Here is a 53,509-nt window from a genome sequence, read left to right as displayed (position 1 = left end):
GTGTGGAAGCTGGGGCAGGCGAACCTGGGCGTCCTGCCCGGCTGGCTGGAATGGACGGCCTATGCCGTGTTGCTCGGCCTTTATCTGTGGCAGGCCTATCACATCTGGGAGATCAACAAGCACGTTTTCGAGCGCGAGGTGCCGGAGCTGGACCGCTATGACTTCCGGCAGGTGGTGGCGCTGGATATTGCCTATTTCGCCACCTTCGGCTCGGAGCTGGCGGTGGTGTCCATGCTGCCCCGGTTCTTTGCCGACACCTTCGGCCTGTCTGCCGTTACCGCCGGTTTGCTTGCCTCATCCTATGCCTTCATGAACCTTCTGGCGCGGCCCGCCGGCGGGCTGATTTCCGACAAGTTCGGCCGGCGCGGCAGCCTGATGGTGCTGCTGGCGGGGCTGGCGCTAGGGTATTTCGGCATGAGCACCATCGATTCCGGCACCTGGCTGCCGCTGGCGGTTGCTCTCACCATGCTGTGCTCCTTCTTCGTGCAGTCCGGCGAGGGTGCGGTGTTCGCCATGGTGCCGCTGATCAAGCGCCGCTTAACGGGCCAGATCGCCGGGCAGGTGGGGGCCTATGGCAACGTGGGCGCGGTGGTGTTCCTTACCGTCTTCTCCTTCGTGACGCCGAAGATATTCTTCCTCTTCATCGGCGCCTGCGGGCTGATTGCGCTTCTGGCGGTCTGGGCCTTCCTGAAGGAGCCGAAGGGCCACATGGCGGAAGTGCTGCCCGACGGCACGGTGGAGCTGATCAAGGTGGAGTGAGCATGAGTATACATAAGGGCATGATCATAAAGTGAGTTTAAGCCACCGCAATCCGCATCCCCTCCCGGTGGGGGGGGGGGGGTGGGGGGGGGGGTCGGGCAACATCGTCAAGAGCGTGCGGCCCGACCCCCTTCCCGGCGCTGGCGCGCCGGACTTCCCCCTATCAGGGGGAAGATTAAGAACATTGCGACACCTTCCCTGCCTTGCGATGACTGTTGGTGTGAAGAACTTCCCTTATTCATCTGGATGTGCGTATGAGCAAGCCCGTTATCGATATCGGCCAGCATTCGGAAAAGGGGCCGAAGGAGAGCAATGACGACTCCTTTGGCGTGCTGCTGCCTGAGCCGCCCCTGTGCGAGACCAAGGGGCTGGCCATGGCCGTGGCCGATGGCATGAGCTCCTGTGCGCAGCCGAAGGCGGCCTCGGAAACGGCGGTGAAGAGCTTTCTTGAGGACTATTACGCCACGCATGAAAGCTGGAGCGTGGAAACGTCGGTTTCGCGCGTGCTCACCTCGGTCAACCGCTGGCTTTACGGGCAGGGACAGGGCGCAAGCGGGCACGGGCTGGTCACCACCTTCACCGGCGCGGTTCTGAAAGCGGGCGTGTTGCATGTCTTTCACGTGGGGGATTCGCGCCTTTCCCTGCTGCGCGGTGGCGAGCTGAGGCCACTGACGCGCCTGCATCGCATCACCATCGGGGAGAAGCGCGATTATCTCTCGCGCGCGCTGGGCATTGACGTGGCGGTGCGGGTGGAACATCGCGAGGTGCCGGTGGAGGCGGGCGATGTTCTGGTGTTCACCACCGACGGCGTGCATGACGTGCTCAAGGATGCCGATATTGTGCGCCTCATCGACAAGCACGGGCAGGATCTGAACGCGGCGGCCAAAGCCATCTGCGAAGCGGCACTGGAAGGGGGCAGCGATGACAACGTGACCTGCCAGATCGTGCGCATTGTCAATCCCGGTGTGCCGGATGAGCATGCCTGGCACAAGCGGCTGGCGGCGCTTCCCTTTCCGCCGCCGCTGGAGCCGGGGCAGGTGCTGGACGGCCTGCAGATCGTGCGCGAGCTGCATGCCTCCTCCCGCTCTCAGGTGTATCTGGCGCGGGATAGGGAGAGCGATCAGCTGGTGGTGGTCAAGACGCCCTCGCCGCATTACGAGGACGATCCGGCCTATATCGAGCATTTCATGCGCGAGGAATGGATCGGCCGGCTTATCGACAGCCCGCATGTGGCGAAGGTCATTCGCCGCGAAACCCCGCGCACCTTTCTCTATTTCTGCATGGAATACATCGAGGGGCCGACGCTCAGGCAGTGGATGAACGACAATCCGCGCCCGCCCCTGTCCAAGGTGCGCGACATTGCGCGGCAGATCGTCTCGGGCCTGCGCGCCTTTCACCGGCGCGAGATCGTGCATCAGGATCTGAAGCCCGAAAACATCAAGATCGACCGCGACGGCACGGTAAAACTCATTGACTTCGGCTCCGCGCACGTGGCTTCGTTGGAGGAACTGCGCCTGCCGGAAGAGGATCGCGGGCCTTTGGCCACCGCCGGCTATGTGGCGCCGGAAGCTTTGAGCGGTGCGCGGCCGGACAAGCGCCAGGACATCTACGCGCTCGGCGCCATTGTCTATGAAATGCTCACAGGCCGCCTGCCCTACGGCAAGCCGCTGGAATCAGAACGCCAGGCGGCGCGGGCGCAATACCGGCCGGTGAAGCGATATAACCCGGAAGTGCCCGTTTGGATGGACCGGGCCATCGAAAAGGCGGTGGCCAAGGATCCTCAGCGGCGCTATCAGCTGATGAGCGAATTCTTGCGCGACCTTTCCCGCCCCAATCCGAAATTCGCCACCGGGTCCGATGCGCCGCTGATCGAGCGCGATCCGGAAGCCTTCTGGAAATGGCTGGCCATCGGCTCGCTGCTTCTCAACCTGCTTCTTTTTGTCCTGCTGATGAAGCCCTGACGGCCACCCTGGCAGGACGCGCCACCAGATCGCTCTCTGTCTCATCACCCCGCAGATCAGCCCAAGGGTATTCAAGGAAATTCAGGACGCATGCCGTTGCCGGCAAATCGATCGAAGAAAAAAACTTTCCATGAGCAAGGAAGCAGTTATTTAACTCATTGATAAACAAAAATAAAACTCCATCAACTCAGTTGCCCTTGATATTCCTTTCACTCATGAAGCACCGCTTTTCCCTCCCCCTGGCAGGGGGAGGGGAGGGGCAGGGAGGGGGTCGGGCGGCAACCTCATGAGCCTGTGGCCCGACCCCCTCCCGGCGCTTCGCGCCGACCTCCCCCTATCAGGGGGAGGTTAGGATCTTGCGCGCTTTCTGCCTGCCGCCCGTTGCACTGGGGCCAATTTAGCTTCTGACGACAAGCGTTTGTTTAATTCATTGAAAAACCATAGGAAAATATCATTGCCGGACTTGCCTGTCCCGGGCTTGTCTGTCCCCGGGCTTGAACCGGGATCCCGGCAATCCAGGGCAAGGGATGAGGCGTTTTTGGTGGGTGATGGTGCTTTCCAGCAGGCTTGATCTGAGCCGTATGAAAAAATGCCGGAAGGGGATTGTATCCCCTTCCGGAACGTTTTGGCGGGGTATGTTACCCCGCCACTCATGCTATAGGTGGGGTTGGAAACCCCGCCAAAAGGTTGGGTTAGGATGTACAACATCCTTCCGGCGATAAGCCTCTAACCTGGAAGAACCGTTCCTGACTGCCACCAACGCATGCATAAACCGCCCCTGGATGCCCAGGACACGCCCCGGCATGACGTAATATATTGATATTCCACATAAAAAATAACCCACTCCAAGTTTGGGCGATGGGGAAAGAATGCCCTGGTAAAAGCATCTATGGTGCATGTGAGTATTCACATCTTTCGTGGTGAAAATGACCTGCAACGCTTAGAACAATTCAATTGGACACGCTTGAGCGAAAGGCCCAAGTTTCGTGATGCAAATTCATGAATTCGTGGCCTTAAGTTTCCGGCTTAAGCCGGTATGACGATACAAGCGTCGTGTCATGTGCCATTCTGAAGGATAGACTCTTTTCTTCCGGCATGGGATATCGTGACCGTCAATCACTTGATGGCGGGCTTTGCTGATGCGTAAAAGGGCCCGCGCCCAAGTCTTTGCCCTGCCAGGGGCATCCGGGCGGTTTGGCGGACAGCGGGTGTCACGAGGATCGTTTCATGTTGCCAGCAAGCGGGCTAGGCCTAAGCGGCCGGGATGAGCGCCATGGATGATGCACATGACCGCCCTGATACGATGAAAGATTTGCCCATCCTGCCGGATCCGGATGATCCGGCGCTGACACGCGTTGTGGAGGTTCATGACGAACACGGCAGGGCCTTGCGCACCCATGCCGTGCGCGAGCGGCCGCTGACCATCTTTCTCAATGGTCAGGAGGTGATAACAGCCATGACCATCGGCGATCATCCGGACTGGCTGGCCGTTGGTTATCTGCGCAATCAGGCGATGCTGCGGGATGATGATGAGATTACCGCCATCGATTATGATCCGGACATCGCCACCATCGTGGTGCGCACGCGGCGGCAGACCGACTATGAGGAAAAAATGCGCCGCAAGGTGCACACCTCGGGCTGCGCGCAGGGCACGGTCTTTGGCGATGTCATGGAGGAATTCGAGAAAATCCGGCTTTCCGATTCGGCGGTTTTATACACATCCTGGCTGTATGCGCTGCTGAAGCGCATCGTGCACCTGCCCTCGCTTTACATGAAGGCGGGGTCAATTCATGGCTGTGTGCTGGCGCGGCGGGATGAGCCGCTCATCTATGTGGAGGACGTGGGCCGGCACAATGCGGTGGACAAGATCGCGGGCTGGATGTTCCTCAATAAGGTGTCGCCCGAAGACAAGATCTTTTTCACCACCGGGCGGCTGACCTCGGAAATGGTGCTGAAATGCGCGGCCATGGGCATTCCCATCCTCATCTCCCGCTCCGGATTTACCGCCTGGAGCGTGGAGCTGGCGCGGCAGGTGAACATGACGCTGATCGGACGCGCGCGCGGGCAGCGCTTTCTCTGCGCCGCCGGTGATCATCGCATCATCCGGGATGTGCCCCTCTCCGATGCAAGAGGGCAGGATGCGCGGCCGGAAAGGGAAAATGGTGATGCGCCTTTGCGCCCGGCACATGGCAAGCGGCGCTGATCCGGACAAAAACCAAGGCGGGGCGGCAGGCAAAGGATATGACCAAAACGCAGGAGCATCCGGCCAAGGAGGCGGTCGCGGGCGTCATTCTCGCCGGCGGGCTGGCCCGGCGCATGGGCGGAGAGCCCAAGGCGCTCATTCGCCTTGGGGAGAGGATGCTGATCGAGCATGTGATCGAGAGGCTTTCGCCGCAGGTTGATCACGTGCTGATCAATGCCAATACCGATCACGAAACACTGAAACGGCTGGGCTATCCCGTGCTTGAGGACGTGTTGCCGGGGCATGCCGGGCCGCTCGCCGGTGTTCTCACCGGCATGCGCTGGGCGGCGCAACAGGCGCCGCAAGCGCGCTGGCTTGTCTCCGTGGCCGTGGACACGCCGTTTTTTCCGCATGATCTCGTTGCGCGCCTTCTGGCCGCTGCCGAAACGAGCAAGGCGCGGATCGTGCGCGCCTGCTCCGGCGGGCGGGCGCATCCGGTGTTCGCCCTGTGGGACATCGCCCTGGCGGAGGATCTTGAGAAGGCCATGCGCGATGACGCCATGCGCAAGATCGACCGCTACACCGCCCGGCATGCCATGGCCGAGGTGACCTGGCCTGATGCACCCTTTGATCCGTTTTTCAACATCAACCGGCCGGATGATCTCAAACAGGCTGCGCACATTCTCACGGCGCAGGACTCCTAAGCGCCCCCGGGTATGACGTTTTCCCATGGTTTTTCAACGAATTAAACAAACACTTGTTGTCAGAAGCCAAATTGCCCCCGGTGCAGCGGACGGCAGGCAGAAAGAGCGCACAATCCTAACCTCCCCCTGATAGGGGGAGGTCGGCGCGAAGCGCCGGGAGGGGGTCGGGCCGCAAGCGCAGAGTTAAATTGCCCGACCCCCTCCCTGACCCTCCCCCTACCAGGGGGAGGGAAAAAGGCGGTGCTTCACGTGTGTAAGGAATATGAAGGGCAAGTGAGTTAATGGGGCGCCGTTTTCACGGCGTTTTGCTCACTGCGCAAGAAGTGGGGGGAAAGATGCATGGCGCGCCGGGGAGGATTCGAACCCCCGACCCCCAGATTCGTAGTCTGGTGCTCTATCCAGCTGAGCTACCGGCGCCTGGATGATCAAGCGGTCTTTGACGGTGTCGCGCAAATCAGCGACGCGCCTTATCTAGTGCAGTTCCGGCGGCTTGGCAAGCGGCTTTTTTGCCTTTGATGCGCCCTGCCCTGTCAATGTGCGCACACGGTTAACCCGGCCATCGTCCGCATGATCAGCGCACGGGGGGAATGATGATCATGCGCGCGCGGCAGGCGCTACGCTGTTCATTGATGCCGCAGCGGGAGGGGCGCACGGTGGGCGAGAAGCAGACGCGCACTTCCCTGAGCAGGGCCTGCCCGCCCAGCCTGTCGCATATGACCGCGAAGGAATCCGCAAAGAAGCCCTTGTCACGATTGGCGGCATGAAAGGCGCGGCGGATCTGCTGCGGGGTGCGTTTCAGGGGGGCGCGGGGCGCGCGCATATCCTGCGGGATGGTGATCTGCCGGAACAGGCGCTCGGCCAGCGTAAAATAGGCGCGGGGTGATAAGCCGGAGCAGGTGCCGTGCTTGCGCCATTCATGAATGACGAGGCCCTTCGAGGGCATGACGTCCAGCACCTCGCGGATGACGGCATCGGGCACGAAGCGGTCTTTGGTGCGGCAATTGCTGGGCCAGCCGCGGCGGAACTGCGGCCACAAGCCATGGAGCACAAAGCCGTAGCCCGCGCCGGGGCGGCATTGCGGATCATTGCGGCGCAGGCGCCCGCGCGCCTTCTGCGTGAGGCAGAAGGTGGGCGACCAGCTCAAAGAGAGAACGTAATAATCGAACAGGCCGGGCGCATCGTTGCGGGCCTGGGCCGACCGGGCGCTGCCCGTGATGAAAAACGCATGCAGAAGAAGCGCCGCAAGGGCACTGAAAAGCGCGCTCCTGATTGCGCGTGCTCTTTTCCGTGCGGCAAAAGCCGATCTGATCATTTCATGCCCCCTTTTCTTCCTTCATGCCGCTTGCTTAAGCCCGGGCAAGCTTTGCGCCTTTCGTTCTGGCGCAGGTTTCAAGCCCGTTTCGCGGCATGTGTGTTCAAGCGCCCCTTGAGCGCGGGGTCAATCCTTTTGCCGGCGATCATAGACAATGATGGTGTAATCGCAGGTGTCCCCTTCCTCGGCGGGATAATGGGTTCTTTCCCGCTCCTGCCATTCCTCGTCGGCGGGGGGTTCAAAGCGGGCGTCGCCTTCCGCCTGCATGTGCACGCGGGTGAGATAGATCCGCTGTGCCAGCGGCAGGAAGCGCTGAAAGATCTGGGAACCGCCGATGACCATGATCTCGTTAACCCCGCGTTTTCTGGCCAAGCGCTCGCCCAGGGCCAGCGCCTCCTCCACGGAGTGGGCGGTGAGCACGGCGGGATCGGCGGCAATGGCGCCGCGGGTGATGACAATGTTGTCCCGCCCCGGCAGGGCGCGGCCGATGCTCTCGAAGGTTCTGCGCCCCATGATGACGGGATGGCCCATGGTGCGCGCCTTGAAGCGGCGCAGCTCCGATGGCAGATGCCAGGGCAAGGTGTTGTTGCGCCCGATGACACCGTTTTCCGACACGGCGACGACCAGGGCGATGCGCGGCGTGGTTTCACTGTTGCGCAGGTTGGCTTGCGTCATCATGGGCCCTCCCCTTTGCGTTCCCTCCTTTTGGAGTGGCCCATTCTAACAGGCATTGGCGCCCCTTCGGCAACAGGCACGTTTTCTGTTCTTGAGAAAACCGCATGGGAATTTGGTTCAATCCATGCGCTCGATCATGCCGCGGACGAATTCCGGCAGGCCGGCTCGGCGGTGACGGCGCAGGCGTTCGGCGCGGACAATGGCGCGCAGCTCTTCGGAGGCGCGCTCAAGGTCATCATTGATGATGACGTAATCATATTCCGGCCAGTGGGAAATCTCGGCGGCGGCCTGCGCCATGCGGCGGGCGATCACCTCCTCGGGATCCTGGGCGCGCCGGCGCAGGCGCTCGTGCAGCACCTCCACGGACGGCGGCATGATGAACACGCGCACGATATCGTCCTCGCCCACGGCCTGGGTGATCTGTTGCGCGCCCTGCCAGTCGACATCAAAGAGCACGTCGCGCCCGCGGGCTAAGGCCTCCATCACCGGCTTTTTGGGGCTGCCGTAGAAATTGCCGAAGACCTCGGCCCATTCCAGCAGCTCGCCGCTATCGCGCATGCGGGCGAACTCCTCGTGCGAGACGAAATAATAGTCCTTGCCGTGCACCTCGCCCGGGCGGGGCGGACGGGTGGTGACCGAAACCGACATCTCCATCTCCGGCTCCGCGGCAAGCAAGCGGCGCGAGAGTGTGGACTTGCCGGCCCCGGAGGGCGAGGAGATGATCAGCATCATGCCGCGGCGGGCAAGATCAACGGGATCGGAATCTTTCTGTGGCGCGTTCATGGGGCTTCTCGATCTTCCGGTTGCCTGCAATCCTCACTGTCCGGATCCGTCATCCATCCGGATTCGTCATGGTGCTCATTCCACATTCTGGACCTGTTCGCGGAACTGATCGATGACCGCCTTCAAGTCCAGGCCGATGCGGGTGAGCGAGGCATCGTTGGATTTGGCGCAAAGCGTGTTGGCCTCGCGATTGAACTCCTGGGCGAGAAAATCCAGCTTGCGGCCGGCGGGGCCGTTTCCGGCCAGAAGCTCGCGGGCGGCGGCCACATGGGCGGCAAGGCGGTCCAGCTCCTCTTCCACATCCGCTTTGGCGGCGAGTATCACCGCCTCCTGATAAAGGCGCTGCTCATCCAGATCCTGAGAAGCCTCAAGCAGGCGCTGCACCTGCTGGCGCAGGCGCTCGCGGACGGCCTCCGGGCTGCGGGCGGGGTTTTCGCGCGCCTTTTGCACAAGATCGGCGATCTGATCCACCTGGCTTTTCAGCACCTCGGTGATGCGCGCGCCCTCCTTGCGGCGGACCTGCTCAAGATCATCGAGGGCGCGGCGGAACGATTCGAGAAGCGGCTCCTTTACGGCGGCGAGCACGGCATCCGGGTCTTCCTCCTCGGGCTCGAGCACGCCGCGCAGGGCAAGCAGGCGGGCGGGGTCCACCGGTGCGGCGGTCATGCCCAGCCGCCCCTCGAGTTTGCGCACCTCTTCGATGAGCCAGTCAAGCAATGCGCTGTTGACGCGCATGGCCACCACATCGGCCGCGCGGCGCACCTGCAGGCCCACCTGCATGCTGCCGCGGGAGAAGCGCGCCGCCAGCTCCTTGCGCAGGAGCGGATCGAGCGCCTCAAAGCCGTTGGGCAGGCGCAGGCGGACATCCAGCCCCTTGCCGTTGACGCTGCGGATCTCCCAGCTCCAGGAGAGCGTGTCGGTCTGGCCGGTGGCCCGGGCAAAGCCCGTCATGCTGCTCAAGGCCATGGGTTTTCGCCCTTCTTGCCCTTTTCATATCCGATCAGGCCGCCGGCCGGAGCGCCATGGCGGCAATTTCTTTTTCGCGCCGGGAGACTAGACCAAGGTGCCTGCGATGAAAACCGGGTTTGATGCGCCTTTTCAGCGGGAGTTTTAGCGACGCTGCGGGCGGGGGCGCGGCAGGGGCACGGCGGACACTTGCGTCCTTGGCCGCGCCTTGGGGATGACGGGAGGTGCCGTGGCGGGGGCCGGCCTGTTCTCGGCGGTTTCTGCGGCTTCTTGCCGGGAGGTGTTTGTTTTTTCGGCCTTTTTCGTGTTTTCGCCCGTGAGTGTTTTGTCGGATCTGGACACAGCGGCGGCGCCGGCCACACGCGCATCCTTGTTCGCGGCGGCCTTTTTGGCATCTTCGGCCATCTTGCGGCGCAGGGCCCGCCATTTGCGCACGTTGCGCTTGTGCTCGGCCAGCGTGGCGGCGAAGACGTGTCCGCCCTTGCCGTCGGCAACGAAATAGAGAAGATCCGTCTTTTCCGGATTGAGCACGGCCTTTATCGAGTCCCGGCCCGGGTTGGCAATGGGCGTGGGCGGCAGACCATCAATCTGATAGGTGTTCCAGGGGTTTTTTGCGGCGATTTCGCTTTTGCGAATGGGACGGCCGAGCGGCAGGCCGCGGGTGATGCCATAGATGATGGTGGGATCGGCCTGCAGGCGCATGCCTTTCTTCAGGCGGTTGATGAAAACGGCGGCAATGCGGGGCCGCTCTTCGGGAATGGCGGTTTCCTTTTCCACGATGGAGGCGAGGATGATCGCCTCATAGGGCGTCTTGAACGGCAGGCCGGGGGCGCGTTTGGGCCAGAGCTGATCAATCAGGCGCTTCTGTGCCGCCTGCATGCGTTCGATCAGGGCCTGACGGCTTTCTCCGCGGCGGAAGGTATAGGTGTCCGGCAGCAGCGAGCCTTCCGGCGGCTCCTTTTCTATTTCGCCAGTGAGATAGGGATTGGCGCGCAGGCGCTTGAGCACCTGGGCCACGGAAAAGCCCTCGGGGATGGTGATACGGTAGAGGATGGCCCGGCCCTGCTCCATCAGATCGACAATCTCGCGCACGGAGGCGCGGGCGGGAATGGCATATTCCCCGGCCTTGAGCACGGCAGAGCGGCCTTTCAGCCGATCCTGGGCGATGGTGGCGAGAACGAGCCAGCGGGAAGAGACAAGCCCCTTTTCTTCCAACAGTGCGGCGATCTCGCGGGTGGAAGCGCCGCGCGGGATCAGCACCGTGGTTTCGGTCTTGGCGGGGCCGGGGCGCTCCACGGCCATGTTGACGACGAACAGCGCGCCCAGCGCGACAACCGCCATCAGCAGAAGGCCAAACACCAACGAGCGCATGGCCCGGACGAACACGCCGCGGCGGCGGGCGCCGCCGGCGCGGGCACGTTCCTGCGCTTTCCTTTGCTTTCTGCCCTTGCGTCTCTTCATGGCCCGGGGGCGTGATCACCCGCACTCGCTTAAATCGCTGACCGGCTGCGCGCCTGTCATTCCGATTCGGTTGTGACAGGGATAATGGGCGAAACGAAGGCCTGCGTGTTTCATGCCTTTCATGCCGCCCCGATCCGGCGCCCGCCCCCGCATTTCGACTGTGGTGCGCCGGAGCCTTTTTTGGTCCGTTAGCCTGTGTTCACTCCTGCACGCGGCGGAACAGCAAAGAGGCATTGGTGCCGCCAAAGCCGAAGGAATTGGACAGCGCAACATCAATCGTGCGCTCAACCGGCGCATTCGGCGCCAGGTCGATGTCCGTCTCCACGGAAGGATCCTCGAGGTTGAGCGTGGGCGGCGCCACCTGATCGCGCATGGCCAGCAGGCAGAAGATGGCTTCCACCGCACCGGCGGCGCCCAGAAGATGGCCGATGGCGGATTTGGTGGAGCTCATGGTGAGGTTGCGCGGTGCATTGCCCAAAAGCCGCTCCACCGCGCCCAGCTCGATCTCGTCGCCAAGCGGCGTGGAGGTGCCATGGGCGTTGATGTAGTCGATGTCCTCAGGCGAGATGCCCGCCTTGTCCAGCGCCATGCGCATGCAGCGATAGGCGCCGTCGCCATCCTCGGCCGGCGCGGTGACGTGATAGGCATCGCCCGACATGCCATAGCCGATGAGCTCGCCGTAAATCTTCGCGCCACGGCGCCTGGCGTGTTCGTATTCCTCCAGAACGACGATGCCGGCACCCTCGCCCATGACGAAGCCGTCGCGCCCCTTGTCCCAGGGGCGGGAGGCCTTCTCGGGCGTGTCGTTGTAGCCGGTGGAGAGGGCCTTGCAGGCAAGAAAGCCCGCAATGCCGATGTTGCAAATGGCGGCCTCGGCCCCGCCGGCGATCATGACATCGGCATCACCGGCGGAAATGATGCGGGCGGCATCACCGATGGCATGCGCGCCGGTGGAACAGGCGGTGACGACGGCGGAATTGGGCCCCTTGAAGCCGTAGCGGATGGAGATGAGGCCGCCGGCGAGATTGATGAGCGAGCCGGGGATGAAGAAGGGGGAGACCCGGCGCGGGCCCTTGTCGCGGATGAGCAGGGCCGTCTGCTCGATCTTGTCCAGGCCGCCGATGCCGGAGCCGACGAGAACGCCGGTGCGGCACTGATCCTCGTAATCCTCAGGCTTCCAGCCCGAATCCTCAATGGCCTGGGTGGCGGCGGCCATGGCGTAGATGATGAAATCGTCAAAACGCCGCTGCTCCTTGGGGTCCATCCAGGCGTCAGGATTGAAGGTTCCATGGGTGCCATCGCCGCGCTTGACCTCGGCGGCAATGCGACAGGCCAGATTCGAGGCATCGAAGCGCGTGATCGGGCCGATGCCGGATTTGCAGGCCAGCAGGTTCTTCCATGTATCCTCGACATTGCCGCCCAACGGCGTGACCAAGCCTATTCCGGTTACGACGACCCTGCGCATGTCATCCTCGTTCAGTCTGCCTCTTTTCATGCCGGCCGCAAAAGGGCGCCCCGTTCATGGCCCGAATGACGGCCTGCCATTACAGATGCGCCTTTTTCACGAAATTTCAGCCGCCCCTGTGTCCATTGCGGATGATTGTGCCGCGTCTGTTTTTCTTAAGGAGCCTTTGCCCCAACGGCAAGACAGCGCGGCAAGCGCAAGCCTGCGCTTTTCCGCGCTGTCGCCGGACTATCGACGATGATCGCCTCCTTTTTGCGATCAGGCGGAGGCGTTCTGCTCGATGAACTTGATGGCGTCTCCGACCGTCTGGATGTTTTCGGCGGCGTCATCGGGTATCTCGATGCCGAACTCTTCCTCAAAGGCCATGACGAGCTCGACATTGTCGAGGCTGTCGGCACCGAGATCGTCGATGAAGCTGGCATCCTCGGTCACCTTTTCGGCATCGACGCCGAGGTGTTCGACCACGATCTTCTTGACGCGTTCCGCGATATCGCTCATGTCCCGTATTCCTTGAATGGTTCTTTATGGTTGCAAGAAGGATCGGCACGCTTTTTACGGATGGCACGCCGGGAAGGCAAGGAAGCCGCCTCCCCTTCACCCCCGCTTGCGGCCTTCAGGTCCGGCGCATGCCGGAGTCGGCCCTTCCCCTAACACATCGCCGGCCCTTTGACAAAGGGCTTGTTCCTCCGTCTTTCGCAGTTTTCACAGCCATGCAGCATGATCGCGGAATATGCGCTTCAGCACATGGCCATGCCGCCGTTGACCGAAAGCACATGACCGGTGACATAGGCCGCTTCCGGAGAAGCGAGATAAAGGGCGGCGGCGGCAACATCCTCCGGCGTGCCGAGGCGGCCTGAGGGGATCTGGGCGAGGATGGCCTCGCGCTGTTTCTCATTGAGGGCATCAGTCATGGGCGTTTCGATGAAGCCCGGGGCGATACAATTCACAGTGATGCCGCGGGCAGCAACCTCCCGGGCGAGAGACTTGCTCATGCCGATCATGCCGGCCTTGGCGGCGGCATAATTGGTCTGCCCCGGGTTGCCGGTGAGGGCGACGACGGAGGTGATGTTGATGATCCGGCCCCAGCGCGCCTTCATCATACCCTTCAGCACCGCCTGTGAAAGACGGAAGGCGGCGGTGAGGTTGACATCCAGCACCTCCTGCCACTGTTCCGGCTTCATGCGCATGGCGAGCGTATCACGGGTGATGCCGGCGTTGTTGACGAGAATGTCGATGCTTTTTCCGGCCGCCTCCTCGGCACGGGGCACGAGTGTGGCGACCGAATCGGGATCGGCGAGGTTGGCCGGCACGGCCAGGGCCCGTTCGGCACCCAGTTCGCTCACGCGCTCTTCAAGAACGTTTTCGCGCGTGCCGGAGAGAACGACAGTGGCGCCCGCGCCATGCAGGGCCCGGGCAATGGCCGCGCCGATGCCGCCGGTGGCGCCGGTTACGAGCGCGGTCTTCCCTGTGAGATCGAACATGAGAATCCCCTCGCAAGGTTCTGGTAAACGAATCCTTTTCGCGGCGTCTTCATATCATGATTCAACACAGGCGCACCTGCCTTGAACGGCTGCCTTCCGGCATGAAGCCATCACCACGGACGGGCCGATTGCCTTTTTATGCCCTTTTACCCCTTTAAGCGTTCGGCCAGCTTTTCGATGTCCGCCGGGGTGCCCACGGCCATACCCTCGGCATTGGGGGCGTTGCGCTTGACCAGGCCGGTGAGCACGCGGCCTGCGCCCAGCTCGACGAAAAGGTCCACGCCTTCGCCGGCCATGAAGGCCATGGATTCGCGCCAGCGCACGCGGCCCGTGACCTGCCTGACCAGATTGTCGACGATTTCGGCAGGCGTGCTTTCCGGCGCGGCGGTCACATTGGCGACAACAGGCACGGTCGCGGGCATCTCCGAGGCCTCGCCCAGGGCCCAGGCCATGGCTTCCGCCGCCTTCTGCATTAGCGAACAATGAAAGGGAGCGGAGACGGGCAGCATGACCGTGCGCTTGGCGCCGGCGTCCCTGGCGATAATGCAGGCGCGCTCCACCGCACCGATGTGACCGGAGACCACCACCTGACCGGGGGCGTTGTCATTGGCCACTTCGCAGACCTCACCGCCGGCCGCCTTCTTGGCCACGGCCTCCACCTCGCCGAGATCGAGGCCGAGGATGGCGGCCATGCCGCCTTCGCCCACGGGCACCGCTCCCTGCATGGCGCGCCCGCGCGTCTGCAGGAGCTTGGCGGTGCGATCGAGCGTGAAGGCGCCGGCTGCGCACAGGGCGGAATATTCGCCCAGCGAGTGACCGGCCAGATAGCGGGCATGATCGGCTATCTTCACGCCGAAATCATTCTCCAGCACACGGACCACGGCCATGGACACGGCCATGAGCGCGGGCTGGGCGTTTTCGGTCAGTGTAAGCTCCTCTTCCGGGCCTTCGAAAATGATCTTCGACAGCGGCCGGCCCAGGGCATCATCCACCTCCTCGAAGACGGCCCTTGCCGAGGCGAAATTCTCCGCCAGCTCCTTGCCCATGCCGACCTTCTGACTGCCCTGACCGGGAAAAATGAATGCCGTGGCCATGTCCCTCGTCTCCTCCCCTGTTTCCTGCGACTCTTTCAAAAAGCAGCGCTTTTTGCCCTCACCGCCCTGAAACCGCCCTGTTGGCGATGTTTCCTCCGCTTCGCCCCTGTAATGGCCGGCTGCCTGCGTTTGTCCTTCATCTGGCACAAGGGCGCAAAGTGTGTCAAAATAACTAAAAGCCTCTTTGGCGCGCTCCTGCGCAGATGCGCACGCTTTGCGCGATTTCGAATTGACGTGGATCATGGCGAAGGGCGGCGGCGAAGGCGAGCATGGGAATCGAAGAGAATGACATAAAGGGCGGAGGTTGAGACCTGCAGAAGCCTTCGCGACAATGCAGGGAGGCGGCGGCGATGATGGTGATGACGGAAATCACGCCTGACAAGGTGGCGCAGGTGATCGTGCGGGCGCGGGAGATCGACGCCCGCGTGGGCGCCTGGGACGAGGTGGACCGCACGCATCCCGACGAAGGCTCGGCGGAGGCCGTTCTGGAAGCCCTGCGCAATGATCCCTCGCGTATGGCGCTCGTTTCCTTTCTCAACGAAATGCGGCCCGAGGAGCTGGCGGAGCTGGTGGCGCTGATGTGGATCGGCCGCGGCTCCTTTGAGCCGGAAGAATGGCGCGAGGCGGTGGATACCGCGCTTGAGGATTACGCCCTGCCCGGCACGTGCGCCCGTTATCTTCTGCGCGAGCCGCTGCTGGCCGATTATCTCGAGGAAGGGCTTGAGCGCATGGGCTATTCCATCGAGGACGCCGAACGGGACGTGACCTGAGCTTTCTGCACCGGGATTTACCCGTTATTCATGCGGGCAGGTCTTGGATTAAACGGTTCAAGGCAGGATGGGGGCTTGTGCGTGCGGCAGATCGCGCATCTTGAGAATTTGATTCAACAGGCTGACAAATCGATTCAGGTGCCTTGAAAATTGATTCCGATTTTTCAGGCAAGTGCCTGTTATGGTTAATGAATTCTATCCCGCCCCATCACGAGACAAAATCGCCGCCTTTCTCGTCACCTCGGGCGTGTCCTCATAAAATCCGACGCGCCAGCCCCTGAAGGTCGCCATTTTCGCTTAATCTCGCTGACTTTTCGCCCTTGAAAATAGCTTTGGCTATTTCTTGCGGGCGAAAAAATCAGCGATTTTAAAGAAAATGCTGCTCGCATCGCCTACTTTTATGACTCCCGGTAACATAGCTGACAGGTGTTCGAGGACATGGTTGACACATTACAGGGCACGAGGGTTTGATCCGCGCTTTTGTCAGGTCCGGTGAGACGGGGCGCTTTCCGCCATGGCGGGGTTTTCTTGTGCAGAAGGAGCCGGGCTGGCGCCCGCCGGATCCTCGCGCATGATCCGCGGCAGGGATTCGCCGCCCGGTGCCAGCCCCTGACGCATGACGATATCGCGCACCCAGGGCAGGGCGGCCGCCGCGGCGATCACGCCGGCGCGCATGGCCTGCAGCGGGGGAAAGTCCGTAAGCAGGGCGGTGTTGACCAGATGGATCGCCGCCTTGCGCACGAACACATCACGCCGCCGCAGCCGGTCGTAGGTGCGGCAGATCTCCTCCGAGCCCGGATCATCGCCAAAGGCATGGGCATCGCCGATGAGCTCTGCGGCCAGTGCCGCATCACGCAGGGACATGTTCAGGCCCTGCGCCCCGATCGGCGGCACCGCATGCGCCGCCTCGCCCACCAGGATGATGCGCTCCCTGGCGAAATCCTGCGCCGTCATCGTCTGCATCGGAAAGGACTGTGGCGCGGTCACATCACCAATGCGGCCAAGATCGCCATGGCTTTCCACCTGAATGCGCCGCGCAAGCTCATCCGCCGGCAGGGCCATCACCTCTTTCGCCGCCGCCGGCCGCATCATCCACACCAGCGAGGAGCGCCGCTGCGGCATGGGCACGGTGGTAAAGGGCCCGTCCGGCTTGTGATATTCGGTGGACATGTCTTCGTGATCGGCCGAATGGGAGAAGAAACAGCCCACGGCCACCTGATCATAGTCATGCTGCAGCATGTGAAAGCCTGCGCTTTCCCGCACAGGGGAAGCGCGCCCATCCGCGGCGATGACCACTGGTGCCGCCACTTCATCACCGGAAGCGAGCTGCAGGCGCACCAGCCGCCGCCTGTCGGGCGCAATACCGCTGGCGGAATCGCGGATGAAAACAACTCCCAGCTCTTTCGCCTTGCGGGCGAAGGCCGGATGCAGATCCTCCAGCGGAATGTTCCAGCCGAAGGCCTCCCAGCCGGCATCGCGGGCATCGAAAACGGTTTCCGGCGCCGAGAACAGCCCGCCGGTATCGTCCACCAGCCTGAGCTTGCGCAGGGGATTGGACAGGGCTTTCAGCGATTCATCGAAAAGCGCAAGATGCTCAAGCAGCCGCATGCTCGGCCGCATCAGGGCGATGGTGCGCGGATCGTGCCGCTTCTCGAAGGGATCCACCGGCCCGGTGACGATGGCCGTTTTCAGGCCCGCCTCGGCGCACAGGGCAGCCGCCGCCAGCCCCGCCGGCCCCGCACCGGAAACGATCACGTCAAAATCGCCGCCATGGGCCATGTCGCTCAACTCCCGTAAGATCGCATCCTTGCCCGCGTGAATGAAAGGATAGCAGCCGCCAACACCCGCCGACAAGCAACAAGCCACTCTTCTGCCCTCAGGAGAGGAAAAGCGCTTCATATGCCGTCATATCCGTCGTCTTGAGCCTGCGCCGGCCCGGCCTTGCGCCCATCTGCGACTTTTCAGCGTGCCTGACATGCGATATGACCGGGGCAGACACCCGACAGGCCCGCCAGAGTGCATCTGCGGCTGCCTGAAGGAAAGCGCATAATCTGAAACGAGGGGAAGCTTCATGGCCAAGATCAAGGTGGACAACCCGGTCGTCGAGCTCGACGGCGACGAGATGACCCGCATCATCTGGCACAAGATCCGAGAGCAGCTCATTCTGCCCTATCTCGATATCGAGCTTATCTATTTCGATCTGTCCATCCAGAACCGGGACGCCACCGATGATCAGGTCACCATCGACGCCGCTTTGGCCATTCGCGAGCATGGCGTGGGCGTGAAATGCGCCACCATCACCCCGGACGAGGCGCGGGTGAAGGAATTCGGCCTCAAGAAAATGTGGCGCTCGCCCAATGGCACCATCCGCAATATCCTGGGCGGCGTTGTTTTCCGCGAGCCCATCGTCTGCCGCAACATCCCGCGCCTGGTGCCCGGCTGGAAGAAGCCCATCGTCATCGGCCGTCATGCCCATGGCGATCAGTACAAGGCGCAGGATTTCGTGGTGCCGGAAGGCCCGGGCCGCCTCACCATCCGCTATGAGGGCGAGGACGGCACCGTCATCGAGCGCGAGGTGCATCAGTTCACCGTGCAGGATGGCGGCGGCGTGGCGCTGGGCATGTTCAACACCGACAAGTCCATCTACGACTTCGCCCGCGCCTGCTTCAATTTTGCGCTGGACCGCAAGTGGCCGCTGTACATGTCCACCAAGAACACGATCCTGAAGGCCTATGACGGCCGCTTCAAGGACATCTTTGAGGAAGTGTATGAAAAGGAGTTCAAGGAGGCCTTCGACGAACACGGCCTGACCTATGAACATCGCCTCATTGACGACATGGTTGCCTGCGCGCTCAAGTGGTCCGGCGGCTTCGTCTGGGCCTGCAAGAATTATGACGGCGATGTACAGTCCGATATCGTGGCCCAGGGCTTCGGCTCCCTGGGCCTGATGACCTCGCAGCTGCTCACGCCCGATGGCAAGATCATGGAATCGGAGGCCGCGCACGGCACGGTGACGCGCCATTACCGCTTGCATCAGCAGGGCAAGGAGACCTCGACCAACTCCACCGCCTCCATCTTCGCCTGGACGCGCGGACTCATTCATCGCGGCAAGCTCGATGGCAACGAGGATCTGATCCGCTTTGCCCAGACGCTGGAGAAGGTGGTCATCGACACCATCGAATCCGGCTACATGACCAAGGATCTGGCCATCCTCGTCGGGCCCGAACAGAAGTGGCTGACCACCCAGGGCTTCCTCGACAAGATCGACGAAAACCTGAGAAAGGCCATGGGCGCCGGCGCCTGATACACCGCTTTCATGGCTGTTCACTTAATGTCTGTTCTGAACCGGCGGCGCGGCTCAAGCTGCGCCGTCTGGCATTTCGATGAAAGCATGACTCCTGGCTGAATGGCCATCCTTTCTGCTAAGAGGTATATCTTTAGCTTGTCTTAAGTAGCAAATTGCTACCATGTATTGCATATGCATTTTTTGAAGTATCAAGAGCGCCTTGCTTTTTCCATTTTCTGTAACCACAATAAATGTTCGAAGACCCGGAATACGAATGGGATGAAGCCAAGGCGGCGACGAATGTCGCCAAGCATGGCGTACCGTTTACCGCGGCGCAGGAATTCGATTGGAACAAAGCAGTCATTTTTCCAGACACGCGCCGCGATTACGGAGAGCCCCGCTGGCTTGCCTATGCCCCCATTCGTGAACGGTTGCATGCCATGGTGTTTACCATTCGTCATGGCCGCGTGCGTGTGATATCCTTGCGCAAGGCCAACAGCAGGGAAGTTGCCCGCTATGAGCGTGAAAACGAAAATTGACCTGGTTCATCCCACGCCGGAGGAGGACGAAGCCATCAACCGTGGCATCGCCGAGGATCCGGATACGTGGGAAATCACCGAAGATGAATGGAAGCTTGCCCGCCCCGCCAGCGAGGTTTTTGCCGAGATGGGGCTGGCGCTGCCGAAGAAGCGCGGCCGCCCGCGGAAGAAAGAGCCGAAGCGGCAGGTGACCCTGCGTCTGGACGCCGATCTTCTTGAAGACCTGCGCGGCCTTGGCAAGGGCTGGCAGACCAAGGTCAACGCCGCCTTGCGCGAATGGATGGCCCAACAGAAAAAGGCCTCTGAATGACCATCCGCTGCCGACCAAAACCCGCCATTGATCTCTGCCGTGGCAGCATTCATTCCATGAAATCGTGCATCCCGACAAGCACTCGCAGTGCAAGGCGCTTCGCTCCCAATTAGCCCGCAATTGCCCTCTCCTGGCCCCTGCCCATTGTTGTCCAAACAAATTACTCTATCCGTTGCGAATGATTTACGTTATTAAGACTGTAAGTGCTTACATGCACCATAAATGCTTTTGCCAAGGCATATTCCCGCCATTGCCCAAACTTGGAGTGTGTTATTTTTATCTGGAATATCAATAAGTTACGTCATGCCCGGGCGTGTCCCGGGCATCCAGGGGCGGTTTACGCATGCGGTGATGGCAGTCAAGAAGGGTTCTTCAGGACTCTACCCTTCGAGAGGAACCTCCCATCAAAAAGCATACGGCTCAGATCAAGCCTACTGGTAAGCACCATCGCCCACCAAAAACGCCTCATCCCTGGCCCTGGATTGCCGGGACAAGGCCCGGCAATGACGTTTTATTGTTGTTTATCAATGAGTTAACCAACTAGCTCTCAACGTATGGAAAGTCTTTTTCCTTGGTCGGTTTGACGGCAACAGCCCGCTTCCTGAATTTCCTCGGACACCTGTGGGCAAAAGCCTTAGGTCTCGAACCACAAATGCATGAGTCAAGGGCCTGAGATACCGGCTGATCTACGGTATGATGATGCGGGTATCGTGTAGTGTGGTTGCACATACTAAAAAGGATTATGGCGAACGCCGCTTTCGCGCCGTGGGGCGTATCGAGGGATTGCCTTATATGGTGGTCTTCACACCGCGCGGCACACGGCTGAGGATCATTTCCATGCGGCGCATGCATGAAAAGGAGGCCAGAAAATATGGCATCTGAGCCGAAGGCAAAACCCGATCCCTATCTGATCGACGAGGAGACCCAACCGTTGACGGATGAGGAAATCGCACGGTTGCGTCCCGCCAGCGAGGTTTTTGCCGAGATGGGGTTGGCGCTGCCGAAGAAGCGCGGCCGCCCGCGGAAGAAGGAGCCGAAGCGGCAGGTCACCCTGCGTCTGGACGCCGACCTTCTTGAAGACCTGCGCAGCCTTGGCAAGGGCTGGCAAACCAAGGTGAACGCCGCCTTGCGCGAATGGATGGCCCAGCAGAAAAAGGCCTCTGAATGACCATCCGCTGTCGGCCAAAATCCGCCATTGATCTCTGCCGTGGCAGCATTCATTCCGTTATGAACGCCACCATCGACAGCGATGAAATCGTTCATCCCGACAAGCACAGCGCCGCGCAAGGCGCTTCGCTCCCAATTGGCCCGCAATTGTCCTCTCCTGGCCCCTGCCTGGTTGACCTTTGCCGCCAATGATGGAAAGGAAGGCGGCAAAACCGCCGCAGGGGATGAACAGCCATGACGGACAAACGCATCAGGGTCGCCATTGTCGGGGCCTCCGGCTATACGGGCGCGGACGCCATCCGCCTTGCCGCGCGTCATCCGGGCATCGAGATCGTGGCGCTCACCGCCAACACCCATGCCGGCAAGCCGGTGGCGCAGGTCTGGCCGCATCTGGCCGGGCTGGATCTGCCGGATCTCGTCACCAACGAGGAGGTGGACTGGTCCCGGGTGGATGCCGCCTTCGTCGGTCTGCCGCACGGCACGGCGCAGGACGTGATCCTGTCCATTCCGGATCACGTGCGCATCATCGACATCTCCGCCGATTTCCGCCTGAAGGATCCGCAGACTTACGCCCGCTGGTATGGCCGGGAGCATGCCGCACCGGAGCTTCTCGCCAAAGCCGCCTATGGCTTAACCGAACACAATCGTGAGAGCATCCGCTCCGCCCGCATCGTCGCCTGTCCGGGCTGTTATCCCACGGCCACATTGCTGGCCCTGCTGCCGCTGGTCAAACGCGGGCTCATCGCATTGGAGGATCTCATCATCGATGCCAAGTCCGGCGTCTCCGGTGCCGGGCGCGGGCTGAAGCTGAACACGCTGTTCTGCGAGGCCGGCGAGGGGCTCTCCCCCTATGGCGTGGCCAGCCATCGCCATGCCCCGGAAATCGAGCAGGAACTCGCCCGCGCGGCCGGGCGCGATCCCGCTTCTGTCGTCGTCAACTTCACGCCGCATCTCGTGCCCATGAGCCGCGGCGAGCTCATCACCGCCCATGTGAAACTGGCCGAAGGCGCCACTGCTGCGGACTGCGTAACAGCCCTGCGTGAGTCTTATGCGGAAGAACCCTTCATCCGCTTCGCGCCAGAGGGCATGCTGCCCGCCACCCAGCACGTGCGCGGCTCCAACGACTGTGAACTGGCCGTGCGGGCCGATCGCATTCCCGGCCGCGTCATCGTCATCGCCGCCATCGACAATCTGGTGAAGGGCTCTTCCGGTCAGGCGCTGCAGAATTTCAATCTCATGTTCGGCTTTCCGGAAACCACGGGCTTGCAGCAGCTGCCGCTGTTTCCCTGAGAGTCCAACTGGTAATGCACAAAACCGCCCCGCGCTCCCACCCAACCACCCTGTTTTGCGTATAATATCGGGTGGCTGGGTGGGGGCGCGGGGCGGTGGGTGGCGCGAAAGTTCGCCTTCGGGCGAATTTTCGTTTAGCCTCTGAAGCCGCCGGCCCCCTTTTGTCGCTCTTTGCAAGGGAAAGGCAGGAGCCCAAACTTCCGAGCAGAAAATCAACCGCGCAAGCTGCGCAGGCGGTCCAGCGCGCCTTGCAGGATCCAGGCCGCCGCCATCTTGTCCACCACATCCGCCCGTCTCTTTCGGGAAACGTCCGCTTCCAGAAGCGTGCGCTCCACCCCGGCGGTGGAAAGCCGTTCATCCCACAGCACGACGGGAATGTCGCTGATCTGTTCCAGATTGCGTGCAAAGGCCCGTGTGGCTTGTGCCCGCGGGCCCACACTGCCGTTCATGTTCACCGGATAGCCGAGGATGAAGCCGCCCACGTTCTCCCTGGCCGCCAGCGTAAGCAGCTTTTCCGCATCCTTGCGGAAGCGGGTGCGTTTTATCGTTTCAAGCGGAGTTGCCGTCAGAAGCAGGCCGTCGGAAAGCGCAAGGCCAATGGTTTTCGTCCCCAGATCAAGCCCCAGAAGCCTCTGCCCTTCTTTCAGCCGCGCCGCCAGCTCTTCTATGGTGATGGTCATAGGTTTGGCCTCTTTAAAAGGTGGCTTCACTGGTTGTGGTCGCAAGCAAGCGTTCCGATATTGCAGAAAGGGGAACGCAAGGTGTGCATGCTCCTGCCGCAGGCCGCAGACATGCCCCGGAATCGCGCAGGAAGTCAACGCCGGCGCAAGCAACGCGGCAGGAAGGGATGTTCAGGAGAAAGGGGCGGCCACACGCTCCGCCCGGAAAAAGGGAGAAGACCGATGAAACTCACCTGGTTCGGACACTCCGCCTTTCGCATCGATCTGAATGGCGCGCGCATTCTCATCGATCCCTATCTGAAGGACAATCCCTCCTGGAACGGCACCGTTGAGGAGGCGGCCGAAGGCGCAACCCACGTCATCGTCACCCATGGTCATGCCGATCACCTGGGCGATGCCGAGGAAATCTGCCGCAGCACCGGCGCCGTTCTCGTGTCCAGCTTCGAAATCTGCATGAAACTGGGGCTGGAAAAGGCCGAACCCATGAACACCGGCGGCCGCATCTCTCTTAAGGGCTTCGATGTGGTCATGACCCCGGCCCAGCATTCCTCCTCCATGGACGGCTATGACCTGGGCCCGGCCAATGGTGTCGTCATCATCCCGCATGCCTCGGGCGAACGCAGCCTCTATCATGCCGGCGACACCGGCCTGTTCTCCGACATGCGTCTGATCGAGGAGCTCTACACCCCGCGCGTCGGCCTCATTCCCATAGGCGATCGCTTCACCATGGGCCCGCACACCGCGGCTGTGGCCTGTCGCAAGTTCTTCGATTTCGACATCATCATCCCCATGCACTGGGGCAGCTTCCCCATCATCGAGCAGACGCCGGATTCCTTCATCAGGGAAATGGGCGAGGCGGCCGATAAGGTCCGCGTCATGCAGCCGGGCGAGACCATCACCGTCTGACGGTCGGACCGCTCGCTCACGCATGAATAGTGCTTCACCGCCGAAGCGGGATATCATCCCGTTTCGGCGGTGAAACAGAGCCTGAAAGGGCCGTTCCTGACTGTCATCACCGCATGCTTCAAACGCCCCTGGACAGCCGGGCGCCGTCCCGGCTGTCCAGGGGCGATTTACGCATTCAATGATGGCAGGCAGGAACGGTTCTTCAGGGCTCTGCCCTTAAAAGGGACCTCTCTTCAAAGAGTATACGGCTCAGATCAAGCCTGCTGGCGAGCACCATCGCCATCCAAAACCGCCTCATCCCTGACCCTGGATTGCCGGGATCCCGGTTCAAGTCCGGGACAGGCAAGGTCCGGCGATGACGTTTTCTTGTGGTTTATCAATGAGTTAAGAAACAAACTCCCGACGTATGGAAAGTCTTTTTAGGCCGCTTTGACGGCAGCGCTTCATTTTCCGTATTTCTTTAAGCTGCAGTGCGCGCGGGCGCGCTGCGCTTTTAGCGTTTCAGGCCGTGGCGCAGCCAGGTGATGATCTGCCAGCGCTCCGTTTCGGAGAGGACCTCCTTGAAGGCGGGCATGTCCGTCTTGAGCGCCTCGCCGCCTTCCGAGATGCTCCACATCAGAAAGCCGTCGCTGGCGATGGGCTTGTCGATGATGAACGCAAGATCGGCCGGCCGCGGATTGAGCTCCTTGCCCGCCTCGCCATCGCCCCGCGCCGTTTCACCATGGCAGGAGGCGCAATTGTCCAGAAACAGGGCCTTGCCCTTGGCCAGCGTCTGGGCATCCGCTTTCAGGGGATTGGTCATTTGGGCATAAGGAGCGGGCAGGCCGTTCATCATCACATAGCGGTGCCGCACGGGATTGCCGCGGCCCATCCGGCTCATGCCATCCCGGCTCATGCCGCGGCGGCGTTCCATCATGCCCATGCCCCGGCCGTGCCCGGGCCCCATCATCATGCCCTGGGCCATCTGGCCGGAAGCGGTGCGTTCTCCCGCGTTTTGAGCAGGTGAAGCCTCTTTGCTGGTCTCTGCGGCGGAAGAAGAAAACGCCCCGCTCCACCGCGCCGGCTCACAGCCGTCCTTGCCAGAAGAATGCGTGGGATCCGCAACAAGACCGGCCCCACCCGCCATGGCCGCCACACCACCCGCGGCCAGCAGCAGGCCGATGAGAAGACTGTTCTGAATCCGGAGCGTCATGCGTTCCTCCCTTTATGAGACACCGGGTTATCCACACTGGTGCCTGTTCGCGATTCGGTCAAACAGACCTCCCTGTGTCCTTTAACGCAACGCAGACCCTCTTTCCGTCGCGAAAAATCTGTGTGTCGGGAAGAAAAGGGCGCGCAAGATTTTGATGAGCATCAGCCCCCCTGAAAAAAGGGCCAGCCCAAAAGGAAAACCGGGCCGGAAAGACCCGACCCGGTTTCCTTCAGGCGAACCTGAATGACTGTCTCTGGCGTGGTTCTCAGAAGAAGAACCAGAAGCCGAGAGCGCCAATCATGGTGCGGGAGGTGCCGCCACCCGTGGCCTTGTCGGCAGCATAGGAGCCTTCCACGGCCACCTGCAGCGCGTCCACCGGACGCCAGGCCAGACCACCGGTCACGCGGAAGCCATGGTCAAGCTGACCCGCAGCGAGCGTGGTGGTGTAGTTGTAGTAACCAGCGCCCACGTAGAAGGTGGCGCTCTCGGTCATGGCCAGGGTCATGTTGCCCTGCACGCCGAAAGCCTTGTGCAGCGTGCCAGCACCGTTGTTGCGGTACACGGTGTTGACGTTGACCACGTCGCCGATCATGCCCTTGGCATAGGCAAAGCCGGCGTTGAAGCCGAAGATGCCCGCGCTGAAGTTAGCGCCGACACCAACCAGCCAGCCCATGTCGTTGCCATCATTGGCGGTGCCTTCCTCAACCGCACCCACGGCACCCGTCACACGCAGGCCGATGTTATCGGCGGAGTAAGCCATGTAGGCACCGAAGTCAGGCGCGGAGGTGGAACCACCAGCGGCATAGGACGGATCCTCGATGCCGAAGCCGAAGGAGATGGGGCCGCCGCTGTAGTGAATACCCAGCTGCGAGTGACGGCTGGAGTCGATACCATAGGGTGTGGTCACACCGGCGAAGGAGACGTTGGTCAGGGCATAGATCTGACCGGCATGACCGGCCTTGATCGTCCAACCCGGCATGAAGTCCCACTCACCGACGGCGATGCGCATGTTGGTGGTGGTGTCATGATCATGATCGTCAGTGGTGGCAAAGTCACCACGCAGCTGGATGTGCGTACGAATCTGCCCCACCGCGGTGTCGGTCTTGGAGCGGATGTCGATCTGACCGCGCGCGGCATCCCAGAAGTCGCTGCTGATGCCACCCGGGCCAGCCGCGTTGGTGCGGGTGTAACCGGTCAGGTTACGGACATAGCCGGAGATGGTGATCTCCGTAGCCGGCGCCGGCAGATCGGCGGTCGGGGTGATGGCGATGGTCATGCCACGGGAATCGGAGGCCTGATCAATGGCCTTGTCAGCCTCGTTCACCATGGCAATCGTCTGATGCCCGCGCTGGAAGGTGATCAGGGACACACCCTCCGGAAGAGCGGCACCACGGGCCTCGATCTTGTTGATGCGCGCCTGCAGCTGCTCGATCTGAGCCTTCAGCGCGGAAAGGTCGTCAGCCTGGGCGCCGGCAGCCATGACCGTCATGGCGACACCGCCCAGCAGAGCACGACGGATCCACTTGGACTTGATCATTGTTGTTCTCCCACAGTCTTCTTGCGAAGCCTTGATTGACGAAGGAACCCCTTCGCTGTTCCGCTTATGCCCCCACTCCCTCAAAAGCCGTCAGGTGACGGAGGCTCGGAAAACGCAGCGATCTGCTTGAATCGCCACGTCTGCATTTATCTGGTCAAACCCCGTGAGGGTCAACCGTTCTGCAGGCTGCTCAGGGTGCTTTTCCCCGCCCTGTGGCGCTTTTGCAACAAATTCGGCAAGTTGCAGGAAAATGCCGTGTTACGCGTGATTTTTGCGCACACTTGCGTTAACGTCTTGTTCATCATTGCGAAGGGCCTGGATGCAAAAAATTGCGCCATGGAGCGCAAACGATGCCACTGGGCGCGTGTTCCTGAACGCAAAGAATGCAGGAATTCAGGCATGTGCAAGGGCAGGACCAGCGAGGGCATCGACAGATCGAGGGAGCCAGGCCGCAGTGATGTGCAAGGACGGGGGAGAAATCGATGAAGAGGGGGTTGTTCAAGGGCATTCTCGTCGGGATCGTGCCACTGGCGCTCATCACCGTCGGCGGGGTCATCGTGTCCGGCCAGCGCATGAGCGATGCCTTGCGCGAGACCGTGCAGGAGAGCTTGCGCCAGCAGGGTATTGCCTGGGCGACGGTCAGGGTAGACGGGCGTGATGTGACGCTTTCCGGCACCGCGCCGTCACAGGCCGCGGTGAAGCGCGCGCTGGAACTCGCCCTGAAGGTGAAGGGTGTGCGCCGGGTGCAGGCCGGTGAGGTATCGGTGCGTCTCGCCGATCCCACGGTGCGCCCCGTGGCCCGCAATGCCGCACCTGTGCGCATCACGGGCACCTGGCCGGAGATGGACGGCGTGCGCCTGCAGGTGTCCATCGCCGGGCGCTCCTATGTGCTGGGGCGCGATACTGAGCTGAGCAGCGACGGCAAGGGCCATTGGACCTTGCTCTTGAAGGAATTGCCGCCGGAAGGGGTGCACGATGTCGTGGTCATCGTGGTGGATGGTGCGGTCACGGCGAAAGACGCCACCCGGGACGAGCTGGTCATCGACACCACGCCCCCCGCAGCACCGTCGCTGAAGACGGTGAAGGTGGGCAAGGCGGGGCTGACCCTGACCGGCGCATGGCCGGCGGCCGATGCGCGCGCGCTCATCGTGGCCGTTGCCGGCAGGCAGTATGTTCTCGGCAAGGATCCGGAACTGACCGTGGAGGATGGCCGCTGGCGCCTGACCATTGATAAGCTTCCCGGGGACGGGCAGCATGATGTGACCATTACTGTTGCCGATGCCCTGGGCAACACCCGCAGTGTCACGGCCAAGGGCGCCGTGATTGTTGATACCACGCCGCCGGATGCCAACGCCCTCACCGTCGATCGCGCCGAGGCCGATGAGGAAGGGCATGTGCGCATCGAGGGGCGCTGGCCGGCCGGGGATGCCGCATCTGTGCGCGCCCGCCTTGACGGCCGGGAATTTGCGGCGAAGGAGAACGGCGGCGAATTCGTCCTCCTGCCGGACGGGCATTATCGCCTCACGCCGGAGAAACCGCTGCCGCCGGGCACATATGATCTCGTCCTCATCGCGCGCGATGCCGCCGGCAATGTGGCGGAAAAGGCGTTTTCGCAGGTGGTGACTGTTCCCAAGCCCGCGCCCAAACCTGAACCCAGCCCCGAGCCCGCCGCGCCCGCACAGCAGCCGCAGGAAGCAACACCGCCCAGGGATGTCACGCCGCCTGCATCGCCCACGGTCAAGCCGCTCGAAAGCCGCAGCCGCATGCCTGAGATTACCGGCACCTGGCCGGCCGATGACGCTGTCTCGCTGGAGGTCACCCTCGCAGGGAAGACCTATCGCGCCGGCATCGATCCCGAGCTTGAAACCCGGGGCGATGTCTGGCGCCTGAAACCTTCCGCGCCCTTGAAGGACGGGCGTTATGACGTGATGGTCACGGTGAAGGATGCCGCCGGCAACGTGGCCCATGATGAAAGCCGGGATGAAATCCTCATTGACGGCACATCCCCGCCGGCCCCGCAGGTGCGCCCGCAGGCCACGCTGGAGCGCAAGCCGGTGATCACCGGCACCTGGCCGGAAGGGGACGCCACGAAACTTGAGGTGCGCATCGCCGGCAAGGCGTTTGTCCTCGGCGCGCCGGGCAGCCCGCTTTCCAGCGACGGCAAGGGCCACTGGACTCTCGCTTTGCCCGAGCCATTGCCGCCCGGCACCTATGATATCGTGGTCATTGCCACCGATGCCCTGGGCAATGCCGCGCAGGATCAGACCCGCAACGAGCTGCGCATCAAGGCGCCGCCCAAGGTGGTGAAACAACAGGAGGCGGAGAAGACCGCCACGGAGGCGAAGAAGGCGAACCTGGCCTGTCAGAAACAGGTGGACGCCCTGTTGCAGGAAGCGAAGATCCATTTCGAGAGCGACAGCGACAAGCTGAAGCCGGAAAGCCTGGCGCTCATCGCCCGTGTGGCCAAGGCGCTCAATGCCTGTCCCAAGACGGAGGTGGTCATCGCCGGCCATACCGATGCGCAAGGCTCGGCCACCTACAATCAGGCCTTGAGCGAACGGCGCGCGGCGGCCGTGGCCAAGGCCCTGATGGCGCAGGGCGTCTCGGCGGATCGCTTGAGCGTTATCGGCTTTGGCGAAAGCCGCCCCGTGGCCGATAATGCCACGGAAGAGGGCCGGGCCCGCAACCGCCGTATCGAGTTCTATGTGCGTCCGCGGCCATGATGCCCTGCCGCATCCGCCGCCAGGTGTGCGCGCGTGATGAGATGCATGACCGGCATGAAGATTGGCAGGCCGTCATGAGAGCATGACAGGGGGAGAGGAGCCATGGATTTCTGGAATTTCAAGGACTTCACCTATGTCGCTGCAACGCACTGGCCCTGGCTGCTGCTTGCTGCCCTGCTCGGGCTCATAATCGGCTGGATGTATTGTCAGGGCGAGACGGCTGAGAAATGACCAGCCGGCGCCGCCGGAGCGCGCGGACATGACAGCCCGGAAGGCCATTCGGCGCGCCGACTTTGCGCCCTGACGAAGCTGAAAGGGGGCATGAACGGGGGAGGATCGAGCCATGATCCACTATGTCATCGAATTCATCCTGTGGCTGCTGCTGGCCTTTCTGATCGGCGCCATCATCGGCTGTCTGCTGCGCCGCCTGTTCGCACCGGCAAGCGCCACACAGCAGGCCGTGCCGCCGCAGCAGGCCGAAGCCCCGCCAACGGCGGAACGTCACGGTGTGACGCACGAGGAAGCGAAAGGCGCCGCAGCTGCGGTTGCGGGCGCCGGCGCCGGTGCCACGGGCACGGCCACGGCCACGGCGACTTCGGAAGAAGGTGCGGCTTCTGCGGCTTCTGCCTCTGCCGCGTCCGAACCGGTGACACCCCCCGAACCCGAGGCCGAAGCCGCCGAATCCGGCGCGAAAGACGGGGAGCAGGCGGCTGAAGCCATGCCATTGATGGCGGGCGCTGCATCAGAAAGACAACCCGAAGAGGACAAGGCTGCCGCCGAAGCCGAAAAGGCCGCAGAAAAGGCGGAGGAAAAAGACAAAGCAAAGAAGGAAGAGGCTGAGAAGCAGGAGACAACCTCTCCCGATGCTGAGAAAGATACCGCTGCCGAAGCCGCGGCAAAAGAAGAGAGCGAGAAGGAAGAGGCCACTGCCGGAGGCGAAGCCGAAAAGGGCGCGGGCGAAGCGCTGCCTCCCTTTGGCCTGTCTGCGCCCATTGGCGGCAAGCCCGACAATCTCACCGAGATCAGCGGCATCGGCAAGAAGATCGAGAAGATCCTGCACGATCTCGGCATCTATCATTTCCGTCAGATCGCCTCATGGACGGAAAAGGAGATTGCCGAGGTCGATGCCAGACTGAAGTTCAAGGGCCGTATTCAAAGGGAGCGCTGGGTGGAACAGGCCAAGGTTCTGGCCGAAGGCGGCGAGACCGAGTTCGCCAAACGCGTGAAATCCGGCGAGGTGCCCACATCGCGCAAGAGCTGAAGGGCCTTGCCCTTCTGTTCATGCATGGAACACTGCTGTATTTCCCTTACCCTGGTAGGGAGGAGGGACGGGTGGGGAGCGGGTATCTGAACGCAGCGCTTGCGGCCCGACCCCCACCCGGCGCTTCACGCCGACCTCCCCCTATCAGGGGGAGGTGAGGACCATGCGCTCTTCCTGCCTGCCGCCCCCGGACAGCCGGGACGGGGCCCGGCTGTGACGCGGTTAGGGGGTAGAGTTTAAAACCCAGCCGAACTGTTCCTTCGATGTCGAAAAACTCTTCTGGCAAAGGGAGCTTATCCACTCAAAAACTGAACAGCCGTACAATCAGGCCTGATCCTTATTTAAGCGCCTTTCTGCGGTTTGTGTTCCATACAGGCCGGCGTGTTTTCGTGTCTGAGGGCATGTTCGGTCAGCCAGGCCCAGGCCTCCTTGCATTCGTTAAAGGTAAAGCCCTTCACCTCGCCAGTGAACAGCTTCTGCAGCTCTGCCAGCAGCACCGCCAGCCAGCGCCGCTCGGCCACCACGGCGATGCGCGAGAAATCCTGCCAGTGCCGGATGGCAAAGGCCATGTCCTCCCAGATGACGGCAGGATCCACCGGGCCGAAGTCATAGAACACTTCCAGAAGACGCGCCCGCCCGCGCTTGTCGATGAAGGCCTCCGTCTTCTCCCGGACCTTTTCGTATTCCTCGCGGCTGACCGCGCCATCGAGATGCAGCTCGATCACGTCCTCGGCATCATGCAGATAGCAGCGCAGCATTGTCATCTTCTCCCTTGCGCATCCTGTCCTTTAGAAAGGATATGGGAAGAAGGATGCGCGCGCACAATCCGCCTGCGCCGCATGACTGACAGGATGAATCGGCAAAAGGGCGCGTTCAGGGCTGGCCCTGCTGAATGAAGGGCGGCACGAACTGCAGGGCCATGTCCCAGGGCAGGTAGATCCAGGTATCCTGCGAAACCTCGGTGACAAAGGTATCAACAAGCGGCACGCCGGCAGGCTTGGCATAGACCGTGGCCAGATGCGCCCTGGGCAGCATCTCGCGCACCACCCTGGCCGTGCGTCCGGTATCGACAAGATCATCCACCACAAGCACACCTTCGCCGCCATTCTCGGCAAAGGTTTCGCCCACGGGCTTGAGCACCTTCAGCTCCCCCTGCCGGCCATAGTCATAGGACGCGATGCAGACGGTCTCGATCACGCGGATTTCCAGCTCCCGCGCCACGATCGCCGCCGGCACCAGGCCGCCGCGCGTGATCGCCACCACCGCCTTAAAAGGCCCCTTCTCGGCCAGCCGCCAGGCCAGCGCCCGCGAATCCCGGTGAAACTGTTCCCAGGACACCGGAAAGCCCTTGCGATAGCGCTCATCCAGATCCGCCCCGCCCGTATTCTGCATTGCCTCTTTCTCCCGGAAAAAAAAGCCAGTGCCCATCGCCCGCCTTGAAGCGCGTTTGCCGCCACGGGTCAACCATCATGCAGCAGGAAATGATTGCAGGGTGCAAAGCGGTGATCACCGCGCCGGAACGGAATTTAATCTTACCGCCGGAAGGATATTTTATATCCTTGACCCAACAGTTCAGCGGGGTTTCCAACCCCGCCCAAAGTATGGATGGCGGGGTAATATACCCCGCCAAGACGTTGAAGGAATGGGATAAAATCCCGTTCCGGCATTTTTCCTACGACACAAACCAAGCCTACTGGCACACTACACGACATGCTGCTGCCATATAACTCGTCACCCCGGCGGAAGCCTTAGGTCTCGTGCCGCTAATGCATGCATGTGTGGCCCGAGATACCGGCTTTCGCCGGTATGACACTGTGTGTGTCGTGTAGTATGGCCTGCTGGTAAGCACCATCGCCCACCAGACCTGCCTCATCCATGGCCCTGGATTGCCGGGATCCCGGTTCAAGCCCGGGACAGGCAAGGCCGGCAATGACGTTTTCTTTACGTTAATCAATGGGTTAAACAACCAACTCCCATCGTATGAATAGTCTTTTTCCTCGGTCGATTTGGCATCAACAGCATACTTCCCGAATGTCCTCGGGCACCATGAGGGAAGCGGGGCCCTTCTGGCCATTCGGGGTTCAGGCCCGATTGTTCAGTGCACCGTGCGCCAGCCGAGTTGGCGCAGAAGGCTGCCCACGGCCTTGGCCGGGTCCTCCTCATCGGTGATGAACACCTGCACGCCCCGCTGCTCCATCTTGTTGACAAAGCCCTGGCCGCATCCCGCCGTCAGCAGGTAATGCACCGAATCCAGCGGATGCGGCTCATGGGCCGGATGGGCGTGAATGCTCATCTCCTTCGGCAGATCCAGCCGCTCCACCTCGCGAAAGGTGCCGTCCTCATCCACCTCATAGATGATGAAACGCCGGGTCTTGCCGGCATGGCCGGTCACGGTCCGGTAGTTCTGGCTGGTCACCGCGATTTTCATGGGTCTCATGCTCCAACAATGCGGAATTCTTCCTGTTTCGCCTTTTCTGCACCCTATGCGCCCCTCAGGCACCAGGTGCCCAGAAAGTCCGGCCCTCAGCCCGGCATGGGCGTGGTATCCAAGGCGCCTTCCTCCTCTCCGGCCAGACCGTCGAGAATGGGGCAGTCCGGCCGGTCGTCCCCATGGCAGGCTGCCACCAGATGCCCGAGTGTGGCGCGCAGGGCCTTGAGCTCCTGAATCTTGCGATCGATCTGGCGGATGCGCTCTTCCGCCAGCCGTTTCACGTCTCGCGAGGCGCGGTTGCGGTCCTGATAGAGCGAGAGCAGCTGCCGGCATTCCTCGATGGAAAAGCCAAGCGAGCGCGCCCGCGCCAGAAAGCGCAGCATGTGCACGTCCCGCTGCGAATAGTCGCGATAGCCATTCTCGCGCCGATCGGGGCAGACCAGCCCGATCTCGTCATAATACCGCACGGTCTTCACCGGCAGGCCGGACAATCGCGCCGCATCCCGGATGTTCATGCAGACCTCCCCGTCATCCATTTCTCTTGATTCAGAAAGATACCAGTAAACTGGAATGTTGCAAGCGCCACTTCCTGCTCATGCAGAAAAACGGCCGCGATTTAAGGGTAAACGCATCTTGCGCGCGAAAGTGGCTTCCGCCTTGTCATTTCCATGATCAGACGGCAAAAAGGGGCCTGTCTGATGAAGGAAGCAGGGAAGGCGAGGATGAAGACTGCGCGCGGGCAGAAACGAGCGTTACAGCAGGGCAAGGCGGTCAACCGGCTTGATCAGTGCAGATGCCCGGCTTTATCACCCCTCCGCCGTTCATCATGGCATGTATTGGCGGATCGGGCCCGCGTTTCAATACCCGCTTTTCTGTCCGTTTTGGCCGTGCTGGCGCTTGGGAGCATGCTTGCCGGTTGTGCGGGGGGAGAACGCCTGGAAGAGGCAGAACCGCCCCGCACCATCGCCGTGGAAACCGATGCACAGCCCACCGGCTCTCGCCTGCCTCAGAGCATCAACGATCTGTTGCGGCGAGTCTCTCCCTCCTTCGTCACGCTTGTCGTGCGTCAGCCACGCAAGAAAATGGCGCTGGATGCCGGCATCAGCCGCGGCGTCTCCTCCGGGTCCGGGTTCATCGTCGATGCGCAAGGCCATGTCATCACCGCCGGCCACGTGGCGGTTAACCGCAATTACCGGGTCAGCGCCCGCGGCGAGGACGGCCGCATTCATGAAGGCACGGTTGTCGCCGTCCGGCCGGACAATGACATCGGTCTACTCCGGCTGCAGGATCGCTTTGGCCGGCCGGTCGTTCCCGCCGCCTCACCCTGCCTGAAGCCCGGGCAGGCGGTCTTCTCCCTCGGCCGCCCCCGCGGCGGCAGTGCGCTCGCCCGCATTGGCACGGTCAAGTCCATGCACTTCTCCCGGGTCGTTCATTATGGCAACTATGGCTATCCCGATGCCATCGTCCTGCGCATGTCCACGCGCCGCGGCGAGTCGGGCGGCCCGGTGTTCAATGAGCGGGGAGAGCTCGTCGGCATGGTGGTCTCCACCCTCTCCGCCAACGGCCGTCCGCTCAACCTGGCGCATGCCATTCCGCTGCCGCCCATTGCCCGCTTCTATTGTCAGAACGCCGCCTGCAGCCCGCGCTGGCAGCGCCTGGCCGCCATGAACACGAAATCCTGCCCATAAAGCCTGATCCGGCAAGGAGTGATGGCAGTAAAGAATTGTTCTTCAGGGCTCAGAGCTTACTGCCGGAAGGATATTGTATATCCTTACCAGACTGTTTGGCGGGGCTTTCAAATTTCTCCGGACGGTTCCTTGAAGAGGTTGAAACCCTTTTCTGGCTAGAGGGCTGCCCAGACCTTGTTCGCTCATTCCCCTTCCTGCCCATGCCGCTTGACGTCATGGTTCCGTGCGGCTTTTCTGCGGCAAAAGCGCATGATGCCCTGTCTGCCCTTTGCCCTTGGATACCGGCATGCTGCACATCAACGATCTCACATACCGCATCGGCGAGAAGGTGTTGTTCGAGAAGGCCACGCTTGCCCTGCCAGCCGGGGCGCGGGCCGGGCTGATCGGACGCAATGGGGCGGGAAAATCCACGCTGTTTCGTCTCATCTTCGGCGAGCTCTCGCCGGAAAGCGGGCGCATTCAGGTGCGCAAGGGCATTCGCATCGGCACCGTGGCCCAGGAGGCGCCGGGGGGCGAAGAGAGCCTGCTTAATATCGTTCTCGCCGCGGATAAGGAGCGTGCCGCCCTTTTGCGCGAACTGGAAACGGTGACGGATCCGCATCGCATCGGCGAGATTCACACGCGCCTTGCCGATATTGACGCACATGCCGCCCCGGCGCGGGCGGCGCGCATTCTGGCGGGGCTGGGCTTTTCCGAAGAGGAGATGCACAGGCCCTGTTCCAGCTTCTCCGGCGGCTGGCGCATGCGGGTGGCGCTGGCGGCGGCGCTGTTTGCCGCGCCCGATCTGCTGCTGCTGGATGAGCCAACGAACTATCTGGATCTGGAAGGCGTGCTGTGGCTGAAGCAGTTTCTGCGCAGCTATCCGCATACTTTCCTGCTCATCTCCCACGATCGCGATCTGCTCACCGATTCTGTTAATGTCATCGTGCATCTGACAGAGCGGCGGCTTGATTTCTATTCCGGCAATTTCGAGACCTTTCAGAAACTGCGGGCGGCGCGGCAGGCGCAAATGATGAAGCTGCGCAAGAAACAGGAGGAAAAGCGCCGGCACATGGAGGCCTTCATCGCGCGCTTCCGGGCCAAGGCCAGCAAGGCGCGGCAGGCTCAAAGCCGGCTGAAGGCCTTGGCGCGGATGAAAGAGGTGGAGCTGGTGGTGGAGGAGCGGGTGCCACCCTTTTATTTCCCCTCCCCTACCCGGCGCCTCAACCCGCCGCTGATCCGCCTGGAAGAGGCCGCCGCCGGTTATGACGGGCGCGCGGTGCTGCGCGATCTCAACCTGCGCATCGATCCTGATGACCGCATCGCGCTGCTCGGCCTGAATGGTCAGGGCAAATCGACGCTGGCGAAGGTCCTGTGCGGGCGGCTGCCGCTGCTGTCCGGCGTCATGCGGCATCACAAGCGCCTGCGCACCGGCTATTTCGCCCAGCATCAGCTGGAGGAACTCAATCCGCAGCAAAGCCCCTATCAGCATGTGCTGGATCTGATGCCGGAGGCAACGGAGGCCGAGCGGCGGGCGAAACTGGGGCAGTTCGGCTTTTCCGCCGATCTGGCCGACAATCCGGTTCAGACGCTCTCCGGCGGTGAGAAGGCGCGGCTCTTGTTCATGCTCGCCGGCTTTCATGCGCCGCATCTTCTGGTGCTGGATGAGCCGACGAACCATCTGGACATGGAGGCGCGGGCGCGGCTGATCGAGGCGCTCAATGATTATGAGGGCGCGGTGATCCTGATTGCGCATGACCGGCAGCTGATCGAGGCAGTGGCCGACCGGCTGTGGCTGGTGGATGGCGGTGTGGTGCGGCCTTTCGAAGGCGATCTTGCCGATTACGAGCGGCTGGTGCTGGAGCGGGCGCGCATGATGCGCAAGCGGGCGCGGGCGGAGAAAAGCGCTTGCGAAGGCAGGCGCGGGCAGGCGGCCGGGGAAACGGAAGCGGCGAAAAAACAGCAGGCAGCGCCCGGTGAACGGCGACCCAATGTCGGCCGGTTGCGGCGGGAGCTGGCCCGGCTGGAAGAGGACATGGCGGCGCTTGAAGAAAAGATCGGCGTTTTCGATGCGGCGCTGGATGGCGGGCGCCTTTATGCCGAGGATGCGGAACAGGCCGCCCGATTCGCCGCCGCCCGCACCCGTCTGGCCGAAGAGCTCACCCGTCTGGAAGAGCGCTGGCTTGCGCTGTCGGCCACGCTGGAGGAGCTGGAGGCCGCCCGCAGCCAATCCTGATTTTTTGCCCGAGATAAATTGATTGTCCTTTGTAATAATAAATAGTTTTTACCAAATAATCAATATTTTGTCAGTTGTTTTTGGTTGATGAGCTTTTTCATCATTATAATATTTGTTAATTTAAACCTAAAAGTCAATTGTTCTTCATAATTATAACTCGTGATTATAACTCATGTCGTCATACCGTAGTTCATCCGGTATCCTAGGCCATTCACTCATGCATTTATGGCTCGAGACCTAAAGGCTTTCGCTGGGGGTGACGAGTTAGATGGCCATTGTCTCCTGTCGTGTGATCCCATGTGCGGTCATTTATCCTTGGTCGATTTGACGGCCGTACAAAAAAGCGCCCTCGCCGGGGGGCGAGAGCGCGAGATTGTGTTCCGGATCTGCCTGCCAGAGGCCTAAGCACCATGGCGCCAGCGCAAGGGCTGATTTTACGCCCGTTTGAGGGCAACAGGAATTATGACGCCGCCTCGGCCGTCTCTTCCTGCGCCTGCTCCTCGGCGGCGCGGCGTTCGCGGTCCTTCTTGCCCTTGGCCTCGGGATCGCGATCAACAAGCTCGATCACGGCCATGGGCGCATTGTCGCCATACCGATAGCCGGCCTTGAGCACACGGGTATAGCCGCCCGGGCGCTCGGCATAGCGCGGCCCCAGCACCTCGAAGAGCTTCCTGGCCGCGTCCTTCTTGTTCTGCAGCCGGGCGATGGCGAGGCGATAATAATGCAGGCGCTTGCTCTCATCCTGTCCCTTCTTGGCCAGGGTGATGAGACGCTCGACCACCCCGCGCAGGGCCTTGGCCTTGGGCAGGGTGGTGACGATCTGCTCATGCTCGATGAGCGCGGCCGCCATGTTGGCGAACATCGCCTGACGATGCTCAGCGGTGCGGTTAAGACGCCCCTTGCGCTTGCGGTGACGCATGGCTCCTGTTCCTTCCTCTTTTCCCGGCGCAGGCGGGTCTTTCCCCCGTTCCCTTGCGGGATGCCGCCTGGCGCCGCAGGCGCGTTACTCTTTTCGCTTCACGCGGAAATGGGCAAAGCTTCCTTTGCGCATTTCCGCAATCGCCCTTTCCCGCATCCCCTGCCCATCCATGCGGGCTTGCCCTCATGACGGGCGGCGGTGCGGGGCGGATGGGCGTGTTCGGTGTTTTGCCGTCAGTAGTTGTTCTCGTACTTCTTGGCCAGCTCCTCGATGTTCTCAGGCGGCCAGTTCGGCACCTCCATGCCCAGATGCAGGCCCATCTGCGCCAGAACCTCCTTGATCTCGTTCAAGGACTTGCGCCCGAAGTTGGGCGTGCGCAGCATTTCGGCCTCGGTCTTCTGGATGAGGTCGCCGATGTAGACGATATTGTCGTTCTTCAGGCAGTTGGCGGAGCGCACGGAGAGCTCCAGCTCGTCCACCTTCTTGAGAAGCGCGGCGTTGAACTCCAGCTCCGGCTTCTCCTCCTCCTTCGCCTCCACCTGCGGCTCCTCGAAGTTGATGAAGACCTGGAACTGATCCTGCAGAATGCGCGCGGCATAGGCCACGGCATCCTCCGGGCTCACCGAACCGTCGGTCTCCACGGTCATGGTGAGCTTGTCATAGTCGAGGACCTGACCCTCGCGGGTGTTCTCCACCTTGTAGGAGACGCGCTTCACCGGCGAATAGAGGGAATCGACGGGAATGAGGCCGATGGGCGCATCGGAGGGGCGGTTGCGCTCCGCCGGCACATAGCCCTTGCCGGTGTTGACGGTGAGCTCCATGCGGATCTCCACGCCCTCATCAAGGGTGCAGATGACATGATCCTTGTTGAGGACCTCAACGTCGGCCGTCTCCTGAATGTCGCCGGCGGTGACCACGCCGGGGCCTTCCTTCTTCAGGGTAAGGCGCTTCGGCCCGTCCCCGTGCATGCGGAAGGCGATCTCCTTGACGTTGAGAACGATGTCGGTGACGTCCTCGCGCACGCCGGAGATGGAGGAAAACTCGTGCAGGACGCCGTCGATCTGAATGGCGGTGACGGCCGCCCCCTGCAGCGAGGACAGCAACACGCGCCGCAGGGCATTGCCCAGGGTCATGCCGAAGCCGCGCTCCAGCGGCTCGGCAACGATGGTCGCCTGCCGCTGCGGATCCCGCCCGGGGATCACCTCCAGCTTGCTCGGCTTGATCAGCTCCTGCCAGTTCTTCTGATTGACCTGCTGCTTGTCCATGACACGTGCCCTATCGCTTTGTTCGTCATGCGGCTCGGATATCCCATGTGCCGGATGCCGCCATCCTGACATTCCCGCATACGCCTCACATCGCCCTTTTCAGTTGGGCTTGCGGACTGGCCGCCGGTTTTTGCGCCCGGGCTGCCCTGCCCTCCCTTGTTCAGAGAGGCTCATGCCGCCCGGCGAAACCTTTCGGCGGCCAGCACCGATCAGACGCGGCGGCGCTTGCGCGGACGGCAACCGTTGTGCGGAATGGGCGTGACGTCACGGATGGCCGTGATCGTCAATCCGGCCGCCTGCAGGGCGCGCAAGGCGGATTCACGCCCGGAGCCGGGGCCGGCAACGTTGACCTCGATGGTCTTCATGCCGTGCTCCATCGCCCGCTTGGCCGCGTCCTCGGCAGCGAGCTGGGCGGCATAGGGCGTGGACTTGCGCGAGCCCTTGAACCCCATCTTGCCAGCGGAAGACCAGCAGATGGTGTTGCCCTGCATGTCGGTGATGGTGATCATCGTGTTGTTGAACGTCGCGTTCACATGGGCGATGCCCGTGGTGACGTTCTTGCGTTCCTTGCGCTTGATGCGCGTGGTATCCTTCGCCATTTCGAATACCGCTCTTGAAATGTGGTTCCTGTCCGCCGGCGATGCAAGCCGGCTGCCTGCCCTTCAGGCCATGGCGCCGCAGCAAACGTGCGGCGCGGCCGATCACTTCTTCTTGCCGGCGATGGGCTTGGCCGGGCCCTTGCGGGTGCGGGCGTTGGTATGGGTGCGCTGCCCGCGCACGGGCAGACCGCGCCGGTGCCTGAGCCCGCGATAGCAGCCCAGATCCATCAGCCGCTTGATGTTCATGGCCACCTGACGCCGCAGATCACCCTCCACGATGTAGTCGCGGTCGATGATCTCGCGGATGGCGATGACCTCCTGATCGGTCAGCTCGTTGACGCGCTTGTTCTCGTCGATCCCGGCCTTGGCCAGGATGTCGCGCGCGAACTTGGGACCGATGCCGTGAATGTACTGAAGCGCGATCACCACGCGCTTGTTCGTCGGTATGTTGACGCCAGCGATACGGGCCACTGCCTTTGCCTCACGCTTTTCTGCCGGCTTCCGCCCCGCCCTCCCCTCATGGGGAGCTTTAAGGGCGCGGAGGCCAGTGGGTTGATCGTTCCTGCCTTTGTCGTCTTCTCCTTGCCGTTTTGCCCGCATCCGCAGCGGCATGTTCGCCCTTTTCACGGGCACGATCCCCCTGCAGAACGGGCAAAGGGCTTCCTTCTGGACCGGTCCGAAGACCCATCCATCAGAAAGCCCGAACGGCAGATCAGCTCTTTTCCGCTCCCTCTTTACGACCGCGTGACGATTCCGTCAAGCGCCGCATGGATGCCCCCGGGAGGGAAAATGGCCGGCGCCGGGCCCGCCTTTTCATTCAGAGCCCGGCGCGAATACCGTTCAGGACAGCGAATCGAGCACCTGCTCGATCTGCCTGGTCACCTCGTCGATGGAGGCCATGCCGTCCACGCGCTTCACGATGCCCGCCTTCTCGTAATACTCGATCAGCGGCGCCGTCTGCGCATGGTAGGCCTCCAGGCGCTGGCGCACCGTCTCCTCGTTGTCGTCGGCGCGGCGGGTGAACTCGGTGGAGCCGCACTCGTCGCACACGCCCTCCACTTTCGGGCGCTCGAACTTCTCGTGATAGCCCTTGCCGCACTTGGCGCAGGTGAAGCGGCCGGTGATGCGCTCCACCAGCGCGTCGTCATCGACGTCGAGCACGATAACGGCATCCAGCTTCATGCCCTTCTCGGCCAGCATCTTGTCCAGGGCCTCGGCCTGGGCCACGGTGCGGGGGAAGCCGTCGAAGATGACGCCCGGGGCGTTCTTCACGTCGTCCTCCTCCAGGCGGTCGGAGATGATGTTGATGACGACCTCGTCGGGCACGAGCTCGCCCTTCTCCATGATCTCCTTGGCCTTCTTGCCGTACTCCGTGCCGGCGGCCACGGCGGCGCGCAGCATGTCACCGGTGGAGAGCTGAATGAGGCCACGGCTCTTCTGCAGCCGCTTGGCCTGGGTGCCCTTGCCCGCACCCGGCGGGCCGAACAGAATGATGTTCATGGTCTTTTCCTCTTCCCTCTCAGACGCGAACGCTTGACCAGCCCCTCATATTGCTGGGCGAGCAGGTGGCCCTGGATCTGGGCCACGGTGTCCATGGTCACGCTCACCACGATGAGCAGCGAGGTGCCGCCGAAGTAGAAGGGGATCCTGAGGTAACTCGTGAGGATCTCCGGCAGCAGGCTCACTGCCGTCAGATAGATGGCACCGACGAAGGTGATGCGGGTGAGCACGTAATCGATATATTCCGCCGTTTTCTCACCGGGGCGGATGCCGGGGATGAAACCGCCATACTTCTTGAGGTTGTCGGCCACCTCTTTCGGATCGAACATGATGGCCGTGTAGAAGAAAGTAAAGAAGATGATGAGCGCGGCATAGAGCAGCAGGAACAGTGGCTGGCCGCGCCCGAGCATGGCGGTGATCACGTTGAGCCATTCCGGCCCCTGCCCCTGCATGAAGTTGGCCACGGTAATGGGCAGCAGCAGCAGCGAGGAGGCGAAGATGGGCGGAATGACGCCGGCGGTGTTGATCTTCAGCGGCAGGTGCGAGGTCTCGCCCTGAAAAATGCGATTGCCCTGCTGGCGCTTGGGATACTGAATGATGATGCGGCGCTGGGCGCGCTCCATGAAGACGATGAAGGCGATCACCGCCAGCGCCATGACGATGACGCCGATGATGGTGAAGGTGGAGAGCTGCCCGGTGCGCCCAAGCTCCAGCAGCTGGGCGAAGGCCATGGGCAGGCCGGCGACGATGCCGGCGTAGATGATGAGCGAGATGCCGTTGCCCACGCCGCGCTGCGTGATCTGTTCGCCCAGCCACATGAGGAAGACGGTGCCGCCGGTGAGCGTGATCACCGTGGAGAAGCGGAAGAACCAGCCGGGATCGAGCACGACATTGCCTTGCGCCTCCAGGCCGACGGCAATGCCATAGGCCTGCAGCGCGGCCAGGATGACCGTGCCGTAACGCGTGTACTGGTTGATCTTCTTGCGGCCCTGTTCGCCCTCCTTCTTCAGCTGTTCAAGATGCGGCGAGACCGTGGTCATCAGCTGAATGATGATGGAGGCGGAGATGTAGGGCATGATGTTGAGGGCGAAGATGGCCATGCGCCCCAAAGCGCCGCCGGAGAAGGAGTTGACGAAGCCCAGGATGCCGGAGGACTGCTGCTGCACGAGGCGGGCCAGCTCCAGCGCGTCAATGCCTGGAATGGGGATGAAGGTGCCGAGGCGATAGACAATGAGCGCGGCCAGCGTGAACCAGATGCGCTTTTTCAGCTCCTCGGCCTTGGCGAGAGCCTGAAAGTTGATATGGGCCGCAAGCTGTTCCGCTGCTGAAGCCATGGGTCCTTCCTGACATGGGCGGAAGGCCCGCCCGCCATCATGGGCAGGCCGGGCCTGTCTCGCGTCGATCAACCTCGTCTCACATCCGTCTGCCGCATCAAGGGCGCAGGCGCGATCTCAGAGAGCCGCACGGGCGTGACGATCGCACAGGCAACGGGCGGGAGGCAAGAGCCGCCTGTTTCAGCTCTCGGCCTTTTCCTTGCCGGCCTGCTTGCGAACGCGATTGGGCACCCAGGTTTCCTCCACGCTGCCGCCGGCCTTCTCGATGGCGGCCTTGGCGGCGGCAGAGGCATGGGCCACCTTCAGCTGCACCTTGGCCTTGATCTCGCCGTTGGCCAGCACGCGGATGCCCTGACGGGCGCGACGCACCGCACCGGCGGCGACCAGTGCCGCCTCGTCGATGACCTGACCGGCATCGAGACGGCCCGCGTCGATCAGCGCCTGGATGCGGCCCAGCGAAACCTCGGCAAAGCGCTTGGGCGCGTGCAGACGGAAACCGCGCTTGGGCAGGCGGCGATAGATGGGCATCTGGCCGCCCTCAAACGCGCCAATGGCGCTGCCGGCGCGGGACTTCTGCCCCTTGTGACCGCGACCTGCCGTCTTGCCCTTGCCCGAGCCGATGCCGCGGCCGACGCGCTTGCCGACCTTCTTGGCGCCGGGACGGGGGGAGAGTTCATTCAGCCTCATGGGTCCTTGTCCTTCTCGGATCCTTGCGTCCGCGCTTGCTTTTCTCTTGCGGCCGCCCGCGCCGGTTCATTCATGCCGGGCGGCGGTGCGGCGCGGCGCGATCAGTTCTCTTCCACGATTCGCACAAGATGCGAAACCTTGCGGATCATGCCGCGCACCTGCGGGGTATCCTTCAAAGTGCGGCGGCGATGCATCTTGCCGAGCCCAAGCCCGATCAGCGTATCGCGCTGATCCTTGGGCTTGCGGATCGGGCTTCCGATCTGCTCGATGGTGATGGTCTTTTCCTTGGCCATGGTCGGCATTCCCTGCTGGTGTCGCGTTCAGAGCGATCGCAACATGTGCTTTTCAAGCGGCCAAAATCAGATGCCCTCGGCGCGGCGCACGCTGAGCACCTCCGAAACCTTCTTGCCCCGGCGGGCGGCGACGCGGCGCGGGTTCTCGCACTTGGCGAGCGCGTTGAAGGTGGCGCGCACCATGTTGTAGGGGTTGGAGGAACCGATGGACTTGGCCACCACGTCCTGCACGCCCAGCGCCTCGAACACCGCGCGCATGGGACCGCCGGCGATGATGCCGGTGCCGGGCGGGGCGGAGCGGATGATCACCTTGCCGGCGTCGTGCTTGCCGGTGACATCGTGATGCAGCGTGCGCCCCTCGCGCAGGGGAACGCGCATCAGGTTGCGCTTGGCCGCCTCGGTGGCCTTGCGGATGGCCTCCGGCACCTCGCGCGCCTTGCCGTGACCGAAGCCGACGCGGCCCTTCTGGTCGCCCACGACCACCAGCGCCGCGAAACCGAAGCGGCGGCCGCCCTTGACCACCTTGGCCACGCGGTTGATGTGGACCAGGTGATCCACAAATTCGTTGTCGCGATCGTCACGATCTCTCATCGTTCTTTAGCCCTTCACGCTGCCCGGGCCGGCGGATGCCTTAAGTTTTCGAGCACCTCTTGAAAGATAGGCCACCGGCCGGATTGCTCCCTTTTCCTGTTGCCTGCCTTTCAGAAATCCAGGCCACCCTCGCGCGCGCCCTCGGCCAGGGCCTTGACGCGGCCATGATAGAGATAGCCGCCACGGTCGAAGACGACCTTGTCCACACCGGCCTTCTTGGCGCGCTCGGCAATAAGCTTGCCCACCTCGAAAGCGGCCTCGACATTGCCCGTGCTCTTCAGCTTCTTGCGCATCTCGGGCTCGTTGGACGAGGCAGCGGCCAGGGTGTGGCCCTTCTTGTCATCGATAACCTGGGCGTAGATGTACTTGTGCGAGCGGAAAACCGACAGGCGCGGCCGGTTGCCTCCCTTCTTGCGGATGGCGCGGCGCACGCGTGCGGCACGACGTTCGCGCGGCGACAGTTTGCGAGCCATGGGTCCTGCGTCCTCTCTTCTTTACTTTTCATCGCGGCGCGCCCTGACCGGCAGGCAGGTTTCCACCGGCATGACGGGCCCTCGCCACGGCCGGCCCGCAGTGCGCAATCGTTTGCGGGCCGTAATGAAAACCGGTCTTACTTCTTCTTGCCTTCCTTGCGGAAGATGTATTCGTCGGCGTAGCGGATGCCCTTGCCCTTGTAGGGCTCCGGCGGACGCCAGGCGCGGATCTCGGCGGCCACCTGCCCCACCTTCTGCTTGTCGATGCCGGAGACGATGATCTCCGTGGGCTGGGGCACCTGAACCTCGATGCCGTCCGGCACCTTGTAGATCACATCGTGGCTGTAGCCAAGGTTCAGCTTCAGATCCCGCCCCTGCAGCTGGGCACGGTAACCGACGCCGACGATCTGCAGCTTCTTCTGGAAGCCCTCGGTGACGCCCTTGACCATGTTGGCGATGATGGTGCGGGTCATGCCCCAGGCGGAGCGGGCCGGCTTGGACATGTCCAGCGGCTTCACCACCACCTGATCCCCGTCCACCTCCACGGAGACGAGATTTTTCACATAGGGCGCCTCAAGCTGGCCCTTCGGGCCCTTCACGGTCACCGCCCCCTCCTCCACGGTCACGGTGACACCGGAAGGGATGGGCACGGGTTTCTTGCCAATGCGCGACATGGTTCTATCCAGCCTTTCCTTAACGGTCGTGGCCGATCCGGCCCGCGAAATGTGCGCGCCCTTGAAAGGCGCAGTGCTTTTGCAGGCTCGGGATGCCTCAGAATACCTTGCAGATCACCTCGCCGCCGACGTTGGCCTCGCGGGCCTTGGCATCGCTCATCACACCCTTGGACGTGGAGAGAATGGCAATGCCGAGGCCGTTGTAGACCACGGGCATGTCGGCCACGGAGGTATACACGCGGCGGCCCGGTTTGGACACCCGCACGATCTCGCGGATGACGGGGCGCCCGTCGTGATACTTCAGCTGCACCTCGATCTCGCCCTTGCCGTTGTCATAGCGCGTCGTGGTGAAGCCGCGGATGTATCCCTCGTCCTGCAGCACCTGCAACACCCGCTCGCGCATGCGGGAGGCGGGCATCTTCACCGTCTTCTTGCCCCGGGCATGCGCATTGCGAATGCGGGTCAGCATGTCACCGATGGGATCGGTAATCGTCATTGTCCGATACTCCTCGCGGTCCTTCCGTTCCGGATCCCGTATCCCCTTTTCACTTGCAGATGATCAGGGGACGCGGATCCGCCTTCATCCGCACAAACCCCGTGAGAAAAGCCAGGGGCTCGCGGGGCTTTTGCGGAAAAGAGGCCCCCTTACCAGCTGGCCTTGGTCATGCCAGGGATGAGCCCCTTGTTGGCCAGCTCGCGCAGCGCAATACGCGACATGCGCAGCTTGCGATAGTAGCCGCGGGGGCGGCCGGTAATCTCGCAACGGTTGCGCACACGCACCGGCGCGGAGTTGCGCGGCAGCTTGGCCAGTTTCATCTGCGCCTCGAAGCGCTCCTCGATCGGCCGCGAACGGTCGCGGGCGATGGCGAGCAGCTCGGCGCGCTTCTTGGCATATTTCTTGACCAGCCTCTTGCGCCTCTCGTTGGTCTCGATCTTGCCCTTCTTCGCCATGATGGGTCTCTCTGCTCCTTAAAGCCCTGTTCTCTTGCGGTTCCCTGTCCCGTTTCGCGATCAGGCCGCCTTCTGCTGCTGACGGCGGCGGAACGGGAAGTTGAAGCCCTCGAGCAGGGCCATGGCCTCCTCGTCGGTCTCGGCCGTGGTGTGAATGATCACGTCCAGCCCCAGCACGCGATCGATCTTGTCGTAATCGATCTCGGGGAAGACGATGTGTTCCTTGATCCCCAGGGCATAGTTGCCGCGGCCGTCAAAGCTTTTGGGATTGAGGCCGCGGAAGTCGCGCACGCGCGGCAGCGCGATGTTCACCAGGCGGTCGAGGAACTCGTACATGCGGTCCTTGCGCAGGGTGACCTTGGCGCCAATGGGCATGCCGGCGCGCAGCTTGAAGCCGGCGATGGACTTGCGGGCGCGGGTGATCACCGCCTTCTGGCCAGCGATCTTGGAGAGCTCCTCGGCCGCGAAAGTGGCGAGCTTGGAATCCTGCGCGGCGGCACCGATGCCGATGTTGAGCACGATCTTCTCAAGCCGCGGCACCTGCATGGGATTGGTGTAGCCGAAGCGCTCGATGAGCTGCGGCTTCACCACCTCGTCGTAGTGCCGGCGCAGACGCGGGACGTATTTTTCCTGTTCAGACATCGATCACCTCTCCCGAGCGCTTGGCATAACGGACCTTGCGGCCGTCTTCGAGAATCTTGAACCCCACGCGGGTGGGCTTGCCGTCCTTGGGGTCGATATGGGCGAGATTGGAGATGTGGATCGGCGCCTCCTTGGTGATGATGCCGCCGGCGCTGTTGGCCGTGGGCTTCTGGTGGCGCTTCACCATGTTCACGCCCTTCACGATGGCGCGGTTCTCCTTGGGTATGACCTTGAGCACCTCGCCCTTCTTGCCCTTGTCGCGACCGGCGATGACGATCACCGTGTCGCCCTTCTTGATCTTGAGCTTGACCGGCATCACAGCACCTCCGGAGCCAGCGAAATGATCTTCATGTGATTCTTGGCGCGCAGCTCGCGCGGCACGGGCCCGAAGATGCGGGTGCCGATGGGCTCGCCCTGGTTGTTGATCAGCACCGCGGCATTGCGGTCGAAGCGGATCACGGACCCGTCGGGACGGCGCACGTCCTTGGCCGTGCGCACCACCACCGCCTTCATCACTTGGCCCTTCTTCACACGGCCACGCGGAATCGCCTCCTTCACCGACACCACGATGATGTCGCCCACGGAGGCATACTTGCGCTTGGAGCCTCCGAGGACCTTGATGCACTGCACCTTGCGGGCGCCGGAGTTGTCGGCAACATCCAGTTTCGTTTCTGCCTGGATCATGGCATCACCCGTTTCATTGCGTTCCCGGCCGGACCCTTGCGCCTGTGCCGGCGCCAGCCCCGGCCGTCGTTGACCTTATCGTTGTCTTCTCGCCTGCGGGCCGTTCGGCGCCCTAAATTTGCGGCACCGCCGCGGTTCTTCAGGCTTTATGGCGCCTTTTCCCATCCGCTCTTGCCTTGCCGCCCTGCCCTGCTTTCGCCTCCTCCCCGCCAGGCCTTGGCGAAAGGGCGAAGCGGCCCTGACACCGGCGGCCCGTCAGGCGTTGCGGGCCTCCACCTTCTCGATCACCATCCAGCGCTTCTTGCGCGAGATGGGACGGCATTCCTGAATGCGCACGATGTCGCCCACCTTCATCTCGTTGTTGGGATCGTGCGCGTGATACTTCTTGGTGCGGCGCACCGTCTTCTTGAGCAGCGGGTGGGTGAAACGACGCTCGACAAGAACCGTGACGGTCTTGTCGTTCTTGTCGGATACCACCGTGCCCTGCAGGATGCGTTTCGGCATCGCTTCTTTCTCCAAACTTCAGGCAACCGCGCCATTATGCGTGCGCGGTGCGTGTCACCGTTTCCGTCCTATCCTTCGCGCTCTTGCGCTTACGCATCGGTCTTGGCCAGGCCCTTGCGGCGCGCGGTCATCTCCGTCTTGATGCGGGCGATGTCGCGACGCACCTGGCGGATGCGCGCCGTGTTCTCGAGCTGACCGGTGGCCTTCTGAATGCGCAGGTTGAACTGTTCCTTCTTGAGCTCGAGCAGCTTCTCCTTCAGCTGATCGTCGCTCATGGCCCTGATCTCGGCGGGTTTCATGGCTTACGCTCCCTTCGCACTGTTCCCATGTCGCGCAAGGCCTGCCCGTCACTCGCCCGGGCGCGCAACGAAACGACACTTCACCGGCAGCTTCATGGCGGCCAGGCGCAGGGCCTCCTCTGCCACCTCGCGCGGCACACCGTCCACCTCGAACATGATGCGGCCGGGCTGCACGCGGGCGCACCAGTATTCCACCGAGCCCTTGCCCTTGCCCATGCGCACTTCCGTCGGCTTCTCCGTGACCGGAATGTCCGGGAAGATGCGGATCCACACACGGCCGGCACGTTTCATGTGACGGGTGATGGCGCGGCGGGCGGCCTCGATCTGCCGGGCGGTGACCCGCTTGCCCTGCAGGGCCTTCAGACCATAGGCGCCAAACGTCAGCTGCGTGCCACCCTTGGCCACACCCCGGATGCGGCCCTTCTGCATCTTGCGAAACTTTGTCCTCTTGGGCTGCAGCATCGCTTTTCCTCTTGCCTTTCTTGCGCGGCAGGCCGGGTTTTCAGGCCCTGCTTCGCGGCATGCACCTCTTCAAACTGCCTCGATCAGACCCATCAGGTCTCCGCGGGCGCCCGATCCCCAATGGCGAGCGGGCCCGCCGTCATCCCTCTGTCAGCGCCGCGCCTCGCCCCGGCGGGAGCGACGGGCCCCGCCACGGCCCGGACGGGCGCCGCCCTCCTGCAGCTCGCGCTCGTGACGCTCCTGAGCCATGGGATCGTGCTCCATGAGCTCGCCCTTGAAGATCCACACCTTGATGCCGTTGGTGCCATAGGCGGTCACGGCGGTGGCGGTGCCATAGTCGATATGGGCGCGCAAGGTGTGCAGCGGCACGCGGCCTTCGCGATACCACTCGGTGCGGGCGATCTCGGCGCCGCCGAGGCGGCCGGCGCAGTTGATGCGGATCCCTTCAGCGCCCATGCGCATGGCCGACTGCACGGCGCGCTTCATGGCGCGGCGGAAGGCCACGCGGCGCTCCAGCTGCTGGGCGATGTTGTCGGCGACGAGCTGGGCGTCGATCTCGGGCTTGCGCACCTCGACGATGTTGAGGTGCACCTCGGCATCGACCATGGAGGCCAGCTTGCGGCGCAGCTTTTCGATGTCGGCGCCCTTCTTGCCGATGATGACGCCGGGGCGCGCGGTGTGGATGGTCACCCGGCACTTCTTGTGCGGGCGCTCGATGATGATGCGCGAGATGCCGGCGTTCTTGAGAGTCTTCTGGAGGAACTCGCGGATCTTGCGGTCCTCATGCAACAGATCGCCGTACTCGCGCCCCTCCGCGTACCAGCGCGAATCCCAGTTGCGGTTGACGCCGAGGCGAAACCCGATCGGATTGACTTTCTGACCCATTTCAGCTGGCCTCCTCGACTTCGCGCACGACAATGGTGAGCTGACTGAAGGGTTTCAGGATGCGGCCGACACGTCCGCGCGCGCGCGGGCGCCAGCGCTTCATCACCAGGTTCTTGCCCACATAGGCCTCGGCGACGATGAGGTTGTCGATGTCGAGGCCGTGGTTGTTCTCGGCGTTGGCAATGGCCGATTCCAGAACCTTTTTGACGTCCCGGGCGATGCGCTTGCGCGAGAACTGCAGCGTGGCCAGGGCCTTCTCCACCGGCATGCCGCGGATCATCGCCGCCACCTGATTGAGCTTGATGGGGCTGACCCGCATCATGCGGCAGACGGCGCGGGCCTCGTTCTCGGCACAGCGGCGCGGATTCTTCTTCTTGCCCATCGCTTACTTCCTCTTCGCTTTCTTGTCGGCGGCATGGCCGTAGAAAGTCCGCGTCGGCGCGAATTCACCGAACTTGTGCCCCACCATGTCCTCCGTCACCAGCACGGGCACATGCTTGCGGCCGTTGTGAACCGCAAAGGTGAGCCCGACGAACTGGGGCAGGATGGTGGAGCGGCGCGACCAGATCTTGATCGGCGCGGCGCGGCCGGAGGCGCGCGCCTTCTCCGCCTTCTTCAGCAGGTAGGGGTCGACAAACGGACCTTTCCATACCGAGCGAGCCATGTCGGTTTCCTCTTCAGTGCTTATTTCTTGCGCTGATGACGCGAGCGCACGATGTACTTGTCAGACGGCTTCTTGCCGCGGGTGCGCTTGCCCTTGGTGGGCTTGCCCCACGGAGTGACCGGATGGCGGCCGCCGGAGGTGCGGCCCTCGCCGCCGCCGTGCGGATGGTCCACCGGGTTCATGGCGACACCGCGGGTGTGCGGACGGCGGCCCAGCCAGCGGGCGCGGCCGGCCTTGCCCAGATTCTGGTTCATGTGATCCGGGTTGGACACCGCCCCCACGGTGGCCATGCACTCGGCGCGGACCATGCGCATCTCGCCGGACTTCAGCCGCAGCAGGGCATAGCCGGCGTCGCGGCCGACCAGCTGCGCATAGGTGCCGGCGGCACGGGCGAGCTGGCCGCCCTTGCCGGGCTTGAGCTCCACGTTGTGCACGATGGTACCGATCGGCATCACCGAGAGCGGCATGGCATTGCCCGGCTTCACATCAAGCGCGTTGTCGGACGCCATGACCACATCACCGGGGGCCAGACGCTGCGGCGCAATGATGTAGGACAGCTCGCCGTTGTCCTCATACTCGATGAGGGCGATGAAGGCGGTGCGGTTGGGATCGTATTCCAGCCGCAGCACCTTCGCCGGCACGTCCTTGCGGGCGCGGCGGAAGTCAATGCGGCGATAGCGGCGCTTGTGCCCGCCGCCGCGGTGGCGTGCGGTGATGCGCCCGTAATTGTTGCGGCCGCCGGTGGAATGCTTGCCCTCGGTGAGCTGCTTGACCGGCTTGCCCCGATAGAGCTCGGAGCGATCGACCAGCACCAGACCGCGCATGCCGTTGGTCACCGGCTTGTAGGTTTTCAGAGCCATCGTTCGTGCCTCTCTTCGATCTCCTGATCAGGCCAGCGGCCGGGCAGCCGTCCCTGCCATGCCAGCGACTGGCGTTGCCTTAAGCCCGGATACGCCGTATTTGCGCCTCACAGCCTCACAGCCCGCCGATAATGTCGATCGACTGGCCCTTCTCCAGGGTGACGATCGCCTTCTTCACGTCCGACTGGCGGCCGACGGTGTTGCGGAACCGCTTCACCTTGCCCTTGCGCACCAGCGTGTTGACCTTCTTCACCTTGACGCCGAAGAGCGCCTCCACCGCCGCCTTGATCTCCGGCTTGGTGGCGTTCCTGGCGACGTTGAAAACCACCTTGTCCTGCTCACCGGCCAGCGTGGACTTTTCCGTGATCACCGGCGAGAGGATGATGTCGTAATAGCGTTCCCTGCTCATTTGAACCGCTCCTGCAGCGCTTCCACCGCCGCCCTGGTCAGCACCAGCTTGTGGCGGCGCAGGATGTCATAGACGTTGATGCCCTGCACCGGCAGCACGTCGATGTTGGGCAGGTTGCGCGCCGCGCGCGCGAAGTTCTCATCCAGCTCGCGGCCATCGATGATCAGGGCGTTGGACAGGCCCAGCTTGTCGAAGGCGGCCTTGGCGAGCTTCGTCTTGGGCTGATCGAGCGCGGCCTTATCCAGCACGATGAGCTCATCGGCCTTCACCTTGGCAGAGAGCGCATGCTTCAGTGCCAGCGCCCGCATCTTCTTGGGCAGGCCGATGGCGTGCGAGCGCGGCTTGGGGCCGTGGGCCTTGGCACCGCCGACGAAAATGCCGGCCTTGCGGTCGCCGTGACGGGCGCGGCCCAGACCCTTCTGGCGGCCCCACTTGGCACCGGTGCGCGCCACTTCGCTGCGGCTCTTGGTCTTGTGGGTGCCGGCGCGGCGCTTGGCCAGCTGCCAGACCACCATGCGGTGCAGGATGTCGGCGCGCGGCTCCAGGCCGAACACGTCGTCGGGCAGCTCCACCGCACCCGCCTTCTTGGCATCGAGCGTGACTACATCCATCTTCATGGCTCACTGCTCCTCGACACTGACGGCTTCGGCCGGGGCCTCGTCCTTCTTGCCGCTCTCCTCGGGCAGGCGGAAAGCGCCGGGACGGGGCGCATCCTCGGGCAGCGGGCGCTTGACGGCATCGCGCACGAAAACCCAGGAGCCCTTCGCCCCCGGCACCGCGCCCTTGACCATGATCAGGCCGCGCTCGGCATCGGTGCGCACCACCTTCAGGTTCTGGGTGGTGACACGGCGGGCGCCCATGTGACCGGCCATCTTCTTGCCCTTGAAGACCTTGCCCGGATCCTGGCACTGGCCGGTGGAGCCGTGCGAGCGGTGGGCGATGGACACGCCGTGCGACGCGCGCAGGCCACCGAAGTTCCAGCGCTTCATGGCGCCGGCGAAGCCCTTGCCGATGGAGGTGCCGGTCACGTCCACGTACTGGCCGGGCACGAAGTGATCCGCGGTCAGCTCCGCGCCGATCTCGATCATGTTGTCCTCGGAGACGCGGAATTCGGCCAGCTTGCGCTTGGGCTCCACCTTCGCCTTGGCGAAGTGGCCACGCTCCGGCTTGGTCATGCGCTTCACCTTGGCCTTGCCGGCCCCCAGCTGAAGCGCGGTGTATCCGTCCTTCTCGACCGTGCGATGGGCAACAACCTGGCAGTTCTCCACCTTGAGAACGGTCACCGGGATGGCCTCGCCCTCGTCGGTGAAGATGCGGGTCATGCCCACCTTCTGTGCGATAATGCCTGAACGCATCGCTCGCAACTCCTTGAAAAATCCCAGCCTTTCGGCGCCTGTTCCGCCGCGGGCTCCTCTTTGCCCCAAAGCCTCACAGCTTGATTTCGACGTCAACGCCGGCGGCCAGGTCCAGCTTCATCAGCGCATCCACCGTCTGCGGCGTGGGATCGATGATGTCCAGCAGACGCCGGTGCGTGCGGATCTCGAACTGTTCCCGACTCTTCTTGTCGATGTGCGGCGAGCGGTTCACCGTGAAACGCTCGATCCGTGTTGGCAGCGGCACGGGGCCGGAAACCTGCGCGCCGGTGCGTTTCGCGGTGTTGACGATCTCGCGGGCCGACGCATCGAGAATGCGATGGTCGAACGCCTTGAGTCGTATGCGAATGCTCTGCCCGTGCATGGCTATTCTCGCTCCCTAGGAACAGGCCGCCGCCGCAGGAGATCCTGCAGCAGCGGCTTTGCGTTCCTTTGTTCTTACTCGATGATTTCGGAGACGACGCCGGCGCCGACGGTGCGGCCGCCCTCGCGGATGGCGAAGCGCAGGCGCTCCTCCATGGCGATCGGCGCAATCAGCTCAACCTCGAAGGTCACGTTGTCGCCCGGCATCACCATCTCCGTGCCCTCAGGCAGCTTCACCAC

At 62.7% G+C, this 53,509-nt stretch carries 62 protein-coding genes, 1 tRNA gene and 1 pseudogene (1 of these 64 cut by a window edge); 18 read left to right on the top strand and 46 right to left on the bottom strand.

Features of this window, described 5'->3' with window-relative positions:
- The 4 genes from EK16_RS08690 to mobA form a co-directional block, all read left to right on the top strand.
- Window positions 1-759, top strand: the 3' portion of a protein-coding gene (locus tag EK16_RS08690; protein WP_081910431.1) for a NarK family nitrate/nitrite MFS transporter. 750 nt of this gene lie to the left of the window's left edge; 759 of the gene's 1,509 nt are visible here — the last part of the coding sequence; the start codon falls outside the window, past its left edge; the stop codon is at window positions 757-759.
- Window positions 760-1,013: 254 nt separating this feature from the next.
- Window positions 1,014-2,720 (top strand): bifunctional protein-serine/threonine kinase/phosphatase, encoded by a 1,707-nt coding sequence (locus tag EK16_RS08685; RefSeq protein ID WP_038036426.1) that lies wholly within the window; start codon window positions 1,014-1,016, stop codon window positions 2,718-2,720.
- Between the two features lie 1,273 nt (window positions 2,721-3,993).
- The gene (locus EK16_RS08680) at window positions 3,994-4,923 is read left to right on the top strand and encodes a formate dehydrogenase accessory sulfurtransferase FdhD (protein ID WP_038036561.1); all 930 of its coding nucleotides are present in this window, start codon (window positions 3,994-3,996) and stop codon (window positions 4,921-4,923) included.
- Window positions 4,924-4,961: 38 nt separating this feature from the next.
- A complete protein-coding gene (gene mobA / locus EK16_RS08675; protein WP_038036425.1) occupies window positions 4,962-5,606 on the top strand; it encodes a molybdenum cofactor guanylyltransferase MobA in 645 nt (214 codons plus the stop codon).
- Window positions 5,607-5,946: 340 nt separating this feature from the next.
- Here mobA and EK16_RS08670 read toward each other — a convergent pair.
- From EK16_RS08670 to fabD, 10 genes are all read right to left on the bottom strand, one after another.
- Window positions 5,947-6,023, bottom strand: a tRNA-Arg gene (locus EK16_RS08670).
- Between the two features lie 154 nt (window positions 6,024-6,177).
- The gene (locus EK16_RS08665) at window positions 6,178-6,918 is read right to left on the bottom strand and encodes a ribonuclease T2 family protein (protein WP_081910430.1); all 741 of its coding nucleotides are present in this window, start codon (window positions 6,916-6,918) and stop codon (window positions 6,178-6,180) included.
- A 126-nt stretch (window positions 6,919-7,044) separates the two neighbouring features.
- Window positions 7,045-7,596: a dihydrofolate reductase gene (locus EK16_RS08660; RefSeq protein ID WP_231573655.1), complete on the bottom strand. Its 552-nt coding sequence runs from the start codon at window positions 7,594-7,596 to the stop codon at window positions 7,045-7,047.
- 114 nt (window positions 7,597-7,710) lie between these two features.
- A complete protein-coding gene (gmk, locus tag EK16_RS08655; RefSeq protein WP_038036424.1) occupies window positions 7,711-8,376 on the bottom strand; it encodes a guanylate kinase in 666 nt (221 codons plus the stop codon).
- Window positions 8,377-8,451: 75 nt separating this feature from the next.
- Window positions 8,452-9,342, bottom strand: coding sequence for a YicC/YloC family endoribonuclease (locus tag EK16_RS08650; protein ID WP_038036423.1), 891 nt, complete (start codon window positions 9,340-9,342; stop codon window positions 8,452-8,454).
- 144 nt (window positions 9,343-9,486) lie between these two features.
- A complete protein-coding gene (mltG, locus tag EK16_RS08645; protein ID WP_081910429.1) occupies window positions 9,487-10,803 on the bottom strand; it encodes an endolytic transglycosylase MltG in 1,317 nt (438 codons plus the stop codon).
- A 199-nt stretch (window positions 10,804-11,002) separates the two neighbouring features.
- A complete protein-coding gene (gene fabF, locus EK16_RS08640; protein ID WP_038036557.1) occupies window positions 11,003-12,268 on the bottom strand; it encodes a beta-ketoacyl-ACP synthase II in 1,266 nt (421 codons plus the stop codon).
- Between the two features lie 258 nt (window positions 12,269-12,526).
- Window positions 12,527-12,766 carry an acyl carrier protein gene (locus tag EK16_RS08635; RefSeq protein WP_038036422.1) on the bottom strand — a complete coding sequence of 80 codons (240 nt, stop codon included), beginning with the start codon at window positions 12,764-12,766 and terminating at the stop codon, window positions 12,527-12,529.
- 239 nt (window positions 12,767-13,005) lie between these two features.
- The gene (fabG, locus tag EK16_RS08630; RefSeq protein WP_038036421.1) at window positions 13,006-13,749 is read right to left on the bottom strand and encodes a 3-oxoacyl-[acyl-carrier-protein] reductase; all 744 of its coding nucleotides are present in this window, start codon (window positions 13,747-13,749) and stop codon (window positions 13,006-13,008) included.
- 146 nt (window positions 13,750-13,895) lie between these two features.
- The gene (gene fabD, locus EK16_RS08625; protein ID WP_038036420.1) at window positions 13,896-14,843 is read right to left on the bottom strand and encodes an ACP S-malonyltransferase; all 948 of its coding nucleotides are present in this window, start codon (window positions 14,841-14,843) and stop codon (window positions 13,896-13,898) included.
- Between the two features lie 350 nt (window positions 14,844-15,193).
- Here fabD and EK16_RS08620 point away from each other — a divergent pair, with 350 nt between their 5' ends.
- The gene (locus EK16_RS08620; protein ID WP_051929149.1) at window positions 15,194-15,613 is read left to right on the top strand and encodes a DUF3775 domain-containing protein; all 420 of its coding nucleotides are present in this window, start codon (window positions 15,194-15,196) and stop codon (window positions 15,611-15,613) included.
- Window positions 15,614-16,096: 483 nt separating this feature from the next.
- Here EK16_RS08620 and EK16_RS08615 read toward each other — a convergent pair whose 3' ends face one another.
- Window positions 16,097-17,392, bottom strand: a complete 1,296-nt coding sequence (locus EK16_RS08615) for an FAD-dependent monooxygenase (protein WP_197059662.1) — start codon at window positions 17,390-17,392, stop codon at window positions 16,097-16,099.
- A gap of 292 nt (window positions 17,393-17,684) precedes the next feature.
- Between EK16_RS08615 and EK16_RS08610 the strand changes: the two genes are divergently transcribed.
- From EK16_RS08610 to argC, 6 genes are all read left to right on the top strand, one after another.
- Window positions 17,685-18,917 carry an NADP-dependent isocitrate dehydrogenase gene (locus EK16_RS08610; protein WP_038036419.1) on the top strand — a complete coding sequence of 411 codons (1,233 nt, stop codon included), beginning with the start codon at window positions 17,685-17,687 and terminating at the stop codon, window positions 18,915-18,917.
- Between the two features lie 233 nt (window positions 18,918-19,150).
- The gene (locus EK16_RS08605; RefSeq protein ID WP_038036418.1) at window positions 19,151-19,438 is read left to right on the top strand and encodes a BrnT family toxin; all 288 of its coding nucleotides are present in this window, start codon (window positions 19,151-19,153) and stop codon (window positions 19,436-19,438) included.
- Window positions 19,416-19,748 (top strand): BrnA antitoxin family protein, encoded by a 333-nt coding sequence (locus EK16_RS08600; protein WP_038036417.1) that lies wholly within the window; start codon window positions 19,416-19,418, stop codon window positions 19,746-19,748. Before EK16_RS08605 ends, EK16_RS08600 begins: the two co-directional genes overlap by 23 nt.
- A gap of 717 nt (window positions 19,749-20,465) precedes the next feature.
- Window positions 20,466-20,630, top strand: coding sequence for a BrnT family toxin (locus tag EK16_RS11985; protein ID WP_231573654.1), 165 nt, complete (start codon window positions 20,466-20,468; stop codon window positions 20,628-20,630).
- A complete protein-coding gene (locus EK16_RS08595; RefSeq protein ID WP_038036416.1) occupies window positions 20,620-20,916 on the top strand; it encodes a BrnA antitoxin family protein in 297 nt (98 codons plus the stop codon). Before EK16_RS11985 ends, EK16_RS08595 begins: the two co-directional genes overlap by 11 nt.
- 233 nt (window positions 20,917-21,149) lie before the next feature.
- Window positions 21,150-22,205, top strand: coding sequence for an N-acetyl-gamma-glutamyl-phosphate reductase (gene argC / locus EK16_RS08590; protein ID WP_038036415.1), 1,056 nt, complete (start codon window positions 21,150-21,152; stop codon window positions 22,203-22,205).
- A gap of 212 nt (window positions 22,206-22,417) precedes the next feature.
- Here argC and ruvX read toward each other — a convergent pair whose 3' ends face one another.
- A complete protein-coding gene (gene ruvX / locus EK16_RS08585) occupies window positions 22,418-22,885 on the bottom strand; it encodes a Holliday junction resolvase RuvX (protein WP_038036414.1) in 468 nt (155 codons plus the stop codon).
- Window positions 22,886-23,107: 222 nt separating this feature from the next.
- Here ruvX and EK16_RS08580 point away from each other — a divergent pair, with 222 nt between their 5' ends.
- Window positions 23,108-23,791, top strand: coding sequence for a metal-dependent hydrolase (locus tag EK16_RS08580; protein ID WP_038036413.1), 684 nt, complete (start codon window positions 23,108-23,110; stop codon window positions 23,789-23,791).
- A gap of 493 nt (window positions 23,792-24,284) precedes the next feature.
- Here the strand turns inward: EK16_RS08580 and EK16_RS11575 are convergent, their stop codons facing one another.
- Window positions 24,285-24,983, bottom strand: coding sequence for a c-type cytochrome (locus EK16_RS11575; RefSeq protein ID WP_051929147.1), 699 nt, complete (start codon window positions 24,981-24,983; stop codon window positions 24,285-24,287).
- A 265-nt stretch (window positions 24,984-25,248) separates the two neighbouring features.
- A complete protein-coding gene (locus EK16_RS08570) occupies window positions 25,249-26,520 on the bottom strand; it encodes a hypothetical protein (protein WP_038036412.1) in 1,272 nt (423 codons plus the stop codon).
- A 482-nt stretch (window positions 26,521-27,002) separates the two neighbouring features.
- Between EK16_RS08570 and EK16_RS11570 the strand changes: the two genes are divergently transcribed.
- From EK16_RS11570 to EK16_RS11565, 3 genes are all read left to right on the top strand, one after another.
- Window positions 27,003-29,243, top strand: a complete 2,241-nt coding sequence (locus tag EK16_RS11570; protein WP_081910426.1) for an Ig-like domain-containing protein — start codon at window positions 27,003-27,005, stop codon at window positions 29,241-29,243.
- 102 nt (window positions 29,244-29,345) lie between these two features.
- The gene (locus tag EK16_RS12580) at window positions 29,346-29,474 is read left to right on the top strand and encodes a hypothetical protein (protein ID WP_255353331.1); all 129 of its coding nucleotides are present in this window, start codon (window positions 29,346-29,348) and stop codon (window positions 29,472-29,474) included.
- A 112-nt stretch (window positions 29,475-29,586) separates the two neighbouring features.
- Window positions 29,587-30,504 carry a hypothetical protein gene (locus EK16_RS11565; protein ID WP_051929145.1) on the top strand — a complete coding sequence of 306 codons (918 nt, stop codon included), beginning with the start codon at window positions 29,587-29,589 and terminating at the stop codon, window positions 30,502-30,504.
- A gap of 341 nt (window positions 30,505-30,845) precedes the next feature.
- Here the strand turns inward: EK16_RS11565 and EK16_RS11560 are convergent, their stop codons facing one another.
- Window positions 30,846-31,262, bottom strand: a complete 417-nt coding sequence (locus EK16_RS11560; RefSeq protein WP_051929144.1) for a SpoIIAA family protein — start codon at window positions 31,260-31,262, stop codon at window positions 30,846-30,848.
- 115 nt (window positions 31,263-31,377) lie between these two features.
- Entirely contained in the window at window positions 31,378-31,896 is a 519-nt protein-coding gene (gene gpt, locus EK16_RS08550; protein ID WP_038036549.1) for a xanthine phosphoribosyltransferase, read from the bottom strand.
- 77 nt (window positions 31,897-31,973) lie between these two features.
- On the opposite strand from gpt, the gene EK16_RS08545 reads away from it, so the two are divergent.
- Window positions 31,974-32,231 (top strand): hypothetical protein, encoded by a 258-nt coding sequence (locus EK16_RS08545; RefSeq protein WP_038036411.1) that lies wholly within the window; start codon window positions 31,974-31,976, stop codon window positions 32,229-32,231.
- A 368-nt stretch (window positions 32,232-32,599) separates the two neighbouring features.
- Here the strand turns inward: EK16_RS08545 and EK16_RS08540 are convergent, their stop codons facing one another.
- Window positions 32,600-32,941, bottom strand: coding sequence for a NifB/NifX family molybdenum-iron cluster-binding protein (locus EK16_RS08540; RefSeq protein ID WP_231573653.1), 342 nt, complete (start codon window positions 32,939-32,941; stop codon window positions 32,600-32,602).
- 86 nt (window positions 32,942-33,027) lie between these two features.
- On the bottom strand, window positions 33,028-33,450 hold the full coding sequence (gene cueR, locus EK16_RS08535) for a Cu(I)-responsive transcriptional regulator (RefSeq protein WP_038036547.1): 423 nt from the start codon (window positions 33,448-33,450) through the stop codon (window positions 33,028-33,030).
- A gap of 390 nt (window positions 33,451-33,840) precedes the next feature.
- Here cueR and EK16_RS08530 point away from each other — a divergent pair, with 390 nt between their 5' ends.
- Together EK16_RS08530 and EK16_RS08525 are read left to right on the top strand one after the other, a co-directional pair.
- A complete protein-coding gene (locus tag EK16_RS08530) occupies window positions 33,841-34,623 on the top strand; it encodes a S1 family peptidase (RefSeq protein WP_038036409.1) in 783 nt (260 codons plus the stop codon).
- Window positions 34,624-34,909: 286 nt separating this feature from the next.
- Entirely contained in the window at window positions 34,910-36,838 is a 1,929-nt protein-coding gene (locus EK16_RS08525) for an ABC-F family ATP-binding cassette domain-containing protein (RefSeq protein ID WP_038036546.1), read from the top strand.
- Window positions 36,839-37,298: 460 nt separating this feature from the next.
- Here EK16_RS08525 and rplQ read toward each other — a convergent pair whose 3' ends face one another.
- The 28 genes and pseudogenes from rplQ to tuf form a co-directional block, all read right to left on the bottom strand.
- Window positions 37,299-37,757, bottom strand: coding sequence for a 50S ribosomal protein L17 (rplQ, locus tag EK16_RS08515; protein ID WP_038036407.1), 459 nt, complete (start codon window positions 37,755-37,757; stop codon window positions 37,299-37,301).
- 233 nt (window positions 37,758-37,990) lie between these two features.
- Complete coding sequence (locus EK16_RS08510; protein ID WP_038036406.1) at window positions 37,991-39,022, bottom strand: DNA-directed RNA polymerase subunit alpha; 1,032 nt, start codon at window positions 39,020-39,022, stop codon at window positions 37,991-37,993.
- A gap of 209 nt (window positions 39,023-39,231) precedes the next feature.
- A complete protein-coding gene (gene rpsK / locus EK16_RS08505; protein WP_038036405.1) occupies window positions 39,232-39,621 on the bottom strand; it encodes a 30S ribosomal protein S11 in 390 nt (129 codons plus the stop codon).
- 102 nt (window positions 39,622-39,723) lie between these two features.
- Entirely contained in the window at window positions 39,724-40,092 is a 369-nt protein-coding gene (rpsM, locus tag EK16_RS08500) for a 30S ribosomal protein S13 (protein WP_038036404.1), read from the bottom strand.
- A gap of 369 nt (window positions 40,093-40,461) precedes the next feature.
- Window positions 40,462-41,121: an adenylate kinase gene (locus tag EK16_RS08495; RefSeq protein ID WP_038036403.1), complete on the bottom strand. Its 660-nt coding sequence runs from the start codon at window positions 41,119-41,121 to the stop codon at window positions 40,462-40,464.
- The gene (gene secY / locus EK16_RS08490; RefSeq protein WP_038036402.1) at window positions 41,118-42,455 is read right to left on the bottom strand and encodes a preprotein translocase subunit SecY; all 1,338 of its coding nucleotides are present in this window, start codon (window positions 42,453-42,455) and stop codon (window positions 41,118-41,120) included. Before secY ends, EK16_RS08495 begins: the two co-directional genes overlap by 4 nt.
- 180 nt (window positions 42,456-42,635) lie before the next feature.
- On the bottom strand, window positions 42,636-43,142 hold the full coding sequence (gene rplO, locus EK16_RS08485) for a 50S ribosomal protein L15 (protein WP_038036401.1): 507 nt from the start codon (window positions 43,140-43,142) through the stop codon (window positions 42,636-42,638).
- A gap of 101 nt (window positions 43,143-43,243) precedes the next feature.
- Complete coding sequence (gene rpmD, locus EK16_RS08480) at window positions 43,244-43,444, bottom strand: 50S ribosomal protein L30 (protein WP_369793092.1); 201 nt, start codon at window positions 43,442-43,444, stop codon at window positions 43,244-43,246.
- Between the two features lie 57 nt (window positions 43,445-43,501).
- A complete protein-coding gene (rpsE, locus tag EK16_RS08475) occupies window positions 43,502-44,026 on the bottom strand; it encodes a 30S ribosomal protein S5 (protein ID WP_038036399.1) in 525 nt (174 codons plus the stop codon).
- Between the two features lie 110 nt (window positions 44,027-44,136).
- Window positions 44,137-44,499 carry a 50S ribosomal protein L18 gene (rplR, locus tag EK16_RS08470; RefSeq protein WP_038036398.1) on the bottom strand — a complete coding sequence of 121 codons (363 nt, stop codon included), beginning with the start codon at window positions 44,497-44,499 and terminating at the stop codon, window positions 44,137-44,139.
- 137 nt (window positions 44,500-44,636) lie between these two features.
- Entirely contained in the window at window positions 44,637-45,173 is a 537-nt protein-coding gene (rplF, locus tag EK16_RS08465; protein ID WP_038036396.1) for a 50S ribosomal protein L6, read from the bottom strand.
- Window positions 45,174-45,270: 97 nt separating this feature from the next.
- Window positions 45,271-45,669, bottom strand: a complete 399-nt coding sequence (rpsH, locus tag EK16_RS08460; protein ID WP_038036395.1) for a 30S ribosomal protein S8 — start codon at window positions 45,667-45,669, stop codon at window positions 45,271-45,273.
- Window positions 45,670-45,818: 149 nt separating this feature from the next.
- Window positions 45,819-46,124, bottom strand: coding sequence for a 30S ribosomal protein S14 (rpsN, locus tag EK16_RS08455; RefSeq protein WP_038036394.1), 306 nt, complete (start codon window positions 46,122-46,124; stop codon window positions 45,819-45,821).
- 60 nt (window positions 46,125-46,184) lie between these two features.
- Complete coding sequence (gene rplE / locus EK16_RS08450) at window positions 46,185-46,766, bottom strand: 50S ribosomal protein L5 (protein WP_038036393.1); 582 nt, start codon at window positions 46,764-46,766, stop codon at window positions 46,185-46,187.
- Window positions 46,759-47,082, bottom strand: coding sequence for a 50S ribosomal protein L24 (rplX, locus tag EK16_RS08445; RefSeq protein ID WP_038036392.1), 324 nt, complete (start codon window positions 47,080-47,082; stop codon window positions 46,759-46,761). The genes rplE and rplX overlap by 8 nt, the downstream gene beginning before the upstream one ends.
- Window positions 47,082-47,450, bottom strand: a complete 369-nt coding sequence (gene rplN / locus EK16_RS08440) for a 50S ribosomal protein L14 (protein WP_038036390.1) — start codon at window positions 47,448-47,450, stop codon at window positions 47,082-47,084. Before rplN ends, rplX begins: the two co-directional genes overlap by 1 nt.
- 255 nt (window positions 47,451-47,705) lie before the next feature.
- The gene (gene rpsQ / locus EK16_RS08435) at window positions 47,706-47,954 is read right to left on the bottom strand and encodes a 30S ribosomal protein S17 (protein ID WP_038036389.1); all 249 of its coding nucleotides are present in this window, start codon (window positions 47,952-47,954) and stop codon (window positions 47,706-47,708) included.
- A gap of 89 nt (window positions 47,955-48,043) precedes the next feature.
- Window positions 48,044-48,253 (bottom strand): 50S ribosomal protein L29, encoded by a 210-nt coding sequence (rpmC, locus tag EK16_RS08430; protein ID WP_038036387.1) that lies wholly within the window; start codon window positions 48,251-48,253, stop codon window positions 48,044-48,046.
- A gap of 48 nt (window positions 48,254-48,301) precedes the next feature.
- Window positions 48,302-48,715: a 50S ribosomal protein L16 gene (gene rplP, locus EK16_RS08425; RefSeq protein ID WP_038036386.1), complete on the bottom strand. Its 414-nt coding sequence runs from the start codon at window positions 48,713-48,715 to the stop codon at window positions 48,302-48,304.
- 150 nt (window positions 48,716-48,865) lie between these two features.
- The gene (gene rpsC / locus EK16_RS08420; protein WP_038036385.1) at window positions 48,866-49,600 is read right to left on the bottom strand and encodes a 30S ribosomal protein S3; all 735 of its coding nucleotides are present in this window, start codon (window positions 49,598-49,600) and stop codon (window positions 48,866-48,868) included.
- Window position 49,601: 1 nt separating this feature from the next.
- Entirely contained in the window at window positions 49,602-49,982 is a 381-nt protein-coding gene (gene rplV, locus EK16_RS08415; protein WP_038036384.1) for a 50S ribosomal protein L22, read from the bottom strand.
- Between the two features lie 3 nt (window positions 49,983-49,985).
- Window positions 49,986-50,264 carry a 30S ribosomal protein S19 gene (rpsS, locus tag EK16_RS08410; RefSeq protein WP_038036383.1) on the bottom strand — a complete coding sequence of 93 codons (279 nt, stop codon included), beginning with the start codon at window positions 50,262-50,264 and terminating at the stop codon, window positions 49,986-49,988.
- A 20-nt stretch (window positions 50,265-50,284) separates the two neighbouring features.
- Window positions 50,285-51,124 carry a 50S ribosomal protein L2 gene (gene rplB / locus EK16_RS08405; RefSeq protein ID WP_038036382.1) on the bottom strand — a complete coding sequence of 280 codons (840 nt, stop codon included), beginning with the start codon at window positions 51,122-51,124 and terminating at the stop codon, window positions 50,285-50,287.
- A gap of 115 nt (window positions 51,125-51,239) precedes the next feature.
- Entirely contained in the window at window positions 51,240-51,533 is a 294-nt protein-coding gene (locus EK16_RS08400; RefSeq protein ID WP_038036381.1) for a 50S ribosomal protein L23, read from the bottom strand.
- Complete coding sequence (gene rplD / locus EK16_RS08395) at window positions 51,530-52,150, bottom strand: 50S ribosomal protein L4 (RefSeq protein ID WP_038036378.1); 621 nt, start codon at window positions 52,148-52,150, stop codon at window positions 51,530-51,532. Before rplD ends, EK16_RS08400 begins: the two co-directional genes overlap by 4 nt.
- Window positions 52,151-52,153: 3 nt before the next feature.
- A complete protein-coding gene (rplC, locus tag EK16_RS08390) occupies window positions 52,154-52,888 on the bottom strand; it encodes a 50S ribosomal protein L3 (protein ID WP_038036375.1) in 735 nt (244 codons plus the stop codon).
- A 73-nt stretch (window positions 52,889-52,961) separates the two neighbouring features.
- Window positions 52,962-53,270: a 30S ribosomal protein S10 gene (gene rpsJ, locus EK16_RS08385; RefSeq protein ID WP_038036374.1), complete on the bottom strand. Its 309-nt coding sequence runs from the start codon at window positions 53,268-53,270 to the stop codon at window positions 52,962-52,964.
- A 74-nt stretch (window positions 53,271-53,344) separates the two neighbouring features.
- A pseudogene (gene tuf / locus EK16_RS11980) lies at window positions 53,345-53,509 on the bottom strand (elongation factor Tu); the annotation flags it as partial.

It is taken from the genome of Thermopetrobacter sp. TC1 (assembly GCF_000746275.1).
Lineage (GTDB): Bacteria > Pseudomonadota > Alphaproteobacteria > Rhizobiales > Aestuariivirgaceae > Thermopetrobacter.
This window is presented reverse-complemented; position numbering and strand designations above follow the sequence as displayed.

What these genes read in the sequence shown, in the direction of transcription:
- EK16_RS08685 (WP_038036426.1), top strand. Translation starts at nt 1,014, where the DNA reads ATGAGCAAGCCCGTTATCGATATCGGCCAGCATTCGGAAAAGGGGCCG.
- EK16_RS08680 (WP_038036561.1), top strand. Translation starts at nt 3,994, where the DNA reads ATGGATGATGCACATGACCGCCCTGATACGATGAAAGATTTGCCCATC.
- mobA (WP_038036425.1), top strand. Translation starts at nt 4,962, where the DNA reads ATGACCAAAACGCAGGAGCATCCGGCCAAGGAGGCGGTCGCGGGCGTC.
- EK16_RS08665 (WP_081910430.1), bottom strand. Translation starts at nt 6,918, where the DNA reads ATGATCAGATCGGCTTTTGCCGCACGGAAAAGAGCACGCGCAATCAGG.
- EK16_RS08660 (WP_231573655.1), bottom strand. Translation starts at nt 7,596, where the DNA reads ATGATGACGCAAGCCAACCTGCGCAACAGTGAAACCACGCCGCGCATC.
- gmk (WP_038036424.1), bottom strand. Translation starts at nt 8,376, where the DNA reads ATGAACGCGCCACAGAAAGATTCCGATCCCGTTGATCTTGCCCGCCGC.
- EK16_RS08650 (WP_038036423.1), bottom strand. Translation starts at nt 9,342, where the DNA reads ATGGCCTTGAGCAGCATGACGGGCTTTGCCCGGGCCACCGGCCAGACC.
- mltG (WP_081910429.1), bottom strand. Translation starts at nt 10,803, where the DNA reads ATGAAGAGACGCAAGGGCAGAAAGCAAAGGAAAGCGCAGGAACGTGCC.
- fabF (WP_038036557.1), bottom strand. Translation starts at nt 12,268, where the DNA reads ATGCGCAGGGTCGTCGTAACCGGAATAGGCTTGGTCACGCCGTTGGGC.
- EK16_RS08635 (WP_038036422.1), bottom strand. Translation starts at nt 12,766, where the DNA reads ATGAGCGATATCGCGGAACGCGTCAAGAAGATCGTGGTCGAACACCTC.
- fabG (WP_038036421.1), bottom strand. Translation starts at nt 13,749, where the DNA reads ATGTTCGATCTCACAGGGAAGACCGCGCTCGTAACCGGCGCCACCGGC.
- fabD (WP_038036420.1), bottom strand. Translation starts at nt 14,843, where the DNA reads ATGGCCACGGCATTCATTTTTCCCGGTCAGGGCAGTCAGAAGGTCGGC.
- EK16_RS08620 (WP_051929149.1), top strand. Translation starts at nt 15,194, where the DNA reads ATGATGGTGATGACGGAAATCACGCCTGACAAGGTGGCGCAGGTGATC.
- EK16_RS08615 (WP_197059662.1), bottom strand. Translation starts at nt 17,392, where the DNA reads ATGGCCCATGGCGGCGATTTTGACGTGATCGTTTCCGGTGCGGGGCCG.
- EK16_RS08610 (WP_038036419.1), top strand. Translation starts at nt 17,685, where the DNA reads ATGGCCAAGATCAAGGTGGACAACCCGGTCGTCGAGCTCGACGGCGAC.
- EK16_RS08605 (WP_038036418.1), top strand. Translation starts at nt 19,151, where the DNA reads ATGTTCGAAGACCCGGAATACGAATGGGATGAAGCCAAGGCGGCGACG.
- EK16_RS08600 (WP_038036417.1), top strand. Translation starts at nt 19,416, where the DNA reads ATGAGCGTGAAAACGAAAATTGACCTGGTTCATCCCACGCCGGAGGAG.
- EK16_RS08595 (WP_038036416.1), top strand. Translation starts at nt 20,620, where the DNA reads ATGGCATCTGAGCCGAAGGCAAAACCCGATCCCTATCTGATCGACGAG.
- argC (WP_038036415.1), top strand. Translation starts at nt 21,150, where the DNA reads ATGACGGACAAACGCATCAGGGTCGCCATTGTCGGGGCCTCCGGCTAT.
- ruvX (WP_038036414.1), bottom strand. Translation starts at nt 22,885, where the DNA reads ATGACCATCACCATAGAAGAGCTGGCGGCGCGGCTGAAAGAAGGGCAG.
- EK16_RS08580 (WP_038036413.1), top strand. Translation starts at nt 23,108, where the DNA reads ATGAAACTCACCTGGTTCGGACACTCCGCCTTTCGCATCGATCTGAAT.
- EK16_RS11575 (WP_051929147.1), bottom strand. Translation starts at nt 24,983, where the DNA reads ATGACGCTCCGGATTCAGAACAGTCTTCTCATCGGCCTGCTGCTGGCC.
- EK16_RS08570 (WP_038036412.1), bottom strand. Translation starts at nt 26,520, where the DNA reads ATGATCAAGTCCAAGTGGATCCGTCGTGCTCTGCTGGGCGGTGTCGCC.
- EK16_RS11570 (WP_081910426.1), top strand. Translation starts at nt 27,003, where the DNA reads ATGAAGAGGGGGTTGTTCAAGGGCATTCTCGTCGGGATCGTGCCACTG.
- EK16_RS12580 (WP_255353331.1), top strand. Translation starts at nt 29,346, where the DNA reads ATGGATTTCTGGAATTTCAAGGACTTCACCTATGTCGCTGCAACGCAC.
- EK16_RS11565 (WP_051929145.1), top strand. Translation starts at nt 29,587, where the DNA reads ATGATCCACTATGTCATCGAATTCATCCTGTGGCTGCTGCTGGCCTTT.
- EK16_RS11560 (WP_051929144.1), bottom strand. Translation starts at nt 31,262, where the DNA reads ATGCTGCGCTGCTATCTGCATGATGCCGAGGACGTGATCGAGCTGCAT.
- gpt (WP_038036549.1), bottom strand. Translation starts at nt 31,896, where the DNA reads ATGCAGAATACGGGCGGGGCGGATCTGGATGAGCGCTATCGCAAGGGC.
- EK16_RS08545 (WP_038036411.1), top strand. Translation starts at nt 31,974, where the DNA reads ATGCAGCAGGAAATGATTGCAGGGTGCAAAGCGGTGATCACCGCGCCG.
- EK16_RS08540 (WP_231573653.1), bottom strand. Translation starts at nt 32,941, where the DNA reads ATGAGACCCATGAAAATCGCGGTGACCAGCCAGAACTACCGGACCGTG.
- cueR (WP_038036547.1), bottom strand. Translation starts at nt 33,450, where the DNA reads ATGAACATCCGGGATGCGGCGCGATTGTCCGGCCTGCCGGTGAAGACC.
- EK16_RS08530 (WP_038036409.1), top strand. Translation starts at nt 33,841, where the DNA reads ATGCTTGCCGGTTGTGCGGGGGGAGAACGCCTGGAAGAGGCAGAACCG.
- EK16_RS08525 (WP_038036546.1), top strand. Translation starts at nt 34,910, where the DNA reads ATGCTGCACATCAACGATCTCACATACCGCATCGGCGAGAAGGTGTTG.
- rplQ (WP_038036407.1), bottom strand. Translation starts at nt 37,757, where the DNA reads ATGCGTCACCGCAAGCGCAAGGGGCGTCTTAACCGCACCGCTGAGCAT.
- EK16_RS08510 (WP_038036406.1), bottom strand. Translation starts at nt 39,022, where the DNA reads ATGGACAAGCAGCAGGTCAATCAGAAGAACTGGCAGGAGCTGATCAAG.
- rpsK (WP_038036405.1), bottom strand. Translation starts at nt 39,621, where the DNA reads ATGGCGAAGGATACCACGCGCATCAAGCGCAAGGAACGCAAGAACGTC.
- EK16_RS08495 (WP_038036403.1), bottom strand. Translation starts at nt 41,121, where the DNA reads ATGAACATCATTCTGTTCGGCCCGCCGGGTGCGGGCAAGGGCACCCAG.
- secY (WP_038036402.1), bottom strand. Translation starts at nt 42,455, where the DNA reads ATGGCTTCAGCAGCGGAACAGCTTGCGGCCCATATCAACTTTCAGGCT.
- rplO (WP_038036401.1), bottom strand. Translation starts at nt 43,142, where the DNA reads ATGAGGCTGAATGAACTCTCCCCCCGTCCCGGCGCCAAGAAGGTCGGC.
- rpmD (WP_369793092.1), bottom strand. Translation starts at nt 43,444, where the DNA reads ATGCCGACCATGGCCAAGGAAAAGACCATCACCATCGAGCAGATCGGA.
- rpsE (WP_038036399.1), bottom strand. Translation starts at nt 44,026, where the DNA reads ATGAGAGATCGTGACGATCGCGACAACGAATTTGTGGATCACCTGGTC.
- rplR (WP_038036398.1), bottom strand. Translation starts at nt 44,499, where the DNA reads ATGGCTCGCAAACTGTCGCCGCGCGAACGTCGTGCCGCACGCGTGCGC.
- rplF (WP_038036396.1), bottom strand. Translation starts at nt 45,173, where the DNA reads ATGTCGCGCATTGGCAAGAAACCCGTGCCCATCCCTTCCGGTGTCACC.
- rpsH (WP_038036395.1), bottom strand. Translation starts at nt 45,669, where the DNA reads ATGACGATTACCGATCCCATCGGTGACATGCTGACCCGCATTCGCAAT.
- rpsN (WP_038036394.1), bottom strand. Translation starts at nt 46,124, where the DNA reads ATGGCGAAGAAGGGCAAGATCGAGACCAACGAGAGGCGCAAGAGGCTG.
- rplE (WP_038036393.1), bottom strand. Translation starts at nt 46,766, where the DNA reads ATGTCTGAACAGGAAAAATACGTCCCGCGTCTGCGCCGGCACTACGAC.
- rplX (WP_038036392.1), bottom strand. Translation starts at nt 47,082, where the DNA reads ATGCCGGTCAAGCTCAAGATCAAGAAGGGCGACACGGTGATCGTCATC.
- rplN (WP_038036390.1), bottom strand. Translation starts at nt 47,450, where the DNA reads ATGATCCAGGCAGAAACGAAACTGGATGTTGCCGACAACTCCGGCGCC.
- rpsQ (WP_038036389.1), bottom strand. Translation starts at nt 47,954, where the DNA reads ATGCCGAAACGCATCCTGCAGGGCACGGTGGTATCCGACAAGAACGAC.
- rpmC (WP_038036387.1), bottom strand. Translation starts at nt 48,253, where the DNA reads ATGAAACCCGCCGAGATCAGGGCCATGAGCGACGATCAGCTGAAGGAG.
- rplP (WP_038036386.1), bottom strand. Translation starts at nt 48,715, where the DNA reads ATGCTGCAGCCCAAGAGGACAAAGTTTCGCAAGATGCAGAAGGGCCGC.
- rpsC (WP_038036385.1), bottom strand. Translation starts at nt 49,600, where the DNA reads ATGGGTCAGAAAGTCAATCCGATCGGGTTTCGCCTCGGCGTCAACCGC.
- rplV (WP_038036384.1), bottom strand. Translation starts at nt 49,982, where the DNA reads ATGGGCAAGAAGAAGAATCCGCGCCGCTGTGCCGAGAACGAGGCCCGC.
- rpsS (WP_038036383.1), bottom strand. Translation starts at nt 50,264, where the DNA reads ATGGCTCGCTCGGTATGGAAAGGTCCGTTTGTCGACCCCTACCTGCTG.
- rplB (WP_038036382.1), bottom strand. Translation starts at nt 51,124, where the DNA reads ATGGCTCTGAAAACCTACAAGCCGGTGACCAACGGCATGCGCGGTCTG.
- EK16_RS08400 (WP_038036381.1), bottom strand. Translation starts at nt 51,533, where the DNA reads ATGAGCAGGGAACGCTATTACGACATCATCCTCTCGCCGGTGATCACG.
- rplD (WP_038036378.1), bottom strand. Translation starts at nt 52,150, where the DNA reads ATGAAGATGGATGTAGTCACGCTCGATGCCAAGAAGGCGGGTGCGGTG.
- rplC (WP_038036375.1), bottom strand. Translation starts at nt 52,888, where the DNA reads ATGCGTTCAGGCATTATCGCACAGAAGGTGGGCATGACCCGCATCTTC.
- rpsJ (WP_038036374.1), bottom strand. Translation starts at nt 53,270, where the DNA reads ATGCACGGGCAGAGCATTCGCATACGACTCAAGGCGTTCGACCATCGC.